42 protein-coding genes are annotated in these 57,297 nt (G+C 73.8%); 22 read left to right on the top strand and 20 right to left on the bottom strand.

From position 1 onward, the window contains the following. Positions 1 to 42 precede the first annotated feature (42 nt). The 7 genes from ACH9D3_RS13120 to ACH9D3_RS13150 all read right to left on the bottom strand — a co-directional run bounded on the left by ACH9D3_RS13120 (position 43) and on the right by ACH9D3_RS13150 (position 5,725). Positions 43 to 540, bottom strand: a complete 498-nt coding sequence (locus ACH9D3_RS13120; protein ID WP_396411275.1) for an SRPBCC domain-containing protein — start codon at positions 538 to 540, stop codon at positions 43 to 45. Next, positions 522 to 917 carry an ArsR/SmtB family transcription factor gene (locus tag ACH9D3_RS13125; RefSeq protein ID WP_396411276.1) on the bottom strand — a complete coding sequence of 132 codons (396 nt, stop codon included), beginning with the start codon at positions 915 to 917 and terminating at the stop codon, positions 522 to 524. Before ACH9D3_RS13125 ends, ACH9D3_RS13120 begins: the two co-directional genes overlap by 19 nt. 120 nt (positions 918 to 1,037) lie before the next feature. After that, positions 1,038 to 2,012: a hypothetical protein gene (locus ACH9D3_RS13130; RefSeq protein ID WP_396411277.1), complete on the bottom strand. Its 975-nt coding sequence runs from the start codon at positions 2,010 to 2,012 to the stop codon at positions 1,038 to 1,040. 97 nt (positions 2,013 to 2,109) lie between these two features. Then, the gene (locus ACH9D3_RS13135; protein WP_396399048.1) at positions 2,110 to 3,000 is read right to left on the bottom strand and encodes a PP2C family protein-serine/threonine phosphatase; all 891 of its coding nucleotides are present in this window, start codon (positions 2,998 to 3,000) and stop codon (positions 2,110 to 2,112) included. Next, a complete protein-coding gene (locus ACH9D3_RS13140) occupies positions 2,997 to 4,154 on the bottom strand; it encodes an adenylate/guanylate cyclase domain-containing protein (RefSeq protein ID WP_396399049.1) in 1,158 nt (385 codons plus the stop codon). Before ACH9D3_RS13140 ends, ACH9D3_RS13135 begins: the two co-directional genes overlap by 4 nt. Positions 4,155 to 4,157: 3 nt before the next feature. After that, a complete protein-coding gene (locus tag ACH9D3_RS13145) occupies positions 4,158 to 4,838 on the bottom strand; it encodes a hypothetical protein (protein WP_396411278.1) in 681 nt (226 codons plus the stop codon). Positions 4,839 to 4,840: 2 nt separating this feature from the next. Then, positions 4,841 to 5,725 carry a biotin--[acetyl-CoA-carboxylase] ligase gene (locus tag ACH9D3_RS13150; RefSeq protein WP_396399051.1) on the bottom strand — a complete coding sequence of 295 codons (885 nt, stop codon included), beginning with the start codon at positions 5,723 to 5,725 and terminating at the stop codon, positions 4,841 to 4,843. 176 nt (positions 5,726 to 5,901) lie between these two features. Here ACH9D3_RS13150 and ACH9D3_RS13155 point away from each other — a divergent pair, with 176 nt between their 5' ends. The 3 genes from ACH9D3_RS13155 (at position 5,902) to ACH9D3_RS13165 (ending at position 8,164) form a co-directional block, all read left to right on the top strand. Next, positions 5,902 to 6,204: a YciI family protein gene (locus ACH9D3_RS13155; RefSeq protein WP_396399052.1), complete on the top strand. Its 303-nt coding sequence runs from the start codon at positions 5,902 to 5,904 to the stop codon at positions 6,202 to 6,204. A 149-nt stretch (positions 6,205 to 6,353) separates the two neighbouring features. Continuing rightward, a complete protein-coding gene (locus ACH9D3_RS13160) occupies positions 6,354 to 7,937 on the top strand; it encodes a carboxyl transferase domain-containing protein (protein ID WP_396411279.1) in 1,584 nt (527 codons plus the stop codon). Further along, positions 7,934 to 8,164 (top strand): acyl-CoA carboxylase subunit epsilon, encoded by a 231-nt coding sequence (locus ACH9D3_RS13165; protein WP_396399054.1) that lies wholly within the window; start codon positions 7,934 to 7,936, stop codon positions 8,162 to 8,164. Before ACH9D3_RS13160 ends, ACH9D3_RS13165 begins: the two co-directional genes overlap by 4 nt. A 38-nt stretch (positions 8,165 to 8,202) precedes the next feature. Here the strand turns inward: ACH9D3_RS13165 and ACH9D3_RS13170 are convergent, their stop codons facing one another. Next, the gene (locus ACH9D3_RS13170) at positions 8,203 to 9,456 is read right to left on the bottom strand and encodes an MFS transporter (protein ID WP_396411280.1); all 1,254 of its coding nucleotides are present in this window, start codon (positions 9,454 to 9,456) and stop codon (positions 8,203 to 8,205) included. A 41-nt stretch (positions 9,457 to 9,497) separates the two neighbouring features. On the opposite strand from ACH9D3_RS13170, the gene ACH9D3_RS13175 reads away from it, so the two are divergent. The 9 genes from ACH9D3_RS13175 (at position 9,498) to ACH9D3_RS13215 (ending at position 23,340) form a co-directional block, all read left to right on the top strand. Beyond that, the gene (locus ACH9D3_RS13175; RefSeq protein ID WP_396411281.1) at positions 9,498 to 11,240 is read left to right on the top strand and encodes a DUF885 domain-containing protein; all 1,743 of its coding nucleotides are present in this window, start codon (positions 9,498 to 9,500) and stop codon (positions 11,238 to 11,240) included. A 73-nt stretch (positions 11,241 to 11,313) separates the two neighbouring features. Continuing rightward, positions 11,314 to 12,798, top strand: coding sequence for a cation:dicarboxylate symporter family transporter (locus ACH9D3_RS13180; RefSeq protein ID WP_396411282.1), 1,485 nt, complete (start codon positions 11,314 to 11,316; stop codon positions 12,796 to 12,798). A gap of 155 nt (positions 12,799 to 12,953) precedes the next feature. Next, on the top strand, positions 12,954 to 14,168 hold the full coding sequence (locus ACH9D3_RS13185) for a transcriptional regulator (RefSeq protein ID WP_396411283.1): 1,215 nt from the start codon (positions 12,954 to 12,956) through the stop codon (positions 14,166 to 14,168). Between the two features lie 131 nt (positions 14,169 to 14,299). After that, positions 14,300 to 15,847, top strand: a complete 1,548-nt coding sequence (gene exaC / locus ACH9D3_RS13190; protein ID WP_396399059.1) for an acetaldehyde dehydrogenase ExaC — start codon at positions 14,300 to 14,302, stop codon at positions 15,845 to 15,847. 88 nt (positions 15,848 to 15,935) lie between these two features. Beyond that, complete coding sequence (locus ACH9D3_RS13195) at positions 15,936 to 16,571, top strand: Maf family protein (protein WP_396399060.1); 636 nt, start codon at positions 15,936 to 15,938, stop codon at positions 16,569 to 16,571. Positions 16,572 to 16,697: 126 nt separating this feature from the next. Continuing rightward, positions 16,698 to 18,488 (top strand): acetyl/propionyl/methylcrotonyl-CoA carboxylase subunit alpha, encoded by a 1,791-nt coding sequence (locus ACH9D3_RS13200; protein WP_396399061.1) that lies wholly within the window; start codon positions 16,698 to 16,700, stop codon positions 18,486 to 18,488. Between the two features lie 23 nt (positions 18,489 to 18,511). Further along, on the top strand, positions 18,512 to 19,330 hold the full coding sequence (locus tag ACH9D3_RS13205; RefSeq protein WP_396411284.1) for an alpha/beta fold hydrolase: 819 nt from the start codon (positions 18,512 to 18,514) through the stop codon (positions 19,328 to 19,330). Positions 19,331 to 19,441: 111 nt separating this feature from the next. Next, positions 19,442 to 20,161, top strand: coding sequence for a 4'-phosphopantetheinyl transferase superfamily protein (locus ACH9D3_RS13210; RefSeq protein ID WP_396411285.1), 720 nt, complete (start codon positions 19,442 to 19,444; stop codon positions 20,159 to 20,161). Between the two features lie 437 nt (positions 20,162 to 20,598). Next, entirely contained in the window at positions 20,599 to 23,340 is a 2,742-nt protein-coding gene (locus tag ACH9D3_RS13215; RefSeq protein ID WP_396411286.1) for an AAA family ATPase, read from the top strand. A 57-nt stretch (positions 23,341 to 23,397) separates the two neighbouring features. Here ACH9D3_RS13215 and ACH9D3_RS13220 read toward each other — a convergent pair whose 3' ends face one another. Further along, positions 23,398 to 24,240, bottom strand: a complete 843-nt coding sequence (locus ACH9D3_RS13220; protein WP_396411287.1) for an alpha/beta fold hydrolase — start codon at positions 24,238 to 24,240, stop codon at positions 23,398 to 23,400. An 880-nt stretch (positions 24,241 to 25,120) separates the two neighbouring features. Between ACH9D3_RS13220 and sbnA the strand changes: the two genes are divergently transcribed. The 6 genes from sbnA (at position 25,121) to ACH9D3_RS13250 (ending at position 35,412) form a co-directional block, all read left to right on the top strand. Next, a complete protein-coding gene (sbnA, locus tag ACH9D3_RS13225) occupies positions 25,121 to 26,191 on the top strand; it encodes a 2,3-diaminopropionate biosynthesis protein SbnA (protein WP_396399066.1) in 1,071 nt (356 codons plus the stop codon). 179 nt (positions 26,192 to 26,370) lie between these two features. Next, positions 26,371 to 29,091: a Pls/PosA family non-ribosomal peptide synthetase gene (locus ACH9D3_RS13230; protein ID WP_396411288.1), complete on the top strand. Its 2,721-nt coding sequence runs from the start codon at positions 26,371 to 26,373 to the stop codon at positions 29,089 to 29,091. Beyond that, a complete protein-coding gene (locus ACH9D3_RS13235; RefSeq protein ID WP_396411289.1) occupies positions 29,088 to 31,604 on the top strand; it encodes an amino acid adenylation domain-containing protein in 2,517 nt (838 codons plus the stop codon). The genes ACH9D3_RS13230 and ACH9D3_RS13235 overlap by 4 nt, the downstream gene beginning before the upstream one ends. Positions 31,605 to 31,624: 20 nt before the next feature. Further along, entirely contained in the window at positions 31,625 to 32,623 is a 999-nt protein-coding gene (locus ACH9D3_RS13240) for a TauD/TfdA family dioxygenase (protein WP_396411290.1), read from the top strand. Then, a complete protein-coding gene (gene sbnB / locus ACH9D3_RS13245) occupies positions 32,620 to 33,699 on the top strand; it encodes a 2,3-diaminopropionate biosynthesis protein SbnB (protein ID WP_396411291.1) in 1,080 nt (359 codons plus the stop codon). The genes ACH9D3_RS13240 and sbnB overlap by 4 nt, the downstream gene beginning before the upstream one ends. Positions 33,700 to 33,999: 300 nt before the next feature. Continuing rightward, positions 34,000 to 35,412 (top strand): MFS transporter, encoded by a 1,413-nt coding sequence (locus ACH9D3_RS13250; RefSeq protein WP_396411292.1) that lies wholly within the window; start codon positions 34,000 to 34,002, stop codon positions 35,410 to 35,412. 66 nt (positions 35,413 to 35,478) lie between these two features. Here the strand turns inward: ACH9D3_RS13250 and ACH9D3_RS13255 are convergent, their stop codons facing one another. Next, positions 35,479 to 36,903 (bottom strand): NAD(P)H-quinone dehydrogenase, encoded by a 1,425-nt coding sequence (locus ACH9D3_RS13255; protein WP_396399077.1) that lies wholly within the window; start codon positions 36,901 to 36,903, stop codon positions 35,479 to 35,481. Between the two features lie 85 nt (positions 36,904 to 36,988). On the opposite strand from ACH9D3_RS13255, the gene ACH9D3_RS13260 reads away from it, so the two are divergent. Continuing rightward, positions 36,989 to 37,810: a purine-nucleoside phosphorylase gene (locus ACH9D3_RS13260; protein ID WP_396399078.1), complete on the top strand. Its 822-nt coding sequence runs from the start codon at positions 36,989 to 36,991 to the stop codon at positions 37,808 to 37,810. A gap of 56 nt (positions 37,811 to 37,866) precedes the next feature. Beyond that, positions 37,867 to 39,609 (top strand): phospho-sugar mutase, encoded by a 1,743-nt coding sequence (locus ACH9D3_RS13265; protein WP_396411293.1) that lies wholly within the window; start codon positions 37,867 to 37,869, stop codon positions 39,607 to 39,609. 167 nt (positions 39,610 to 39,776) lie between these two features. Here ACH9D3_RS13265 and ACH9D3_RS13270 read toward each other — a convergent pair whose 3' ends face one another. The 3 genes from ACH9D3_RS13270 to nirD form a co-directional block, all read right to left on the bottom strand. Beyond that, positions 39,777 to 41,072 carry a heparan-alpha-glucosaminide N-acetyltransferase domain-containing protein gene (locus ACH9D3_RS13270; RefSeq protein WP_396411294.1) on the bottom strand — a complete coding sequence of 432 codons (1,296 nt, stop codon included), beginning with the start codon at positions 41,070 to 41,072 and terminating at the stop codon, positions 39,777 to 39,779. A 203-nt stretch (positions 41,073 to 41,275) separates the two neighbouring features. After that, positions 41,276 to 42,238, bottom strand: a complete 963-nt coding sequence (locus ACH9D3_RS13275) for a hypothetical protein (RefSeq protein WP_396411295.1) — start codon at positions 42,236 to 42,238, stop codon at positions 41,276 to 41,278. A gap of 123 nt (positions 42,239 to 42,361) precedes the next feature. Continuing rightward, complete coding sequence (nirD, locus tag ACH9D3_RS13280; RefSeq protein ID WP_396399082.1) at positions 42,362 to 42,736, bottom strand: nitrite reductase small subunit NirD; 375 nt, start codon at positions 42,734 to 42,736, stop codon at positions 42,362 to 42,364. Positions 42,737 to 42,964: 228 nt separating this feature from the next. Between nirD and nirB (ACH9D3_RS13285) the strand changes: the two genes are divergently transcribed. Further along, entirely contained in the window at positions 42,965 to 45,592 is a 2,628-nt protein-coding gene (gene nirB, locus ACH9D3_RS13285) for a nitrite reductase large subunit NirB (protein ID WP_396411296.1), read from the top strand. A 122-nt stretch (positions 45,593 to 45,714) separates the two neighbouring features. Beyond that, the gene (locus ACH9D3_RS13290; protein ID WP_396411297.1) at positions 45,715 to 46,830 is read left to right on the top strand and encodes a uroporphyrinogen-III synthase; all 1,116 of its coding nucleotides are present in this window, start codon (positions 45,715 to 45,717) and stop codon (positions 46,828 to 46,830) included. Between the two features lie 91 nt (positions 46,831 to 46,921). Here the strand turns inward: ACH9D3_RS13290 and ACH9D3_RS13295 are convergent, their stop codons facing one another. The 7 genes from ACH9D3_RS13295 to ACH9D3_RS13325 form a co-directional block, all read right to left on the bottom strand. Next, positions 46,922 to 48,172: a heparan-alpha-glucosaminide N-acetyltransferase domain-containing protein gene (locus ACH9D3_RS13295; RefSeq protein WP_396411298.1), complete on the bottom strand. Its 1,251-nt coding sequence runs from the start codon at positions 48,170 to 48,172 to the stop codon at positions 46,922 to 46,924. A gap of 224 nt (positions 48,173 to 48,396) precedes the next feature. Next, a complete protein-coding gene (locus ACH9D3_RS13300; protein WP_396411299.1) occupies positions 48,397 to 48,771 on the bottom strand; it encodes a Rieske 2Fe-2S domain-containing protein in 375 nt (124 codons plus the stop codon). 56 nt (positions 48,772 to 48,827) lie between these two features. After that, on the bottom strand, positions 48,828 to 51,359 hold the full coding sequence (gene nirB / locus ACH9D3_RS13305) for a nitrite reductase large subunit NirB (protein WP_396411300.1): 2,532 nt from the start codon (positions 51,357 to 51,359) through the stop codon (positions 48,828 to 48,830). Then, positions 51,359 to 51,706 (bottom strand): molybdopterin oxidoreductase, encoded by a 348-nt coding sequence (locus ACH9D3_RS13310; RefSeq protein ID WP_396411301.1) that lies wholly within the window; start codon positions 51,704 to 51,706, stop codon positions 51,359 to 51,361. Before ACH9D3_RS13310 ends, nirB (ACH9D3_RS13305) begins: the two co-directional genes overlap by 1 nt. Before the next feature lie 119 nt (positions 51,707 to 51,825). Continuing rightward, a complete protein-coding gene (locus ACH9D3_RS13315) occupies positions 51,826 to 53,427 on the bottom strand; it encodes an FAD-dependent oxidoreductase (RefSeq protein WP_396411302.1) in 1,602 nt (533 codons plus the stop codon). After that, on the bottom strand, positions 53,424 to 55,577 hold the full coding sequence (locus ACH9D3_RS13320; RefSeq protein WP_396411303.1) for a molybdopterin-dependent oxidoreductase: 2,154 nt from the start codon (positions 55,575 to 55,577) through the stop codon (positions 53,424 to 53,426). The genes ACH9D3_RS13315 and ACH9D3_RS13320 overlap by 4 nt, the downstream gene beginning before the upstream one ends. A 47-nt stretch (positions 55,578 to 55,624) precedes the next feature. Then, on the bottom strand, positions 55,625 to 57,028 hold the full coding sequence (locus ACH9D3_RS13325) for an MFS transporter (protein WP_396411304.1): 1,404 nt from the start codon (positions 57,026 to 57,028) through the stop codon (positions 55,625 to 55,627). Positions 57,029 to 57,297 lie beyond the last annotated feature (269 nt).

Here is a 57,297-nt window from a genome sequence, read left to right on the forward strand (position 1 = left end):
CGGCGACGCCCTTCCCCCGCCCGGCCCCGGCCGGGGGATCGCTCAGCGGGAGACGGCGCCGGCGAGGAGGTCGTCGATCTGGCCCATGGCCTGCCGCATGCCCTCCTCCATGCCCATGGCCGCCATCTGCTCGAGCTGGTCGGCGCTCTCGAAGGCGCTGACGAGCGTCATCCGGGTGGCGCCGTCCAGGGCCTCCAGGGTCACGACGCTGTGCGTGGTCCCCAGGGCCGGATCGGGTTCCCCGTCCGCGTCCGCGAAGCCGTCGTCGAACTCCAGCCGGTGCGGCGGGTCCACGACGGTGACCCTCCACCAGCCCCGGGCCTGCTCCCCGTCCGGGCCGGTCATGAAGTAGCGGCACCGCCCGCCCTCGGAGAGCTCGTGCTCCTCGAACGTGGCGGGCCACTCGGGCGGCCCCCACCAGCGCTCGAGCTGGCGCGGGTCCGCCCAGACGTCCCAGACCCGGTCGACGTCCGCGGCGAACTCCGCCACGAACGTCAGGGTCAGCGCCTCCGTGTCCTTGTTCACGTCGATGACCGGCATGTCCTGCTCCCTTCCTGCTCCGCCCCCCGGTCCTCGGGGGGCACGTCCTCGGCGAGGAGGTCCTCGATCCGGCGCGTGCGCCCTCGCCACAGCTCCTCGTACTCGTCCAGCAGGCCGGCGGCCCGGCGCAGCGTGCTCATGTTGCCGTGCACCACCTGCTCCCGGCCGCGCCGCTGCTTGGTGACCAGCGCGGCCCGCTCCAGCACCGCCACGTGCTTCTGCACGGCCGCGAAGCTCATCCGGTAGTAGCCCGCCAGCGCGGAGACCGACTGCTCCTGCCGGAGCACCCTCGTCACGATGTCCCGTCGGGTCGTGTCCGCGAGGGCCTGGAAGATGCGGTCGACCTCGAGGTCCGTCAGCTCATTTCGTACAACCATTTGGTTGTAGGTTACGCCGTTCCCCCGACGCGGACAAGAGCTCCGTCCTGGGTGGCGCACGGGGTTCCGTCGGTGCGCCGGACCGGTGGGCGGGACCGGTGCGCGGGAGCGCAGTCCCGCTCAGTACAGTCCGGCCGCGCCGGTGAGGAAGCGGTGCAGGCCGTGCGCCACGACCGTGTTGCCCAGCGCGTTCAGGTGCCTGCGGTCGCCGGCGACGAGCGAGCGCGGAGGCAGTCCCCGGGCCAGCCACCGGCGGTCCGCCTCCGAGGCCCCGATCCGGTGGGGCCGCAGGGCGGGCAGGGACCACAGCCCGGGGTCGCACAGCGCGGCCATCGTGTCGTAGTACCGCCCCCCGTACTCCTTCCGGTAGGCGGCGTTCACGTCGCACGCCTGCTCCCGGCCGGCGGTGCCCGGACGGTCGGCCCCGGTGTGCCAGTGGCCCATGACCACGGACGTGGTCGGCTCGACCGCCCAGGCCGCCCGGGTGTCGGCGAGGACCCGCTCGGGGTCCTCGATGTTGTTCTTGCCCGTCCACAGCAGGTGGACGTCGCCGCGGTGGCGTTCCTCCAGCGCCGTGTGCCACGGCGACACGGCGCCGGGCGCCGGCTCGAGCTCGGCGCCGGGGACCTCCCGGCGGAGCACCACGGCGTCCCCCCGCGCAGCCGCGGCCCGGATCGTGCAGGGGATCCCGGCGACCGTGCCCGGGAGCGGGAGCCGGGCGGACGGGACCCGTCCGTCCGCGGTGCGCACGAGGACGGTCCCCCGGGCCGGCAGCCGCCCGGGCCCGTCGCCGGAGCCCAGCCGCAGCAGGTAGGGGTGGTCGTGGCTGCGCATCGCCAGGGTCTGCGAGGACGTGTCGCCGCCGACCGCCCGCGAGGTCCCGGGCGTCCCCAGCAGCTGCGACAGCAGGTCGTCGATGCGCACCGCGGGAAAGCCCGGGGGCCGGTCCCGGTGCAGGGCGCTGGCCGCCGAGGAGGAGCCCCACAGCACGAACGGACGCCGGCCGGCGGGCGGTGCCGACAGCGCGCCCCCCAGGGCCCCGGAGGCGGTGAGCACCAGTCCGGCGACGACGAAGGAGCGGCGCGGGACGACCATGTTCTCCAAGGTAAACGGCCCCGGTGGGAGTGCACCACGCTGTGACGGTTCGTGATCCCCCCACTTCCGGGGACGCGGCGTCCGCCGGCTCCGCAGGTCAGAACCCGGCGGCGAACTCCCCCGGCTGCACGGCGTCGGCGACGATCACGGTGACGTTGTCCCGTCCGCCGGTGCGCAGCGCGGCCTGCAGGAGGACGTCGGCCGCCTCCTTCGGGTGGGACACGGAGGTGAGCACGCGGGCCATGTGGGCGGGGCTCAGCTCGTTGGTCAGCCCGTCCGAGCAGAGCATCAGCCGGTCCCCGTGCCGGGCCGGCAGGACCCGCACGTCCGGCTCCCAGACCTGGCCGGTGCCCAGGGCGCGGGTGATCACGTTGCGACGCGGGTGCACGAGCGCCTGGGCCGCGGTGAGCTGCCCGATCGACACGAGGTACTGCACCTCGGAGTGGTCGACGGTCAGCTGCTCGAGCACCGGCGTGCCGTCCTCCCCCACCGGCCCGGTCCCGGGCTCGACCAGACGGTACGTGCGGGAGTCGCCGGTGTTGAACACGACCCACAGCATGCGCCCGTCGACCTGGAGCAGCCAGACTCCGGTGACGGTGGTCCCGGCCCGGCCCTCGACGGCGTCCTGGATGTGCTGGTCGGCCTGCCACAGCACGGAGCGGACACGGCGGACCGCCTCGATCGCGTCGTTGGGGATCTCCGGGTCCAGGCGCAGCTCCCGCTCCACGGTGGCCCGGTAGCGGACGATGTCCAGCACCGGCTCCGGCTCCTGGAGCCCGAACCCGCGGAAGTCCTCCAGCTGGAACAGGGGGGACGCTCCGAGCGTGCGCACGCACAGGGCGCTGGCCACCTCGCCGGCCTCGTGCCCGCCCATGCCGTCCGCCACGGCGCACATCGCTGCCGTGACCACCAGGGCGTCCTCGTTGGACTCCCGGCGCAGGCCGCGGTCCGTGGACGCGCCCGCGCGGATGACGAGGGGGGCGCTCATTCGAAGTCGACCTCCAGCCCGTGACCGGCGCCCTGGGAGAGCGCGACGGGCTGGACGTCCCCGAAGCCCCGCACGTTGCGGGTGGGCTGCGGGAGCAGGATGAAGCGGTCGTCGCCCGAGAGCACCGCGGCGGTCGAGGCGTCCACGAGCACGGAGCCGGGGTCGGTCAGCGACACGAGCCGGGACGCGAGGTTCACCGTGGGACCGTAGATGTCGCCGAGCCGCGGCAGCACGCGGCCCCACACGAAGGCCACGCGCGCCTGCGGGAGCTCGGGGTCGTCCCGGATGGAGCGGGCCAGGGCCAGGGAGATCTGGGCCCCGCCCTCGGGGGTCTCGGCGAGGAACATGACTTCGTCCCCGATGGTCTTGATGAGCCGGCCGCCGCCCACCGCGATCACCTCGGCGCAGCGCTGCTCGAAGCGCTGCACGAGGTTGGCGAGGGTCCGCTCGTTCATCCGGCGGGACAGGGAGGTGTAGGAGACCAGGTCGGCGAAGCCCACGCCGCGCGCGAGCGGGAGGATGGAGGACGCGCCGTCGTCGTCCGTGGGGCCGGTGGCGGTCGACCCGTCGGGTCGCTCCACGCGCATCGCGAGCCGCTGCACGGCCGCGTTCATCTGGCGCCGCCACGAGTACACGAGGAGGTTCTCGATCGCGTCGATGAGGTCCGGGAGCAGGTGCAGCAGCTGCCGGCGCGCGGCGGCGTCCGTCATGCCCCGGTGGACGACCATGTCCTCGACGAGGGCCTCGACCTGCCACACCACCATGCGGTCGGTCATCTGCCCGATCGAGCGCACGAGGGACAGGGCCGCCTCCTCGGTGACCTTCTCCTCGAGCACCATGGTGGACAGCACCCGCAGCGCCTCGGAGTCCTGCTCGGTGAACCAGACGTCGTCGTCGGTCAGGTTGGGGAAGCCCAGGGCACGCCAGACCTTGCGGGAGGACAGCAGGGACAGCCCGCCACGGCGCGCGGCCTCCCGGCGGCGCAGGCCGCGCTCGGAGCCCAGCAGGATCTGCTCGAGGTCCTGCACGGCGGCCTTGGACTCGTCCGAGCGGTAGAGGTTGGCCTGGACGGGGTTGTGCAGGTTCAGGTTCAGCTGTGCCGTCTGGGGGCCGAGCACCGGCTCGCCCTGGGTCTCCGAGTCCTCACTCGCCACGCGTCACTCCTGTTCCTGGTGGACGGTCCACCGGCTCCACGGCCGGCCCGGGGCCGCGGACGGGCCCGGGCGTGGTGCCACGGCCGCATCCCGGTCCACTCTAGTGGGACGGGGCCGGGGCGCACCCCCGCCGTCCCCGCGCTCCCCGGCCCACCCGGCACCGGCCCCCTGCGCCCGCCGGTCGTCGGCGGCCCGGCGGATCAGCTGCGCGAGGCGCTGCGCCTCCGGGGCGTGCTCCAGGCGCAGTCCTCCGAGGGACCCGAAGTCCGCCACCACGCGACCGTCCCTCCGGCCCAGGGCCGGGCTGCGGCCCCGCTCCACGCCGACCCGGCGCAGCTGGTGCAGGGGCAGCGTCACGGTCCGCCCGGCGCCGCCGGGGCGCAGCAGCACGAGGTGGTGGGTGGTGAGCACGTAGCGGGTGCGCCACCAGCGCAGCAGCGGGCGCAGGCAGCGGCGGAGCACGACCCAGCCGGCCACGAGCAGCAGGGTGATCTCCACCCCGGCGTGCACGGTGGTCCACGGCTCCGCCACGGGGCGCCAGCGCAGCTCGAGGGCCCGCTGGGCGGACGAGAGCACGAAGACCGTGAGCAGGAGCACCAGGAAGGGCCGGGTCAGCCGCGCGCCGTGCGCCCGGGTGGAGACGAGCACGCGCTCCCCGGGCTGCAGGGCCGGCCGGGCGGGCATGCTCAGGCCCACCCGGGGCCGCCGGGGGCCGGCCGCAGGTGCACGACGTCACCCGCCGTCACCTCGCGCTGCACGCCGTCCGCGCCCCGGACCAGCAGGCCCCCGTGCGCACCGAGGCCCGCCGCGGTTCCCGTGACCGGGGCGCCCGCGCCGGGGAGCTCGGCGCGCACCGAGCGCCCGAGGGTCCCCATCCGCTCGGTGATCCGCTCGCGCAGCGGACCGCCCGGCCGCGTGGCGGCGACCGGGTCCGCGCAGAGCCGGCGGTAGAGGGGGACGAAGGCGCCCAGCACGGCCTGCAGCACCGCGGCGCGCTCGACGTCGCGGCCGGTGGCGCGTCGCACGGACGTGGCCGTGTCCACGGGCAGCCGGTCCTGCGAGACGTTGATCCCCGTGCCCAGCACCACCGCCGGCGGGGCCTCCTCGTCCAGGACGAGACCTGCGAGCAGGCCGGCGACCTTGCGCCCGTCCACGAGGACGTCGTTGGGCCACTTGATCCGGGCGCCCGCGCCGGCGAGCCCGTCCAGGGCCTCCACGACGGCCGCGGCCATCAGCAGCGTCAGCCACGGGAAGTGCCGGGTGGGCAGCGGCCGCCCGTCCTCGCCGGCGGGGCGGAGCAGGACGCTGAAGGTCAGGGCGGTGCCGGGCTCTGTGGTCCACACCCGGTCCAGCCGGCCCCGCCCGGCGCTCTGGTGGCCGGTGGCCACGAGGGACAGGTCGGTCCACGGCCGGTCCGGCCCGGGGCCGCGGGTCCGCCGGGTGACGGCGGCCGTCAGGTGCTCGTTCGTGGAGCCGATCTCGTCGAGGACGTCGATCCGTCCCAGGCCGAGGTCCGCCAGGGCGGCGAGCACGGCGGGGGCGCGCAGGTCGTCGGCGCGGGGGTCGGGCACGGTTCTCCTCGGGTCGTCGGTTCCCGGTGCGGGCGGGGCCGCCGGTGCTGTCCGCCCGGGCACGGTCCGCGTAGGGTCGGTACACGTCCACAGTAATAGCCCGGCACCCCCGGGAACCGGCCGGGCGGTCCGTCCGGCCGGGCAGGGGGCCGCGGCGCGACCCTCAGGAGCCCATCGTGAGCGCAGCCGAGAACCGCACGACGTTCGCCGTCACCTACGTCTACGGAGGCCCTGCGGACGTCCTCGCCGCACGCCGCCCCGAGCACCGGGAGTACCTCGGCGGTCTCGTGGAGCAGGGGCACGTGCTCGCGTCGGGGCCGTTCGACGACGACGGCGCGGCCGGGGCGCTGCTCGTGTTCGCGGCCGAGGACGCCGCGACCGTCGAGCGGCTCACCGACGAGGACCCGCTGGTGCGCCACGGCGTGGTCACGGAGCGGACCGTCCGCCCCTGGAAGGTGGTCCTCGGCCGCGTGGGCTGAGCACCGTCCCGGTGCCCCGGCTCCCCGGCACGGAATTTGTAGGAGTTCCACAACGGGCGGCGCCGCGGGCCCGGACTAGAGTGAGCAGGTCCCCTGACCGCCCCGGACCGGTCCGCCCGGCCGGCCGCGTACCAGACCACGAGGTGCCTGTGAGCCACGACCTGACGACCACCGCCGGCAAGATCGCCGACTTCCACGACCGCCGGGCCCGCTCCGAGGCCCCGGCGGGACGGGCGGCGATCGAGAAGCAGCACGCCCGCGGGAAGAACACCGCCCGCGAGCGCGTGGAGATGCTCCTGGACGAGGACTCCTTCGTGGAGTTCGACGCCCTCGCGACCCACCGCTCGACCGCCTTCGGGATGGCGTCGAAGAAGATGCCCGGTGACGGCGTGGTCAGCGGCTACGGCACCGTGGACGGCCGCCTGGTGGCCGTCTACTCCCAGGACTTCACGGTGTTCGGGGGGTCGCTGTCGCAGGTCAACGGCGAGAAGATCGTCAAGGTGCAGAAGTTCGCGCTGCGCAACGGCTGCCCGGTGATCGGCATCAACGACGGCGGCGGGGCCCGGATCCAGGAGGGCGTGGCGTCGCTGGCCATGTTCGCGGACATCTTCAACATGAACGTCCGCTCCTCCGGGGTGGTCCCGCAGATCTCCCTGATCATGGGCCCGTGCGCGGGCGGCGCGGCCTACTCCCCGGCCCTGACCGACTACATCGTCATGGTCGACAAGACCTCGCACATGTTCATCACCGGCCCGGACGTCATCCGCACGGTCACGGGCGAGTCGGTGGACATGGAGACCCTCGGCGGGGCCCGCCAGCACAACGCGACCACGGGCACCGCCACGTACCTGGCGGACGACGAGCAGGACGCGTTCGACTTCGTGCACGAGCTGCTCGAGTTCCTCCCGGCCAACAACCTGCAGGAGGCGCCGCTGCTGGACCACGACCAGGAGGACGAGGTCACGGACGAGGACCTGGCCCTGGACGCTCTGGTCCCGGACTCCGCCAACCAGCCGTACGACATGCGCGCGGTGGTCGAGGCGGTCGTCGACGACGGGCACTTCCTGGAGATGCAGGCCCTGTACGCCCCCAACGTGATGATCGGCTACGCCCGGGTCGAGGGGCACACCGTGGGCATCGTGGCGAACCAGCCGATGCAGTTCGCCGGCACGCTGGACATCGCCGCGTCCGAGAAGGCGGCGCGGTTCGTGCGCCACTGCGACGCGTTCAACGTCCCGATCCTCACGCTCGTGGACGTGCCCGGGTTCCTGCCGGGCACCGACCAGGAGTTCAACGGCATCATCCGGCGCGGGGCCAAGCTGCTCTACGCCTACGCCGAGGCGACCGTCCCGCTGGTCACCCTGATCACCCGCAAGGCCTACGGCGGGGCCTACATCGTGATGGGCTCCAAGAAGCTCGGCGCGGACATCAACCTCGCCTGGCCCACCGCGCAGATCGGCGTGATGGGCGCCCAGGGCGCCGTGGAGATCCTCTACCGCCGGGACCTCAAGGCCGCGGCGGACAACGACGAGGACGTCGAGGCGCTGCGCGCCGAGCTGGTGCGCAAGTACGAGGAGAGCCTGCTCAACCCGTACCAGGCCGCCGAGCTGGGCTACGTGGACGCGGTGATCTCTCCCTCCGAGACCCGGGTCCAGGTGCTCAAGGCCCTGCGGGGCCTGCGCGACAAGCGCGCGTCGATGCCCACCAAGAAGCACGGGAACATCCCGCTGTGAGCGCGCGCGAGCCCGTCGAGGGCACCCCGTCCCTGCGCTTCACGGCCGGCAGCCCTACCCCGGAGGAGGTCGCGGCCGTCACCGCCGTCCTGCTCGCCCGCTCGGCCGGTGGTGACGCCTCCGCCAAGGGCGTCCCGGGACGCCGGGACCAGTTCCGCCGGATGCGGCTGGGCCTGCGGCTGCGCCCGGGCCGGGGCGCGTGGCGGCGGACCAGGCCGGAGGAGTGACGCGGGGGACCTGGCCGGGCGCGGACCGGCCAGGTCCCTCACGGCTCCCGCGGGATGCGCCGCGAGGCCGCGAGCCCCACCGCGACGCCCGTGAGGGCGAGGGCGGCAGTCACCGTCCAGGTGAGGTCCCACGTCCCGGTCGCCTGCGCCACCGCCGCCACCGCGGGCGGGCCGGCGAACTGGCCCAGGGCGTTGACCTGCTGGCCCAGCCCCAGGGTCGTGGCCACCGTGCTGGGTGTGGGAGCGACCCGCAGGAGGCTCGCGATGGCCGTGGTCGGCACCACGCCGCCCACCGCGGAGAAGACCAGGACCGCGCCGTACCGGGCACCGAACCGCGCCCCCTCGCCCACCAGCGGGGCGAGGCCGAACGCGACCACGGCGGCCAGGCCGAGCACGGCGAAGCCCGTGCACCAGAGCACCGCGGGCCGCACCCCCCGCTGCAGGGCCCGGCCCGCGGCCAGGTTGCCCACCACGTTGACGCCGGCCGCGAGCGCACTGAGCCCCGCCGCGGCCGACGCCCCGATCCCGGCCTCGGCGTACACGGAGGGCAGGAACTGCACCACGCCGTTCCACTGCGCCGTGTAGAGGCCGAAGACCAGGGCGACGAGCCACGGCCCCGGGGCGCGCAGCGTCAGCCCGAGGCGCTGCCGGACCCGGTGCACCACCACGTGCGCCGGGTCCGGCGGGAGCACCGCGAGCACCAGCAGACCCACGAGCGCGGAGCCCGCGGCCGCGGCCGCCCACCAGGCCCGCCAGCCGAGGGCCTCGCTGAGCACGCCCCCGAGGAGCAGGGACAGGGCCGCGGCGACCGGGATGTGGCAGCCCCACAGCCCCACCAGCAGGGAGACCCTGGCCGGGGCCACGGTGCGCCGGATCAGCGCCGGGGCGCAGATCGAGACGAGCATGAAGCCCACGCCCTCGAGCACCCGGGAGCCCAGCAGCGGGGCGTACCCGGTGGAGAGCAGGCCCGCGGCGGAGCCGGCGGTGAGCAGGCCCAGCCCCAGCACCAGTCCCCGGCGCAGCCCGATCCGGTCCCCGGACAGACCCACCACCACGCCGAGCAGCATGCCCGCCACCTGCACGGTGGAGAGCAGGAAGCCGCCCTGGACCAGGCTCAGGCCGAGCTCGGCGGAGAGCACGGGCAGTGCCGGGGAGAGCTTCCAGACGTGCAGGGCCCCGACCACGCCGGCGGTCACCACCAGCAGGGCGGGCCCGGTCCCGGCGGTGCCCGAGGGCCCGGCCGGGTCGGGGGCGGGAGGCGCTGGGCTCCCGGACGGCACAGGGGCGGACATGCTCCGCAGTCTAGGGAGCGCCCGGGGCTAGGGTGACGTGCATGACCGACGAACGGCCCGCCCCCTCGCTCACCGCCGGACCCGGCCCGGCGCCGCTCGGCGCCGGGCGGCGCGAGCCCACGGCCGTCGACGCCGTGGCGGAGCGCTGGTTCGCGCGGTCCATGGAGCTGGACCCGGCCCAGGCCACCGTGCACGGCCTGCCCGGGCACGAGAGCGAGTACCGGGACTTCGGGCCCGAGGGCCTGGAGGCCCGGACCGAGGCCGCCCGCCGGACGCTGGCCGAGCTCGAGACCGCGGACCCGGCGGACGACGTCGACCGGATCACGGCCCACGCGCTGCGCGAGCGCCTCGGCCTGGAGGTGCTCCTGCACGAGGAGGGCCTGACGGGCGGGGAGGTCAACAACATCTCCTCCCCGGTGCAGGAGATCCGCGAGGTGTTCGACGACCTGCCGAAGCGCAGCGCCGAGGACTGGGCGCAGATCGCCGCCCGGCTGCGCGCCGTGCCCGCCGCCGTGGACTCCTACCTCCTGGGCCTGCGGCACGCCCGCTCCCGGGGACGCTCGGCCTCCGCGGCGCAGCTGCGCAACGCGGCCCGGCAGTGCACCGGGTACGCGGACCGCCACGGCTTCTTCGCCCAGCTCGCGCGCAGCCCCCGCGTCCCCGAGGGGCTGCGCCGGGAGGTCGCGGAGGCGGCCGGGGCGGCACGGCACGCCTACCGCGGCCTGGCCGCCGTGCTGGGCACGGAGCTCGCCGCGGACGCGCCGCGCACGGAGGCGGTGGGACCGGACGTGTACACGCTGCGCCTGCAGGAGTTCCTGGGCGCGGTCCTGGACCCGGCCACCGTCTACGCCTGGGGGGTGGAGCAGCTGTGCACGGTCGTGGCGGAGCAGGAGCGGCTCGCCCACCGCATCACCCCGGGGGCCACGGTCGCCCAGGCCATGGCGGTCCTGGACGCGGACCCCGCGCGGCAGCTGCACGGCACCGACGCCCTGCAGGCGTGGATGCAGGACCTCTCCGACGCCGCGGTGGAGGCGCTGGCGGACACGCACTTCGAGCTGACCGGGCCCATGCGGCGGCTCGAGTGCCGCATCGCCCCGACCCACGACGGCCGGATCTGGTACTCCATGCCCAGCGCCGACTTCTCGCGCCCCGGCCGCATGTGGTGGTCCGTGCCGGAGGGCACCGGGACCTTCACCACGTGGGAGGAGACCACGACCGTCTACCACGAGGGCGTCCCCGGCCACCACCTGCAGTTTTCCACGGCCCTCGCCAACTCGGGGGAGCTCAACCGGTGGCGGCGGATGGGCGTGTGGGTCTCGGGCCACGGGGAGGGCTGGGCGCTCTACGCCGAGCGGCTCATGGACGAGCTCGGGCACCTGCAGGACCCCGGGGACCGGATGGGGATGCTCGACTCCCAGCGGCTCCGGGCGGCCCGGGTGGTCTTCGACGTCGGGTTCCACTGCGGGTACCGGATCCCCGCGGAGCTCGGCGACGCCCTCGGCGGGGCCCGTCCCGGCGAGGTCTGGACGGCCGAGGACGGGTGGCGGTTCCTGCGCTCGAACATCGTGATGGCCGACCCGATGCTGCGGTTCGAGTGGATGCGCTACCTGGGCTGGCCCGGACAGGCGCCGTCCTACAAGGTGGGCCAGCAGCTCTGGGAACAGGCGCGGGACGAGGCCCGCTCCGCGGCGGGTCCGGGTTTCCGGCTCCGGGACTTCCACACGCGGGCGCTCCGTCTCGGCTCGGTGGGCCTGGACACCCTCCGGTACGCGCTCGCCCTGTGATTCTCGTCATGTAGACGTCACATTTCTTCACCGGCATTCGGTGCTGTATCTTCCGACGCTCTATGGTGGCGAAATGATTTCCGCAGAAAGCAATCGACGTCTGCCCCGGTGGATGACCTCCTTCGGCCCGCAGATCGTGCTCGCCCTCCTCCTGGGCGTGGTCCTGGGCACCGTCGCCGACACCATCGGCGGTGACCCCGACACGGACCCCAACTGGCTCATGACCGCGCTGGACACCATCGGCACCAGCTACGTCAGCCTGCTCAAGGCCGCCGTGGTCCCGCTCATCGTGACCGCGGTGATCTCCTCGATCGCCAATCTGCGGGAGGTCTCCGACGCCGCGCGGCTCGCGTGGAAGACGCTGCTGTGGTTCGGGATCACCGCGCTGATCGCCGTGACGGTCGGGCTCGTGCTCGGGCTGGTCGTCCAGCCGGGGGCCGGCAGCGGCGCCGCCGCGCCCGCCGAGGCGTACACCGGGACGCAGGGCTCCTGGCTGGCCTTCCTCACGGGCCTGGTCCCCGCCAACGTCCTGGGCCTCGAGGTCTCCTCCTCCGTGGTGGACCCGGAGACGGTCCAGACCTCCCTGGGCTTCAACGTGCTGCAGGTCCTCGTGGTCTCGGCCGCCGTCGGCATCGCGGCACTCAAGGTGGGCGCCCCCGCCGAGCCCTTCCTCGCGGTCGTGCGCTCCGCGCTGGCGATCGTGCAGAAGGTCGTGTGGTGGATCATCCGCCTGGCCCCCCTGGGCACGCTCGGACTGATCGGCCGGGCCGTGTTCGAGTACGGCTGGACGTCGATGGGCGGGCTCCTGGCGTTCGTCGCGACCGTCTACGCCGGCCTGCTGGTCGTGGGTCTCGTGGTCTACCCGGTGCTGGTCAAGGCGCACGGGCTCTCCGTCCGGCAGTACTTCTCCGGGGTGTGGCCGGCCGTGCAGCTGGGCTTCGTCTCCCGGTCCTCGGTGGGCACCATGCCCCTGACCCAGCGCGTCGCCGAGCGCAGCCTCGGCGTGCCCCGCGCCTACGCGTCCTTCGCCGTGCCGCTCGGCGCGACCACCAAGATGGACGGCTGCGCCGCGGTCTACCCGGCGATCGCCGCCCTGTTCGTCGCGCAGTTCTACGGGATCGACCTGGACGTCACCCACTACGTGCTCATCGCGCTCGTGTCGGTGCTGGGCTCCGCGGCGACCGCGGGCACCACCGGCGCCACGGTGATGCTGACGCTGACCCTGTCCACGCTCGGTCTGCCCCTGGACGGCGTGGGCCTACTGCTGGCCGTGGACCCGATCATCGACATGGGCCGCACCGCGCTCAACGTGGCCGGCCAGGCCCTCGTGCCGACGATCGTCGCCCACCGCGAGGGTCTGCTGGACCGCGGCCTCTACGACGCCCCGCGCTCCGGCGACCCGTTCGTGCCCGAGGACGCCGCCCCCCGGGACGGCGCCGTCGAGGACGCCGGGACCGGCACCGGCACCGCGTCGGACACCGGGTCCGGCACCGCGGCCGGGACGGGTGCCGGCACGCAGCCGCGCCCGGAGGAGGCCCCGGCGGCCGCCGCCCGCTGAGCCGCGGCGCCGTTCCGCCCCGCGAGGCGGGGGACCGAGGGAGTGCCCGACGCATTCCGGCGGTTCCCCGCCTCCCGCCGTCCCCGTCCGCGGCTCGGGCTACGCTGAGGACCGGCACGAGAGCTGGGTCACAGCAGCGAGCGAGGGGACGGCGCGTGGGCGCACCGACGGACGGACCGACGACGACGGACCCGGCGCTGCGCCTGTCCTGGGGCCGTTCGCTGGACCACCTCGCGGCGCCCGAGCGCTGCGTCCCGCAGGTGGTGCTGGACCGCACCGACGTCCGGGAGGCCAGTGCACCGCTGCGGCGGCTGATGCCCGTGCTCGACGAGCTGCTCACCCCCCTGGCCGAGGACACCGGGCTGGTCGTGGCCGTCACCGACCCCTGCGGGGTGCTCCTGCGGGTCCGGGGCAGCACCGCGACGCGGCGGCGCGCCGAGGCGATGGGCTTCGTCGAGGGGGCCGACTGGTCGGAGTCGGCCGTGGGCACCAACGCGCCCGGCACCGCGCTGGTCCTGCGCCGGCCGGTGACCGTGCACCGGGAGCAGCACTTCTACCCCGAGGCCCGGCCGTGGTCCTGCACGGCGGCCCCGCTGCTGCACCCCGTCACGGGGGCGCTGCTCGGGGCGGTGGACCTGACCGGCGGGGACGCCGCCGCCGGCCCCGCCACCCGGGCGCTGGTCGGCGCGGCGGTGCGCGCCGCGCGGGCCGAGCTGGCCCTGGCCCTGCGCTCCACGCAGCGGTCCCCCGCGTTCCCGCCCGCCGCGGCCCGGGCGCCCGTCCCGGCCCCCGGGGCGTTCCTGCGCGTGCTGGGCGACGCCCCGCCGGCCCTGCTGCTCGGCGGCCACCCCGTGGAGCTCACCGAGCGCCACGCCGAGATCCTCCTGGCCCTCTCCCGCTCCGGGTCCGGGCTGAGCACCGCGGAGCTGTCGGTGCAGCTGTGGGCGGGCAGGGCGCAGGAGACCACGGTGCGGGCCGAGGTGCTGCGGCTGCGCCGGCTGCTCGAGCCCCGGGGCGGTCCGGCGATCGCCTCGCGCCCCTACCGGCTCGAGGCGCCGCTGCCCTCGGACGCGGGGCGGGTGCTCGGGCTGCTCGCCCGGGGCTCGCACCGGCGGGCGCTGCGGGAGTACACCGGGGCGCTGCTGCCGCGCTCCGAGGCGCCGTCCGTCGTGGCGCTGCGCCACCGCGTCACCGGGCTCCTGCGCGAGGCCGTCCTGGCCGACGGCTCGGCCGAGGCCGTGCGCGAGTACCTGACCCTGCCGGAGGCGGCGGACGACGCCGAGGCGTGGGCCCTGCTGCTGCGCCTCCTGCCGGCCCGCTCCCCCGCCCGCGCCGAGGCGGTGCTCGAACTCGAGCGGCTGCGCGGCTGACCGGCCCCGGCGCCGGGTGCAACGTGCGTGCAACGCGGCCCGGTCTAGCGTGACGTGCATCACCTCACGGCGCGGCCGGTCCGGACCGCGCTCGTGACACCCGCACCGTCACGCACCAGGAGCACGTCACCATGAGCGTCGAAACCCAGTCCCTCACGACCGTCTACGCGCAGCCCGGCACCGAGGGCTCGAAGGTCACCTTCAAGCCCCGCTACGAGCACTGGATCGGCGGCGAGTGGGTGCCGCCCGTGCAGGGCCGGTACTTCGAGAACGTCTCCCCGGTCAACGGCAAGCCGTTCACCGAGGTGGCCCGCGGGACCGCCGAGGACATCGACGCCGCGCTCGACGCGGCCTGGGCCGCCGCCCCGGTCTGGGGCAAGACCCCCGTGGCGGAGCGGGCCCTCGTGCTCCACCGGATCGCGGACCGGATGGAGCAGAACCTCGAGATGCTCGCCGTGGCCGAGACGTGGGACAACGGCAAGCCCGTGCGCGAGTCCATCAACGCCGACATCGCCCTCGCCGTCGACCACTTCCGCTACTTCGCCGGCGCGATCCGCGCCCAGGAGGGCACCCTCTCCCAGCTCGACGACAACACCACGTCCTACCACTTCCACGAGCCCCTCGGGGTGGTCGGCCAGATCATCCCCTGGAACTTCCCCATCCTCATGGGCGTGTGGAAGCTCGCCCCGGCCCTGGCCGCGGGCAACGCCGTGGTGCTCAAGCCCGCCGAGCAGACCCCGGCCTCGATCATGGTGCTCATGGAGCTGCTCGCGGACATCCTGCCCCCGGGCGTGGTCAACGTGGTCAACGGCTTCGGCGTGGAGGCCGGCAAGCCGCTCGCCTCGAGCCCGCGGATCCGCAAGATCGCCTTCACGGGCGAGACCACCACCGGCCGGCTGATCATGCAGTACGCGTCGCAGAACATCATCCCGGTCACCCTGGAGCTCGGCGGCAAGTCCCCCAACATCTTCTTCGAGGACGTGGCCGCGCAGCAGGACTCCTTCTACGACAAGGCGCTCGAGGGCTTCGCGTTCTTCGCCCTGAACCAGGGCGAGGTCTGCACCTGCCCGTCCCGCGCCCTGATCCAGGGCTCGATCTACGACCGGCTGCTCGCGGACGGCGTCGAGCGCGTGCGCGGCATGGTGCAGGGCAACCCGCTCGACCTCGACACCCAGGTCGGTGCGCAGGCCTCCAACGACCAGCTGCAGAAGATCCTGTCCTACATCGACATCGGCCGGCAGGAGGGCGCGAAGGTCCTCGTGGGCGGCGAGCGCAACGTCCTGGACGGGGACCTCGCCGAGGGGTTCTACGTCTCCCCCACGGTGTTCGAGGGCGAGAACTCGATGCGGATCTTCCAGGAGGAGATCTTCGGTCCCGTCCTGTCCGTGACCCGCTTCTCCGACTACGCCGACGCCGTGGCCACCGCCAACGACACCCTGTACGGCCTCGGCGCCGGGGTGTGGGCCCGCAACGGCAACCTCGCCTACCGCGCCGGCCGCGACATCCAGGCCGGGCGCGTGTGGGTGAACCAGTACCACAACTACCCCGCCCACTCGGCGTTCGGCGGCTACAAGTCCTCCGGCATCGGCCGCGAGAACCACCTGATGATGCTGGACCACTACCAGCAGACCAAGAACCTGCTGGTCTCCTACTCCGAGGACGCCCAGGGCTTCTTCTAGACCGCAGCGGTCCGTCCGGGCGGACCGCGTGGGCGCGGAGAGTCCGGGGCGGCGCCCCTCGCGCACGCCGCCTGCGTATCCTGGGACGGTGACTCCCCGCCTCGTCCTCGCCTCCCGCTCCCCGGCCCGCACCAAGCTCCTGGCCGACGCCGGGATCGCCCACGACCGGCTCGTCTCCGACGTGGACGAGGACGCCGTGGTCCGGGAGCGCGGGGTGACCGGTGCCGAGGAGACCGCGATGGTCCTGGCCCGGGCCAAGGCGGAGGCGGTGGCCGCGCTGCCGGCGGCGGCCGGGGCCCTGGTGATCGGCTGCGACTCCGTCTTCGAGCTCGACGGCGAGGTGCACGGCAAGCCCCGGGACGCCGCGACGGCGACCGCCCGGATCCGGGCCATGCGCGGGCGCTCGGGGGTGCTCCACACGGGCCACTGGCTCGTGGACACCCGGAGCCCGGCCGACGGCGGGACCGGCTGGAGCGGCGGCGCGCCCGCCGGCGCCGAGGTGTTCTTCGCGCAGATGTCCGACGACGAGGTCGCAGCCTACGTGGCCACCGGCGAGCCCCTGGAGGTGGCCGGCTCCTTCACCATCGACTCCCTCGGGGCGGCGTTCGTCGAGCGGGTGGAGGGAGACGTGCACGCCGTCGTCGGCCTGAGCCTCAGCACCCTGCGGACGCTGCTCGCCCGGACGGGGGTGGGCGTGCCCCAGCTGTGGACGAGCCGGGGCTGAGAGCGGCCGCCGCTTTGTAGGACTCCTACAGAAACGGCGCCGCATTTCCGGACCCCCGCCGGGTGGTTGGGCGATTGCTCGCGGCGGGGAATACAGTGCATCGGAGGATTCGACAAGGAGTGAGACGTGACCGGTAAGAACCCCGCGGACGGCGCCATCCGCCCCATCAGCAAGGTGCTCGTCGCCAACCGCGGAGAGATCGCGGTGCGCGTGATCCGCGCCGCCCGCGACGAGGGCATCGCCTCCGTGGCCGTCTACGCCGACCCGGACCGCGACGCCGTGCACGCGCGCACGGCGGACGAGGCGTACGGGCTCGGCGGGTCCACCGCCGCGGACTCGTACCTGGTGTTCGACAAGATCCTCGACGTCGCCGCCCGCTCGGGCGCCGACGCCGTGCACCCCGGCTACGGCTTCCTCTCCGAGAACGCCGACTTCGCGCTGGCCGTGCTCGAGGCCGGCCTGACCTGGATCGGCCCCCCGCCCGCGGCCATCGCCAAGCTCGGCGACAAGGTGGCCGCCCGGCACATCGCGGAGAAGGTGAACGCCCCGCAGGTCCCCGGCACCACCGACCCCGTCGGCTCGGCCGAGGAGGTCCTCGCGTTCGCCGACGAGCACGGGCTGCCCCTGGCCATCAAGGCCGCGTTCGGCGGCGGCGGCCGCGGCATCAAGGTGGTCCGCGACCGCGAGGACATCCCGGAACTCTACGAGTCCGCCGTGCGCGAGGCCACGGCCGCCTTCGGCCGCGGCGAGTGCTTCGTGGAGCGGTTCCTCGACGCCCCGCGGCACGTGGAGACCCAGTGCCTCGCCGACGCCCACGGCAACGTGGTGGTCGTCTCCACCCGCGACTGCTCGCTGCAGCGGCGCAACCAGAAGCTCGTGGAGGAGGCCCCGGCGCCGTACCTGTCCGAGGACCAGAACCGCCTGCTGTACGAGTCCTCGAAGGCGATCCTGCGCGAGGCCGGCTACCAGGGCGCGGGCACCTGCGAGTTCCTGGTCGGCCAGGACGGCACGATCACGTTCCTGGAGGTCAACACCCGCCTGCAGGTCGAGCACCCCGTCTCCGAGGAGGTCACGGGCATCGACCTGGTGCGGGAGCAGTTCCGGCTGGCGCGCGGGGAGGCCCTCGGCTACGACGACCCGCCGGTCCGCGGCCACTCGATCGAGTTCCGGATCAACGGCGAGGACCCCGGACGGCACTTCATGCCCTCCCCCGGCACCATCACCGTCCTCGACCTGCCCGCCGGCCCCGGCGTGCGCGTGGACTCCGGTGTGCGGGCCGGGGAGACCGTGGGCGGGAACTTCGACTCCATGCTCGCCAAGCTGATCGTCACCGGGGCCACCCGGCAGCAGGCGCTCGAACGCTCCCGCCGGGCGCTGGCGGAGCTGCGGATCGAGGGCATGCCCACCGTGGTCCCCTTCCACCGCGCGGTGGTCGCCGATCCCGCCTTCGCGCCGGCGGACGACTCCCGGTTCACCGTGCACACGCGCTGGATCGAGACCGAGTTCGACAACACCATCCCGCCGTTCGAGGGCGTCCCCGAGGCGGGGCCCGAGGCGGAGGAGCGCCAGTCGATCGTCGTCGAGGTCTCCGGCAAGCGCCTCGAGGTCGTCCTGCCCGCGCTGCCCGGCACGCCCAAGCCCAACGGCACCGCGGCCAAGCCCCGCAAGTCCCGCGCGGCCCGCGGCGGCGCGGCGGCGGCCGGCGGCGACAGCCTGAGCTCCCCGATGCAGGGGACCATCGTGAAGATCGCGGTGGACAACGGCGACGAGGTGGCCGAGGGGGACCTCGTGCTGGTGCTCGAGGCCATGAAGATGGAGCAGCCCCTGACCGCCCACAAGTCCGGCACGGTCTCCGGGCTCTCCGTCGGACCCGGGGACACCGTCTCCGCCGGCGCGGTGCTCGCGACCATCTCCTGACGGGAGCGGGCAGGAGGACGCGCATGAGCACCCGACCGAACGGCTCGCCCGCACGCTGCCTCGTGGACCTCTCCGCGCAGGACCGGCTGCGCGGCGGCACCCCCTCGGGCACGCCCCGGCTGCGGGTGCTGTGCTGCCCGCCCTCGGGGGCGGCCGCCGGCTACTGGCGGTTCCTGGTCCGCGACGACGTGCACGTGCTCGGCCTCCAGTACCCCGGCCGGGAGTCCCGCTTCCGGGAGCCGCCGGCCTCCTCGGTCGCCGCGCTCGCCGCGGAGGCGGCCGGCGCCGTCGCCGCCGCCCCGTGGGCGTCCTCCGCGGTCCCGCTCGTGGTCCTGGGGCACAGCATGGGCGCCTCCGTCGCGGCCGAGCTCGCCTCCCGGCTCGAGCACGAGGAGGGGATCCGGGTGTCGCTGCTCGCGCTGTCCGCCAAGGCGGCCCCGGGGACCGTGGACGACGACGCGGAGCTCCGGGCCGGGCTCGACCCGCACGACCCGCAGGCGGACGAGGCGCTCGTCCGGTGGCTGCGGAACCTCGGCGGCACCCCGGAGGCGGTCCTGGCCGATCCCGAGCTGCTGGCCCTGCAGCTGCCCGCCCTGCGCGCGGACCTGCGGATCTCGATGGCCCACGACCGGCTCCCCGCACCGGTCGGGGCACCCCTGCTGCTGCTGCGCGGCGCGGAGGACGACACCGTGGACGCCACCGGCATGGACGCCTGGGGCCCGGTCGGCACGGGGGTGGTGCAGCGCCGGGAGTACCCCGGTGGCCACCACCCGCTCGCCGCCCACCGGGACCGCCTGCTCGACGACCTCATGGCGTGCGCCGCTCCCGGCCGGTCCCGGTGAGCCCCGACCGGTGAGCGCGCCGTGGCGAGCCACCCGTGGCGCGAGCACCGTGGACGAGGGAACCGTGGACGAGGGAACCGTGGTGAGCGGGGCCGTCGTGAGGGGGTCGCTGTGACAGGGCTCCGGCCGACCGTGCCCGGCCTGGTCGAGCTGCCGGTGCCGGGCGCACCTGCGGACGTGCAGGCGGTGCTCGCCCGAGTGGCCCCGCTGGCAGGCTGGGCAGAGGCGGTCAGGGGCTGCCTGGACGACGACGAGCGGGCCCGGGCCGCGGCGTTCCGCTCCGCGTCCGACCGGCGGCGGTTCGTGGTCGCCCACTGCGTGCTGCGCCACGTGCTCGCCGCCCGCACCGGGGCGGCCCCGGGCTCGCTGCGCCTGGGTCCGCCCGTCCCCGCCCGGGGACCCCGGCAAAAGCCGCGGCTCGAGGACCACGCCCTGGGCTTCTCCCTCTCGCACAGCGGCGGCCTGGTGCTCGTGGCCACGGCCGAGCGGGAGGTGGGAGCGGACGTCGAGCACCTCCAGGACCCGGTCGCCGCCGAACAGGTGCTCCCCCTGCTCCACCCCGCCGAGATCATCGCCCTGCGGGCCCTGCCCGCCACGGACCGGCCGGCCGCCGTCACGACGGTGTGGGCGCGCAAGGAGTCCCTGCTCAAGGCCATGGGCTCGGGACTGTTCCGCGACCCCTCCGTCGACGAGGTCGGGGCGGGTCCCGTCCCGGGACGGCCCCTCGCCGCGTGGCGGATCCTGGACCTGGTTCTTCCACCGGATCCCGGCCCGGCCCGCGAGGACGCGAGGGCGGCGCTGACCGTCCGCGTCCGCTCGGACCCGACCTGAGACCATCGGCACCGCCGGACCTCCGCTCCGGGCGTCGCACGGCCGGCGGTCGACGCGAGCGGATACGACCGCTGCGACCCCTCCCCCGTCCCCGGAGCCCCTGGCGGACCGCTCGTGCCCCGCCCGCGGGTCTCCCCGCACCACCGGGCCCGGCGTGTGGCGCACGAGACCGTCTGTCGCACCGTCCGCACCGTCCGCGCCGGCACGTGCCGCCGCCGGTCCTGAGCCCAGGCGTCGTCGTCCTGGTCGTCATGGTCGCTGCGACCTGGGGTAACATCCCTCCCAACTCTCCTGGGACGCCTCGTGCGGGGCTACGCTGATTTGCACATGACGAGTCCGGCAGCGGCGATGCGGGACGACGTCCGGGGGGGCCACCTGGGATGCCATGGTCGACGCACGCCATGCTCCGGCCTCCTCTCGACGCACGAGGGGGTCACATGACCACGAGCACGCACAACCCACAACTCCTGGACGACCTGTCGACGCGGGGATCCACCGCAGGCAGGGGCGGCCTCGCACTCGGAACCTCCCGCCGCGACGGGCCCGTCCGCTGGGCCTCGCGGGACCGTCCGGAGCGCATGCTGCTGGAACGGGATGCCGAGCTGGGCGCCCTCGCGGGACTGGTCGAGCGCGTGATGGCCGGCCGAGGCGGCTTCGCGCTCGTCACCGGCGAGGCGGGGATCGGCAAGAGCAGCCTCCTGGACGCGATGGTGGGGGCCGTCCCGGGCGGTGTCCGCGTGCACCGGGGCCGTTGCGACAACCTCATCACCGCCCACCCGTTCGGGGCGCTGCGCGAGGCCTTCGATGCCAGTCCGGCGGTCCTCGCCGCCTTCGACCAGGGCGTCCTGCACGACGTCCTGTCGGCGGTCACGACCCTGATCGAGGACGAAGCGCCGACCGTCGTGCTGGTGGAGGACGTGCAGTGGGCCGACGACGCGACGCTGGACGTGCTGGCCTACCTCGCGCGCCGGCTCGATCATCTGCGGACGCTCCTCGTCGCCTCCTACCGAGACGACGAGGTGGGACCGGACCATCCGGTGCAGCGCCTCCTCGCAGCCCCCACGACGGCGCTCGCCACCTGGCTGCACCCGGGCCCGCTCAGCCTGGAGGCGGTCCAGCTCCTGGCGGGCGAACGTGCCCGCGAAGCGGGACACCTCCACGAGATGACCGGAGGCAACCCGTTCTACATCACCGAGGCACTGGCCGTGCCGGCCGACGCCCCGGTGCCGGAGACGCTCTCGGCAGCCGTGGCGGCCCGGCTCCAGCAGCTGTCCGAGCCGGTCCGGCGGGCGACCGAGCGGATCTCGGTGTGGCCCGGCCTGCTCGAGTTCGAACTGGCCGAGGAGCTGCTGGGCGGAGACTTCGCGGCGCTCGCCGAGGCGGAGGAACGGGGCATCCTCGTCGCCGAGGACGGCGGCGTCCGGTTCCGGCACGAGATCGCGCGCATGGCGACCGAAGCCTCGCTCAGCGGGCTGCGGAGGCGGCAGCTCCAGCGAGACGTGACCGAGCTGCTCAAACGACGGGGTGAGGAGTACCTGCCACGGCTGGTCCACCATGCCATCCGCTGCAGGGACACGGCGACGGTCGTCGGGTACGCACCCCGTGCCGGAGAGCTGTCCGCCAAGGCCGGCGCCCACCGGCAGGCACTGGAGTTCTACCGGGCCGCGCTGCAGCACGAGGTCCTGCTGTCCGACGCCCAGCTGGCCGTGGTCCTCGACGCCTACGCCTGGGAGCTCTACAGCGCCCATCACATCAGCCAGGCCGTCGAGCACTCCCGCAGGGCGGTGGAGCTGTTCCGCTCCCTGGGCGACCAGCTCGGCGAGGCCAAGGCGCTGATCCGCAGCGGCCGGCAGCTGTTCCTGGCCGGCTACCTGTCAGAGGCCCGCGCCGGCGCCTCCCTCGCCGTCGAGCTCACCGAGGGACGTGACCCGGCCACCACGGCGGAGGCACTGGCCTGCCAGGGGATGCTGCTCTCGTTGGGGGGCTCCCACGAGGAGGCCATGAGGACGCTGCGCATCGCGGGGGCGCAGGCCGAGACGCGTGAACGCCCGGACGTGGTCGCCCTGTGCCTCACCTATCTGTCACAGTGCGATCCGGCGCTGACCTTCGAGGAGCGGCTCGGCGCCCTGCGCCGCGGCATGGAGATGGCACGGGGCGCCGGCGCACTGGAGCCGCTGGCCCGCAGCTACGCCAAGACCGCCGAGCAGCTGTACCGGTACGGGCGCTACCACGAGCTCGAGGGGCACCTGGACGAGGGACTGAAGTACGTCCGGGACTGGGGGTTCTGGCCGGACGCGTACAACCTGGAGGTCCACCACGCCCTGCTGCAGCAACGGCGGGGGGACTGGCACTCAGCCCTGCGCGAGCTCGACAGCCTCCTCGACCGCTTCGCCGATCCGGGCATGCTCATCCTCCACTCCCTGCCCAGTCACGCCAGGCTCCAGGCACGCCTGGGCCACCACGACGTCGGGGAGGTGCTGCAGACCTGCTGGCAACGGGCCCTCGCACAGCGCACCCTCACCGCGCTGGGACTCGCCGGCGCCGCACTCGTGGAGTGGGCCTGGCTGGCCGATCGACCCGGCGAGGCGGAGCGCGTGCTGGACGGGTGGTCGCAGCACGCCTCCCGACCGGGCGCAGGACCGATCGACGCAGAGATCCGACGCTATGCCCTCCGCGCCGGGGTGGACGTCCCCCCTCCACGGTCCCCGGTGGACGACCGTCCGAGTCCGTGGCAGCTGGGGGTGGTCGGAGACTGGCAGGGCGCTGCGGAGGCATGGCGTCGGGCCGGTGACCCCTACGAGGAGGCGCTCGAGCTCGCCGAGTCCGGGAGGACGGACCTCACCCTGCACGCGTTCGACATCCTCACCGAGCTGGATGCCGGTCCGGCCGCGAAGCATGTCAAGCGCCGTCTGCACGATCTGGGAATGCGCACCGTCCCCCGTGGCCCCACGCGGCGCACACGGGGCAACCCCGCCGGCCTGACCGACCGCCAGCTCGAGGTCGTCCAGCTGATCGGCGAGGGACTGACGAACTCGGAGATCGCCGAGCGTCTCGTGGTCTCGGTCCGCACCGTCGACCACCACGTCTCCTCGGTCCTCGACAAGCTGGGCGTCAGCACGCGCCGTGAGGCGGCCCTGGCCACGCGCTCGTGGCAGCGTCCGCAGCCCGGGACGCGCTGACCGGCTCGAGGTGTGACGGCGGGTGGCGGCATCCCGGGGACGGCGCCCCCGCGCAGGTCAGGCCGGCGTGGGCCTGACCTGCTGCACCTCGGCGACGCACGCGTCCGACAGGACGTCGAGGACCACGTCGACAAGCACGCCGGGGTCCGTGAGATAGGCGTCGTGACGACCGGCCACCCGGTGCACCGGCTTCCCGCTGAGCCGCGCCAGCTCGGCGGCGGAGGCCCGCACCAGCTCGCTCGGCCCGTCGCCGGTCGCCACGGTCACCAGGCGCGACCGCAGGACCTGGGTGAACGTCGTGAGCGCGATCGCCGGCTCGTCCCGCACCATCGCCTCGGCGTTGACGCGCACCCGGGCGAAGTCGGGATCGTCGATGCTGACGGGTGCATCGGTGCCGGCGCTGAGCAGGATCGCCTGCGCACCGATGTAGTCGTGGGGGTGCTCGGCCAGGTGCGCGGTCATGGGCAGGAGCTGCTGCGCCGTGTCCTCGTGCCCGGTCGGAGCCACTCCGGCGACGCGCGGCTCCCACACCACCGCGTGCAGGACGTACTCCGGGTAGTGCTCGGCGAGCTTGAAGGCGATGGCGCCGCCCGAGTCCACACCCACGAGCACCACCGGGGACAAGGAGAACAACCGGATGAGGGCCGCCGCATCCTCCGCGTGCTGACCTGCCCCGTCCCCCGGCCAGGCGTCCCGCCCGGAATGGCCGGTGCCCCGCCGGTCGTAGACCAGCACCTGGAAGCCGGCGACGGCGAGCGCCTGGGCCAGCGCTCCCAGCATCCCCGCGTCCTGCCCGGCCCCGTGGATCAGCAGCAGCGAGAGGCCCTGTCCACGTCGCTCGACGTAGAAGACGGTGCCGTTGGCCTCCACCACCCCCGTCCGGGGGGAGGAGCTGCTCATGGCCCCTCGGGCGGCGGAGGCGGAACTGGGCGGCCACGGCAACGCCCTCCCCGACGAGTCGACCGCACGGGGCCGCCAACTCGCGAACGACGGGGGTGCGGGGGCGTTGTGCGCCGGTGGACGGGGTTCCCCGCCCGGGGCACCGGGGTCCTGCATGGCTCCTCCTTGCGGCCGGGTGGCATTCGCCTCGGATGTCGGCACCTACCCGGACAGCGTGCCCCCGGTGTCGACGCGCAGGCATGGGTGAGCGCTGCCCAGAAGTCCTTGCCGCAGTGCCCATCCGCCTGCCGCCGGCGCCGGGCGGATCGGGTGGTCCCCGGTCAGGAGATCGGCCGCCGATCGACCCGGCGATCACAGGAGCCGGGGATCACCGGCGGAGGACGGTGCCCGCGTTGCCCCGGGCGCCGCGACCGCCACGGACTCCGCCCGGGTCGCCGGAGCCACCCGGAAGTCACCGCCGCCCGGGAGTCACCGCGTGTGGGCAGCCCCGGGCAAGGGTGCACCGTCCCGAGATGGGCACCTGCCCCGCGCCAGATAGGCGCCGGTCGCCCATGTCCCCCCTGCCGTCGGCCTCCATCCTGAACGTGGTGATCGTCACAGGGGTCGGCCGGGAAGGTGTCGACCGGGACCGCACTCCTGCGGCTCCTGCCCTGGAGGCAGGACTCACCGACGTCGGCCACTCCCGGTTCGCAGCGCAGCGCAGCGTCCGATCGGTCGGCGGAGGCGGTGCTGTCCCGGACGGACACCCCTGTCGATCGGCACACCGGGAGGAGGCCTCTGGGGGCGCCGATCACCCGAGCGACGAGCCGACGCGAGTTCGCACCGCCGTCCCCTGGACGTCCGCACGGGCCGAGCGCATGACACGAGAACGAGGGGAACCATGTCCATCATCAAGGACCCGCACCTGTTCAACGAGCAGAGTCTCTTCATCGATCTGGAGGACGTGCTGAGCCGCCGTCTCTACCTGAAGATCGAAGGATTCAACTTCGCCGGCTCCATCAAGCTCAAGCCTGCCGTGGAGATGGTCGAGCGAGCCGAGCGGGAAGGCCTGGTCGGCCCCGGCTCCGTGCTCGTGGAGTCCTCCTCGGGCAACCTCGGGGTCGCGCTCAGCATGATCGCCGCCAGCAAGGGATACTGCTTCGTCTGCGTGATCGACCCGCGCTGCAACCCGGCGACCCGGCAGCTCATGGAGTCGCTCGGGGCGCAGGTCGACCTGGTCACCGAGCCGGATCCCGTCGACGGTCTCCTGGGGGCGCGGCTCAACCACGTCCGGGACCTGTGCGAGTCCGACGAGCGGTACGTCTGGCTCAACCAGTACAGCAACCCCGGCAACTGGGGAGCGCACTACCGCTGGACCGCCCCCGAGATCGCCGCTCAGTTCCCCGAGCTCGAGGTGCTATTCGTGGGGGCCGGGACAACCGGTACCTTGATGGGTTGCGCGCGGTACTTCCGTGAGCACCGACCCGACGTCCGGATCGTCGCGGTCGACGCCGTCGGATCGGTCACGTTCGGCGGCCCCCCTGCCACCCGCCTGATCCCGGGGCTCGGCATGAGCGTGCGGCCGCCCCACCTCGACGAGTCCTTGCTCGACGACGTGGTGCTCGTCGAGGAGCTGGACACGGTGCGCACCTGCCACCGCCTGGCCGGGCGCGGGTTCCTGCTCGGCGGGTCCACCGGGACCGTGGTCCACGGCGCCATGACATGGCTCGCGGACCACCCCCGGGACGTCACCGCCGTGGCCATCTCCCCCGACCTGGGCCGCCCGTACATGGACACCATCTACCAGCCCGACTGGGTGCTCGACCACTTCGGGGCCGAAGCGCTCGCCGGCGTCGACTCGACGGCAGCTCCTGGTCGACGATCCGCCCCGGTGTCCGGGCCGCGGTATCCGGCCGCCGCACCGGTGACCGGCTCCGTGCCGGTCTCCTCCCCGAGGAGCCCCGCACAGTGAACAAGCTCGCGGACACCCTGCCGACGTCTCCGGTCCCCACGGTTCCCACGGTTCCCACGGTTCCCACGGTTCCCACGGTTCCCACGGTTCCCACGGTTCCCACGGTTCCCACGACGAGCGGACTGCCGTCCGCACCGGCCACCGGGGGGGACGGAGCGGACGTTCCGCTGGAGCGTCGGTTGGCGGCTGTTCTCGCCTCGGTGGTGCAGAGGGACGACGTCCCCGTGGACGCCGACTTCTTCTCCGACCTGGGCGCGGACTCGCTGGTGATGGCACGGTTCTGCGCCAGGGTGCGCAAGCAGCCGGACCTGCCGGCGGTGTCCATGAAGGACATCTACCAGCACCCGACGATCACGACGCTGGCCGGGGCGCTGGCACCGGCAGATCCGGTGCAGGACCGGCTGGCCGAGGTGCTGACCGGGGTCCTGGGCGGGGAGCAGGTGCCGTTGGACGCCCACTTCTTCGCCGACCTGGGCGCGGACTCGCTGGTGATGGCGAAGTTCTGCGCCCGGGTGCGCAAGCAGCCGGACCTGCCGGCGGTGTCCATGAAGGACATCTACAGCAATCCGAGTGTCTCCGCCCTCGCCGCGGCCCTGCAGGGCACCTCGCAGCAGGACCGGCCGCAGGAGCCCGCACCGGTCCTGGCGTCCGTGCCGGAGACGCCACCGCCCATGGACGCGCGGACGTGGGAGTACGTCACCTGTGGCGCCCTGCAGGTGCTCGTCTACCTCGGCTACTGCCTGCTCGCCGGCGGGCTCGCGGCCGCGTGGTACTACTGGGTCTTCCCGGAGGCGGGGCCGGGCAACCACCACTGGGTGGGCCACGGGACGAGCTTCTGGGAGATCTACCTGCGGTCGGTCGCCTTCGGCGGGGCGACGTTCGTGCTGCTGTGCGTCCTGCCGGTGGCGGCGAAGTGGATCTTCGTCGGACGCTTCCGGCCCCAGGAGATCCGCATCTGGAGCCTGGCCTACTTCAGGTTCTGGCTGGTCAAGGCCCTGATGCGCACGTCGCCCCTCTCCCTGCTGCCCGGTTCCCCGGTGACCCCCTTCTACCTGCGGGCCATGGGTGCCACGGTGGGCCGCAACGTGACGATCCTGACCAGACACCTGCCGGTCTGCACCGACCTGCTCACGATCGGGGAGGGGACGGTGGTCCGCAAGGACGTGTACGTCAACGGCTACCGCGCCCACGGCGGCGTCATCCAGCTCGGTGCGGTGACGCTGGGCCGGGACGTGATCGTCGGCGAGGGCAGCGTCCTGGACATCGGCACGACGCTGGGGGACGGCGCACAGCTGGGCCACCGCTCCACCCTGTACACCGGCCAGGCCGTGCCCGAGGGCGAGCACTGGCACGGTTCGCCGGGCCGGCGCACGGACGTGGACTTCGGCACGGTCGACCCCGTTCCCTTCCGGCCGTGGCGGCGTGGGTTGTTCGCCGCGTCCCAGCTCGTGGCCACGATCGGGCTGGGCCGCACCATGCTGGGACTGGCGATCACGCTGGCCGTCCTGGCGTTCCCGCGCGTGGCGGCGCTCCTGGAGTCGAACTCCCTCGCGTTCACCGACTGGGTCTTCTACGCCGACGCTCTCGCCTTCGCCGGCGTGGGCGTCCTCGGTGGAGCGGTCGTGGTGCTGGTCGTCATGACGACCGTGCCGCGGGTGCTCCAGCTCGCGCTGCAACCTGACACGGTGTACCCGATGTTCGGACTGCGGTACGTGGTGGAGCGATCGGTGGAGAGGATGACCAACAGTCCCATGTTCGGGAGCCTGTTCGGGGACAGCTCGTACGTCGTGCACTACGTGCGGGCTCTCGGATACGACCTCGAGGAGGTCCAGCAGTCCGGCTCGAACCTGGGCACGCTGTTCAAGCACGACAACCCGTTCCTGTCGACGATAGGCACCGGCACGATGATCGCCGACGGGCTGTCGTTCATGAACACCGACTACTCGGCGACGTCGTTCAAGGTCAGCCGGGCGGCGATCGGCGCGCACAACTTCCTCGGCAACTTCGTGTTCTACCCGGCCGGGGCCAGGACCGGGGACAACTGTCTGCTCGCGACCAAGGTGATGGTCCCCGTCGACGGACCGGTGCGCCACGACGTGGGTCTGCTCGGGTCACCGGCGTTCGAGATCCCTCGCTCGGTCCTGCGGGACGCTCCTCTCGAGGAGCATGCGGACCGTGCCCACTTCCTCCGGGTCCTGTCGGCCAAGAACAGGCACAACCTGCGCACGATGGCCCTCTTCATGCTGGTCCGATGGTTCCACGCGTCGCTGGCCCTGGTGGTCCTGTTCGCCGCCCTCGACCTGTTCGACCGGTTCGGTTTCCTGGCCCTGTCCGTGTCGTTCTTCGTGATGCTCTTGATCGGCATCCTGGTCTCCATCGGCATCGAGCACCTCGTGACGCGGTCCCGGGGGCTTCAGCCCCAGCTCTGTTCCATCTACCACCCCTACTTCCGGTGGCACGAGCGGTACTGGAAGCTCCAGATCGAGGCCCGGCGCATGACCGTCCTCAACGGGACGCCGTTCAGGCCGCTGGTCTGGCGCCTGCTGGGCGTGCGGATCGGGAGCCGGGTCTTCGACGACGGCTGCGCGATCCCCGAGCGGAGCCTGGTGACGATCGGCTCCCGCTGCACGCTGAACACCGGCACGAACATCCAGTGCCATTCCCAGGAGGACGGGATGTTCAAGTCCGATCACGACGTCGTGGGCGACGACGTCACGCTCGGTGTCGGCGCCCTCGTCCACTACGGCGTGACCGTCGAGGACGGTGCCGTCGTCGCCACCGACTCCTTCGTGATGAAGGGGGCGACCCTCACCCGGGGATCCCTGTGGGGTGGCAACCCGGCCCTCGAGGCCCCCGCCGCCACCACGTTCCCCGCCACCTCGGAAAGGCACCGGTCATGACCACCAGCACCGCGCTCACCTGCCGGGCCGTCGCCGCGCACCCGTCGGACCCGGCCGGCGATCGTCCGGCCCTCCCGGGGGTCCCGCCCACGGAGATCCCTCGATGGACGCAGGACCGCCACGCGGGCCAGGAGCAGGTCGAGGTGGCGGTGCCGGAGGACCTGCGCGCAGCCGTGCCGCCTCTGGCGCGTGCCTGGGAGGTGACGCCCAGCTCGGTCTGGCTGGCGGCTCACGCGAGGGTGCTCCAGGCCTTGTCGGGCGAGCCGGAGATCGCCACCGGCTGCACGGACACCGCGGGGACGTGGCGGTGCGATCTCGACCTGGGCCAGGGGTCCTGGCGAGACCTGGTCCGCGAGGCGCACGTCCGGCAGGTCCAGGCGGGCGCCGAGCAGCCCGGGCCGGAGCAGGCGCGCCCGCCCACGGCCTCTCCGGGGTACGAGGTGGTGCTCGACACCCGCCAGGACGCCGATCCCGAGCTGCCGGCGGGCATCGTCCTCGGCGTGTCCGTCCGGCACACGACCGGGGGCGACGTGCTCCGCCTGCGGTACCGGCGGGACGTCCTCGACGCCGGTGCCGCCCGCAGGATCGCCGGGTACCACCTGACCGCGCTCCGCCACCTGGTCGCCGACCCCGAGGCGGACCCCGTCGACGCCGGCCTGGTCGATCCGGACGAGCGGCGCCTCCAGCTCGAGCAGCTGGCCGGGCCCGTGCGCCCCCGGCCCCAGCGACGCTTCCACGAGCTGTTCGAGGAGCGCGTCCGGCAGCATCCCCGACGCGTCGCGGCCGTCCAGGACACGCGACAGTGGACGTACGCGGAACTGAACGCACGCGCCAACCGGCTCGCCCGCGCCCTGCTCGCGCGGGGACTGCAGGCGGAGGACATCGTGGCGGTCGTCGCCGAGCGGAACCTGGAGTGGATGGCCGCCGTCATCGGCATCCTCAAGGCCGGAGGCGCGTACCTTCCGCTCGAACCGCGCTTCCCCCCCGACCGGATCGCCGGCACGATCACCCGAGCCGGGTGCCGGATGGTGCTGACCGAGGAAGGCAGCACCACATCGCTGGACGGAGCACTCACCGGGATGCCCGCCGTGACGAAGCTCCTCATGGAGGACGTCGAGGCCGAGGGGCATGCCGCCCACGACCTCGGCATGGAGGTGCGTCCGGACCAGCTCGCCTACGTCTACTTCACCTCGGGCTCCACGGGCGAGCCGAAGGGCGCCATGTGCGAGCACGACGGGATGGTCAACCACCTGTACGCCAAGATCGAGGACCTGGGCATCGGCCCCGGCGACGTCGTCGTCCAGAGCGCCCCTCAGTGCTTCGACATCTCGCTGTGGCAACTGGTCTCGGCCCTGCTCGTCGGCGGCCGCACGCTCATCGTCGCGCAGGACAGGGTCCTGGACGTCGAGCGGTTCGTCGACACGGTGGAACGGGGCGGGGTCGCGGTCTTCCAGGTCGTCCCGTCGTACCTGGACGCGGTGGTGGCCTACCTGGAGGGCAGACCCCGCCCCCTGCCCGACCTCCGCTGCGTCTCGGCGACCGGTGAAGCCCTGAAGCAGGAGCTGGTCCGCCGCTGGTTCGCCGTGATGCCCGACGTCAGGCTGGTCAACGCCTACGGTCTGACGGAGACCTCGGACGACACCAACCACGAGGTGATGAGCGCCGCGCCGGCGGGCGATCACGTGCCGCTGGGCCGGCCGATCCCGAACGTCCGGATCCACATCCTCGACGAGCGCCGGCGACTCGTGCCCCTCGGCGCTCCGGGCGAGATCGCCTTCTCCGGGGTGTGTGTGGGCCGTGGGTACGTCAACGACCCGGACCGGACGGCACAGGCGTACTCCACCGACCCCCATGTGGACGGCGCGCGGCTCTACCGGGCGGGTGACTACGGACGCTGGTCACCGGACGGCAGACTCGAGTACCTGGGTCGGCGCGACAGCCAGGTCAAGATCTCCGGGTTCCGGATCGAGATCGGCGAGATCGAGAACGCCCTCCTGCGGGTTCCCGGAGTCCGCGACGGGGCGGTCGTCGTGGCGGAGCGACCGGACCGGGGCAAGCACCTGGTCGCCTTCTACCACGCGCCCGAGCCGCTGGACGCCGGTCCGATGCGCGAGCTCCTGGCCCGGTCGCTGCCCCGGTACATGGTCCCGCAGGTGTTCCAGTGGCAACCCGCCCTCCCGCTGACGGCCAACGGCAAGATCGACCGCAAGCGCCTCGCCGCCCTGACAGCGGACGTCGAGGTCGAGGGCGGCTCCCTCGACGCTCCGCGCACCCCCACCGAGCAGTGGCTGGCGGCGGCGTGGTCGCGCGTGCTCGCCATACCGGAGGGCCGGATCGACCGCCGTGACCACTTCTTCGAGCGCGGAGGCACGTCGCTCACCGCCGTCAGGCTCGCCATCGCCCTGGACCGAGCGGTGTCTCTCAAGGACCTCATCAGCCACCCGGTCCTCACCGACCTCGCCACGGAGCTGGACTCCAGGTCCGCCGCCTCCGGCTCACCCGCCCACCCGTGATCCCACCGGAAGGAACCACCATGTCCACCACATCCGCCCCTCCGGAGCTCGACGTCGACACGCGCCCGGGTGCGCCGGCCACTGCCGTGGTCCCTGCCCCCCGCGACCCGGTGCACTGGGCCCAGCAGCACCGTGACGCCCTGCGGGTGGCCGCCGCCCGGCACGGGGCCGTCCTCGTGCGCGGCCTCGGGCTGTCCCACCCCGAGCAGGTCGCGGCCGTCTTCCGGGCCGTCGGCTCGGAGCTGATGACCGAGCGGGAGGCCTTCGCCGCCCGCAGGTCCTGTGCGCCCGGCGTCTACTCCTCGGCCACCTGGCCGGCGAACCAACCCATGTGCATGCACCACGAGCTGAGCTACACGCTCCACGCCCCCGGGCTGATGCTCCTGGCCTGCCTCACCGCCCCGGACGCCGGCGGCGTGACCGGTGTCGCAGACTCCCGAGAGGTGCTGCGCGCCCTCCCCGCAGACCTGGTCGCGCGCTTCGAGCGCGACGGCTGGATGCTGATCCGCAACTACAACGGCGAGATCGGCGCCTCCGTCGCGGACGCCTTCGGCACGGACGACCGCGCGGCCGTCGAACGCTACTGCGCGGCGAACCGGATCGAGCTCGAGTGGCGGCCCGACGGCGGCCTGCGCACGCGGCAGCGCCGTGCCGCGATCGTTCGTCACCCGGTCACCGGGGAGCGCTGCTGGTTCAACCAGGTCGCCTTCCTCAGCGAGTGGACGATGGAGCCGGAGGTCCGCGAGTACCTCATCGACGCGTACGAGGAGGACGGACTCCCGTTCACGACGGCGTTCGGCAACGGCGACCCGATCGGCGAGGACGTCGTGGCCATGCTGAACGAGATCTACGAGTCGCACACCCTGCGCGAACCGTGGTGCGCCGGTGACCTGATGCTCGTGGACAACGTCAGGACGGCGCACAGCCGCGAACCGTACGAGGGCGAGCGCGAGATCCTCGTCGCCATGAGCGACCCGGTGTCGCTCCAGGGCGCGTCCGCGAAGGAGGAGGGACGATGACACTGACGTCCCGGCCCGACACGGATCAGGTGCAGGACGCCCCGGGACGGCCACCGGCCATCCCGTCCTTCGCGGTCATCTCCGGCGCGGAGGTCGACCAGATGCTGCAGGGACACCGGGCGGAGATCGTCGCGCTGGTGGAGGACACCTACCGGCTGCACGGCGCCGGACGGACGGTGAACCCGCCGTCGTACTTCCTGCGGTTCCCGGACCGCCCGACCGGGCGGATCATCGCACTGCCTGCCTCCCTGGGCGGACCCGGTGCCGTGGACGGCCTGAAGTGGATCTCCAGCTTCCCCACCAACGTGGAGTTCGGCATCCCGAGGGCCTCCGCCGTGCTGATCCTCAACGATCCCGACACGGGCTACCCGTTCGCCTGCCTGGAAAGCTCCATCATCAGTGCCTCCCGGACCGCCGCCTCGGCGGCCCTGGCCGCGGACTGGCTCAGCCGGAAGCGGGGCCGTCCCACCCGGGTGGGATTCTTCGGCGTCGGGCTCATCGCCCGCTTCATCCATGCGTTCCTCGCGGACACGGGGTGGGACTTCGAGGAGGTGGGAGTGTTCGACCTGCTGCCCGGCAGCTGCGAGGGCTTCCGCGGCTACCTCGAAGGCTCCGCACCCGAGAGCACGGTCACCGTCCACGAGGACGCCGAGTCACTGGTCCGATCGAGCGACCTGGTCGTGTTCGCGACCACGGCGGGGGAACCGCACGTGACCGAGCCGTCGTGGTTCGAGCACCACCCGCTCGTGCTCCACATCTCGCTGCGCGACCTCGCGCCCGAGGTGATCCTCGCCTCCACGAACATCGTCGACGACGCGGACCACTGCCTGAAGGCCCAGACGTCCGTGCACCTGACCGAGCAGCTCACCGGCTCGCGGGACTTCCTCGCCGGCACGCTGTACGACGTCATGACCGGCGCCGTGGAGGTGCCCGCGGACCGGCCGGTGGTCTTCTCGCCGTTCGGCCTGGGAGTGCTCGACCTGGCAGTGGGCAAGCACGTCTACGACACGGTTGCCGGCACCGTCGGCCTGCACACCATCGACTCCTTCTTCCACGAAGTGCGCCGTTACGGGTGACGTCCCGGAGTCGACCTGCCGCAGAGCACCACCGTGCCTCCGGACGCCGGCCGCGACGCGGAGGGCACCCGGCTCGTCGAGGCGCTCCTCGCCCCGGCCGTCCGGGCACCCGCTCCCGGGGTGGCGGATCCTGGACCTGCTCCGGGGCCCCGGTGGCGAGGACGTGCGGGCGGCTCGCACCACCGGCGGGCCCTGGACCGACCGCCGTTCCAGGATGTGAGACGGAACACCCGGCATGCGGATGCCCCGGCTAACATCGGAGCTTTGCACCCCGCCCACTGCTACGACCGAGGTTTCCCCATGTCCTCTTCGGTGACCGGGCAGGGCGCCACCGGCGCGCCCGCCCCTTCCCTCCCCCCGTCCGCCGGCGTGCCCCGCAGCCGGGTGATCCTGGCCTCCCTCGTGGGCACGACGATCGAGTTCTACGACTTCTACGTCTACGCCACCGCCGCCGTGGCCGTGTTCCCCGCCCTGTTCTTCACGGGCGAGGACGAGACGGCCAAGCTGCTCGCCTCCATGGCGACGTTCGCCGCGGCCTTCGTGGCCCGTCCCATCGGCTCCGTGATCTTCGGGCACTTCGGCGACCGGATCGGCCGCAAGGCCACCCTGATCGGCGCGCTGCTGACCATGGGCATCGCCACGTTCCTCATCGGCCTGCTGCCCACCTACTACTCGATCGGCATCTGGGCCCCGCTCATCCTGACGATCCTGCGCTTCTGCCAGGGCCTCGGCCTGGGCGGCGAGTGGTCCGGGGCGGCCCTGCTGGCCACCGAGTACGCCGAGGAGGGCAAGCGGGCGCGTGCCGCCATGTGGCCCCAGCTGGGCGCCCCGTTCGGCTTCATCCTGGCCAACGGCTTCTTCCTGCTGCTGACCGTCGTGATGGGCTTCGTCTCGGTCGCCGAACAGGGCACCGACCACCCGTTCCTCACGTGGGGCTGGCGCGTCCCGTTCCTCGCCTCCGTGGTCATGGTGGTCGTCGGCCTGTACGTGCGCTTCAAGCTCGAGGAGACCCCGGTCTTCCAGAAGGCCCTCGACCAGGGCGAGAAGGTCCAGACCCCGCTCGTCGAGGCCTTCCGCGGGTCGTGGCTGCAGATGATCCAGGGCACGTTCATCATGCTCGCCACCTACATGCTCTTCTACCTGATGACCGCGTGGATCCTCTCCTACGGCATCTCCAGCCCGGACATCGGCGGCCTCGGCATCCCCTACCGGGACTTCCTGGTGCTGCAGCTGCTCGCCGTGCTCCTGTTCGCCGCGACGGTGCCGATCTCCGGGTGGGTCGCCGACCGCTTCGGCCGGCGCAGCTCGCAGCTGGTGATCACCTCGGTGATCCTGCTCTTCGGGCTGAGCTTCGGGCTGCTCATGGACCCGGCCGCGGTCGGCACCGGCGCGGACGTCAGCACGGCCCGCGTGCTGTTCTTCCTCGCGGTCGGCATGACCCTGATGGGCCTGACGTTCGGCTCGATGTCCGCGATCCTGCCCGAGCTGTTCCCCACGAACGTGCGCTACACCGGCTCCGGAGTCGCGTACAACACGGCGTCGATCCTCGGCGCGGCCATCACGCCCTACGTCGCCGTCACCCTGAACGCCAGCTACGGCGTGGGCTCCGTCGGCCTGTACCTGGCGTTCGGCGCGGTGCTGACCCTCGTGGCGCTCTGGTTCTCCCCGGAGACGAAGGACGTCGACATGGGCAGCGTCGTCACCCGGCGCTGACACCTGACGCACGCACGACGGCCGCCCTCCCCCGGAGGGCGGCCGTCGTGCGTTCCGGGGCGCGGGTCAGACGTGCACGTGCAGGCGCCGGGCGGCCTCCGAGATCGAGCCCGTCAGGGACGGGTAGATCGTGAAGGTGTCGGCGAGGTCGTCGACGTGCAGCTTGTGGGTGACCGCGAGCGAGATCGGGAAGATCAGCTCGGAGGCGCGGGGGCCCACGACGACGCCGCCGATCACGGTGCCGGAGCCCTTGCGGGAGAAGATCTTCACGAAACCGTCCTCGACGGCCATCATCTTGGCGCGCGGGTTGGTGGACAGCTTCAGCATGATCGTGTCCGCCTGGTAGGTGCCGTCCTCGATGGCGTCCTCGCTCACGCCCACGGAGGCGATCTCCGGCGAGGTGAAGATGTTGGAGGCCACCAGGTGCGTGCGCAGCGGCTTGACGGCGTCGCCCATCAGGTGCGCCACGGCGATCCGCCCCTGCATGGCCGCCACGGAGGCGAGCGGGAGCACGCCCGTGCAGTCGCCGACCGCGTAGACGCCCGGCACGGTGGTGCGGGAGACGCCGTCCACCTTGATGTGCCCCGACTCGGCCACGGCCACCCCGACCTCCTCCAGGCCGAGGTCGTCGGTCGCGGGGACCGCGCCGACCGCGATCAGGCAGTGCGAGCCGGCGATCTTGCGCCCGTCGGAGAGCGTGGCGACCACTCCGTTCTCCGAGCGCTCGACGGAGTCGGCGCGGGAGCGGTTGAGCACGTTCATGCCGCGGCGCTCGAAGACGTTCTCGAGGACGGCCGCCGCGTCCTGGTCCTGGCCCGGGAGCACCTGGTCCCGGGAGGAGACGAGGGTGACCTCGGCGCCGAGGCCCCGGTAGGCCGAGGCGAACTCCGCGCCGGTGACGCCCGAGCCGACCACGATCATGTGCTCGGGGACCTCGGTGAGGTGGTAGAGCTGCTTCCAGTTGAAGATCCGCTCCCCGTCCGGCTTGGCGGTGGGCAGCTCCCGCGGGAGGGACCCGACTGCGAGCAGCACGGCCTGCGCGTCGAGGGTGTACTCCAGGCCGTCCTCGGTGGTGACCTCCACGCTGGTGGGGCTGAGCAGGCGGCCGGTGCCGGCGATCACGCGCACCCCCACCCGCTCGAGCCCGCGCTTGATGTCCCGGGACTGGGACGCCGCGAGGCGCAGCAGGCGGGTGTTGACCTTCTCCAGGTCCACGCCGAGGTCGTTCATCTCGTCGCCGTCCTTGCTGCCGCCGCGCACGTGCACCCCCAGGTCCGCGGCCTCGGAGAAGCGGGTCATGGCGTCGGCGGAGGCGATGAGCGTCTTGGAGGGGACCACGTCCGTCAGCACGGCGGACCCGCCCAGCCCCTGCTGTTCGACGATGGTCACGTCCGCGCCGAGGCTGGCGGCGACCAGGGCGGCCTCGTAGCCGCCGGGACCGCCTCCGATGATGACGAGCTTCTGGACGGAGAATTCGCTGTGTGCAGTCACCCGGCCATTGTTGCAGGTGGTGCTGCGCCGCGGGAACCGCCCCGGCCGCCCGGGGCGGCCCGGGCGCATGCGGTAGCTTGGGCGGGTGGACACAGAGCACAGCGCTGACCGGGCCGACCCCTTCGACCTCGCCCGGGAGGCCGCGGACGCCCTCCGCCGGGCCACCGGGATCGACACGCACGACATCGCCCTGACCCTCGGCTCCGGCTGGGGCCAGGCCGCCGAGCTGATCGGCGAGACCGTGGCCGAGGTCCCGGCCGCCGAGGTCCCCGGGTTCTCCCCGCCCGCCCTCGAGGGCCACGTGGGCACGCTGCGCTCCGTGCGCACCGACTCGGGCCGGCACGCGCTGGTGATCGGCGCCCGCACCCACTACTACGAGGGCCGGGGCCTGCGCTCCGTGGTCCACGGCGTCCGCACCGCGGCGGCCGCCGGGGCCCGCACCATGATCCTGACCAACGGCTGCGGCGGGCTGAACCCGTCGTGGGGACCGGGCACGCCGGTGCTCATCAGCGACCACCTCAACCTCACGGGGCGCTCGCCGCTCGAGGGCGCCACGTTCGTGGACCTCACCGACCTGTACTCGCCGCGGCTGCGGGAGCTGGCCCGCGGCGTGGACCCCACCCTCGAGGAGGGGGTCTACGCCCAGTTCCCCGGCCCGCACTACGAGACCCCGGCCGAGGTCCGGATGGCGGGGGTCCTGGGAGCGGACCTGGTGGGGATGTCCACGGCCCTGGAGGCCATCGCCGCCCGGCACGCCGGGATGGAGGTGTTCGGGATCTCGCTCGTGACCAACCAGGCGGCCGGGATCTCCGCGACCCCGCTCTCCCACGAGGAGGTGCTCGAGGCCGGCCGGGCCGCGGGCCCCCGGATCTCCGGGCTGCTCGCCCGCATCGTCGCCCAGCTCTGACCGGCCGGGGCCCCGTCCCGCCCCCGCGCACCCGACGTCCCCCAGGAGGCCGCGCCATGACCACCGACTCCCGCACCGGAGCGCTCCTCGACGCCGCGCGCGCGTGGGCCGCGGCCGATCCCGACCTCGTCACCCGCGCCGAGCTGGAGGCCCTCCTCCGGGCGGCCGGGGACGGGGACGCCGCGGCCCGCGCGGACCTGGCCGACCGCTTCTCCGGCACCCTGCAGTTCGGCACCGCCGGGCTGCGGGCGGCCCTGGGCGCGGGGCCGATGCGGATGAACCGGGTGGTGGTGCTGCGCGCCGCGGCAGGGCTGGCCGCGCACGTCGTCGCCGTGGACACCGCGGCCGGGCCCGGCCGGCGCCCGCGCGCGGTGGTCGGCTACGACGCCCGCCGCCGGTCCGACGTCTTCGCCCGGGACACCGCCGCGGTGTTCACCGCCGCCGGCATCGAGACGATGCTGATGCCCGCCCCGCTCCCCACCCCCGTCCTCGCGTGGGCGGTGCGGGCCCACGGGGCCGAGGTCGGCGTCATGGTCACGGCCAGCCACAACCCGCCGGCGGACAACGGCTACAAGGTTTACCTGGGCGGCCGGGCCGTGGAGCCCGAGGCCCGCGGCTGCCAGATCGTGGCCCCCCACGACCGGATGATCGCCCGGCGGATCGCGGCGGTCGGGCCCGTCGCGGACATCCCGCAGGCGCAGGACGGCTGGACGGTCCTGCCCCGGGGCGTCGAGCAGGACTACCTCGACGCCGTGGTGCCCGGTCCCGCGGGCGCCGAGCGGCCCCTGCGCATCGCGCTCACCCCGATGCACGGGGTGGGCGGGGCCACGACGACGGAGGCCCTGCGGCGCGCCGGGTTCGCCGACGTGCACGTGGTCCCCGAGCAGGCGGAGCCGGACCCGGACTTCCCCACCGTCGCCTTCCCCAATCCCGAGGAGCCCGGCGCCCTGGACCTGGCCCTGGCCACCGCCCGCGCCGTGGGCGCGGACCTCGTCCTCGCCAACGACCCGGACGCGGACCGGGTGGCCGTGGCCGTCCCGGTCCCCGGGGACGGCGGCGACGACGGGAGCACGGGGCAGGACTGGCGGATGCTGCGCGGCGACGAGGTCGGGGCGCTGCTCGGCCACGCCGCGGCGGAGCGCTGGGCCGGCCGGGCCGACGCCGTGCTCGCGAGCTCCATCGTCTCCTCCCGCCTGCTCGGACGGATCGCGGCGGCGGCGGGGATCCCCCACCGGGAGACGCTGACCGGGTTCAAGTGGATCGCCCGCGTCCCGGGGCTGGCGTTCGGCTACGAGGAGGCGCTGGGCTACTGCACGGAGCCCGACGTGGTCCGGGACAAGGACGGGATCAGCGCGGCCGTCGCCGTGGCGGTGCTGGCCGACGGGCTGCGCGCGCAAGGACGCACCCTCCAGGACGTGCTGGACGACCTCGCGCTGGCCCACGGGCTGCACGCGACCGACCAGCTGGGCATCCGGGTGGCGGACCTGGGCCGCATCCCGGTCATGACGGCCGCCCTGCGGGACGCACCCCCGGCGGCGCTGGGCGGCTCCGACGTGGTCGAGGTCGCCGACCTCTCCGCCCCGGGGACCGGGCTGCCGCCCACCGAGGGCCTGCGCCTGCTCACCCGGGACGGCGCCCGGGTGATCGTGCGCCCCTCCGGGACGGAGCCGAAGCTCAAGTGCTACCTCGAGGTGGTCTCCCCGGTGGCGACCCGTGCGGCGCTGCCTGCCGCCCGCGCCGAGGCGCACGAGCGGCTCGGGCGGATCCGCGCGGAGCTCGAGGCGGCGCTGGGCATCTGACGGCACCGGGGCCCTGGTGCTGCGGCCGGCCTCCGGGCGGCCCGGGAACCGTGACGGCGCCGGGCCCCGGACGGTCCTGGAATCTCAACGGTCTCGGAATCCCGGCGCTCCCGGAATCCCGGCGGTCCCTGAACGCCGGCGACTCGGTGGACCGCCGGGGCGGGCCGCTACGGACCGTCCGGTGCGCGCGGTGCGGTCCGCGGGGCCTGCGGACGTGCCCCGTCCCCGCCCCGGGCCAGGACCCGGTGCGAGATGGCCCGGGTGCTGCGGGTGACCACCTTCTCCAGCGGGCCCTGGCCCTGCGCTCGGCGCCACAGCAGGGCGAACACCGTGAACGCCGCGATCTGGGCCACGGTCCAGGCGACGGGCGCGAGGTCGTAGTACTCCGGCCAGAGCAGCAGCAGGTGGGCCGTGTAGAGGGTGAACGTCATCGCGCCCGCCGCGGCGACCGGGGCGAGGACCCTGCCCGCGACGCGTTCCAGGAGCAGGCACACCCCGAGGACCGACAGCGCCAGGCCCACGTTGAGCGCCAGGAAGAACGGCGTGTTCGAGTGGGGCGCCGTGATCAGCAGCCACCACAGGGTGTCGGTGGGCAGCGTGGGGTCCCCGCCGAAGACCATCACCTCCTCGATCTCCGACGCCTCCATCCAGGGCGTTCCGTCGGCGATCGCCTCGTAGCCGCCGAGGACGCGCAGCGCGAGCACGGAGGCGCCCCACACGAGCAGGGCCACGGCCGCGCCCACGGCGGCGAGCAGCGTCTGCACCCTCCGGCTCGTGAGGTCCGTCCGGCCCACGGCCAGGCCGGCCAGCAGGAACGCCATCCAGGGCAGAGCGGGGTAGACGCCCGTCAGCAGCAGCTGGGACAGGACGGTCCCCGGGTCGAGGACCAGGTCCAGGAGGCTCGGGTTCGCGTACTCCAGACCGGGCAGGACGTCGACGGACCACTGCATCAGGAAGGGCGCCGCGAGCGCGAAGAGCGCCGAGCACAGCAGGAGGGAACGGGTCCCCAGGCGCAGGAACGGCACGGCCAGCAGGAAGAGCATCCCGTAGTAGATGAGGATGTTGCTCACGGGCAGCTCCAGGAAGCCCAGGAGGAAGCCGACCAGCGCGATCACCCCGGCCCGTCCCGCGAGCGCCCACCGGGCGGCCGTCATCCGCCGTCCCGTGCGGGGCGTGCGACCGCCCGAGGCGAAGGCCAGGCTCACGCCGGCGAGCGTGGCGAACAGGGCGGCCGAGTGCCCGGCGAACAGCGTCCAGGACCAGTGGGCCTCGCCCGACTGCTCGTTCCACGAGGGCAGCGTGTGCACGGTGACCATGCCGAACAGCGCCAGGCCGCGGGCGGCGTCGACGCCGATGAGGCGCCGGGCCGGCCGCGGGGCCGCGGCGACGTCCGCCCCGGTCCCACCGGTCCCGACCCGGGGTGCGGGGACGGTGCCCGCCGGCAGCGCGCGTTCTTCGGACATCTGGTTCCCCCACGGATCGATCGGTTCGGTGCCCCCGGGCCGAGGCCGACCCCGTCCGCGCCCCCCGGCACGGCACCCGGTGCTCGCGCGAGGGCCTCGGTCAGGAGGCTCGGAGCGCACTGGTACGCGCACCAGCTTACTAGAGCAAACGCAGATCGGCCCGCCTCCCGGGCGTCGTCCCGTGCTTCCGCTCCTGCAGTCTCCTACGCCGCGTCCTGACCGTCCTCCTCGGCGGCGGTCAGGGTCCGCTCGAGGATGCGGGCGTAGGGCAGCCCGAAGTGGTCGACGCCCTCCCGGTACCGGATCCGGGCGTGCTCGAACCCCTGCCGCTCGTACCACCGGTACCCGTCCTCCGCCGCGGAGAGGGCGTCGAAGCGGGCCTGGGGATCGGTCCCGTCGTCCTCGGTCCCCACGTCCCAGCGCAGGAGGAGGTCCTCGAGCTGGTCGCGGGTGGGCTCCGCGTCCGGCGAGCGCGGGGCCTGCCCGCCGCCCATCATGATCGCGCCGCCCCCCGGCACGAGGTCGAGGTGGTCCGCCAGCAGGTTCTGGCTGATGAACTGGGCCCCGCCGGAGTACCCGGTCAGCCAGGTCCGGGAGCGGTCGATGTCGTAGTCCGCCTCGAGGCGCTCCTCCACGAGGGCGACGAACCACTCGGCGTTGAGGTCCCGCTCCTCCCACCAGGTGGTGTCCCCGGAACGGTCGGGGGTCCGCGGGACCACCAGCAGCAGGTTGTGCTCCTCGGCGACCTTCGCCATGCAGGAGGCGGTGTACTCGGGGTTCTCGTACTCGAAGGCCCCGTCCCCGTGGAAGTGGTAGACGACGCCCACCGGCCGGTCCCAGTCCAGGCCCTCCGCGAAGACGTGGTAGTTGCCGGTGATCCCCTCGTGCTCGAAGTCGAGCCGGAAGCGGTCCCGCCGCTCCGCCCCGGGACCGAACACGCGGGAGTCCAGCATCGTCCCGTCGGTCGGGCCGCCGGGACCGCGGGCCTCCGCCCGGACGCCGTCGAGGCCGTAGCGGTCGCAGGAGACGGTCTCGGGGGCCTCGGCCTCCGGCTGCGGTTCGCCGCTCCGGTCGACCAGGACGGCCACGGTCGCGAGGAGCAGGAGCACCAGCCCCAGCGCGGTCGCGGCGAGCGCGCGGAGCCGTCGCCGGGAGCGCCGGGACACCTCGCCGCGGTGGCGGTGCTTCCGTGGCCAGGGCCACGGGAACCGTGGGCCGCGCGGGGAGTGTTGTCGTGTCACCCGGTCATCTTACGGACGAGCTCCTGGGAGAACGCCGACGACGTGCCGTCAGCCGGAGAGACCGACGAGGACCCTCCCCTCGCGCACCTCGACCGGGTGCACGGGCAGGGCCGGGCCGTCGCCGGTGAGGCACAGCCCGGTCGCGAGGTCGTAGACCTCCTTGTGCAGGGGCGAGGCGACGGTGACGGACCGGCCGCGGGAGCCGAGGATGCCGCGCGCCATGACGCAGGCCCCCGTGCGGGGGTCGCGGTGGTCGGCCGCGAGCACCGTCGCGGCGTCCACCCGGTACAGGGCGACCTGGCGGCCCGCCACCCGCGCGGCCTCCCCCCACAGGGGCTCGAGGTCCGCCAGGGCGCACACGTCGTGCCAGACCGGCTCGGCGCCGGCGGCGCGGGTCGGGGCTTCCGGGGATGTCGCGGTCATGGGGGTCTCCTGCGGCTCGTGGGGCAACGTCGTGCTCGACGTTAGGCGGGCCCCGTGACGCGCAGGCTCCGGGACCGTTTCGCGCCGGTCAAGCACCGCTCACGCGGAGCCGGGCCGCCGGTGAGGGAGGCGCAAAGCGACCGGAACGGCAGGGCAACCGCGGGGCAATCCCGCCCTCCTAGAGTCGGGGGCGACGCCCCAGCCGCCCACACGTTCCCGGAGGTCCCCGTGACGCGCTCCCCCTTCTCCGCCCGGTCCCCCCAGCACGTCGTGGTGGTGGGCGGCGGTCCCGCCGCCCACCGCTTCGCGGAGGCGGCGCTGTCCGCGGAGGACCACCACGTGCGCCTGACCGTGCTCGCCGACGAGCCGTGGGTCCCCTACGACCGCGTCCAGCTGTCCAGGGCGCTGACGGGGCCCGACGGCGCGGTCGACCTGACCCTGGGCGGGGGCACCGTCTGGCAGGACCCGCGGGTGGAGCTCCGCCAGGGCGCGCGGGCCCAGGAGATCGACCCCGCGGCGCGCACCGTCACGACGGCGGACGGGACCGTGACCGGCTACGACGAGCTCGTCCTGGCCACCGGCTCCGACGCCGCCCGCCTTGACGTGCCGGGCGCCCACCACGCGTTCGTCTTCCGCACGCTCGACGACGTCGCGGGGATCCGCGCCGAGGTCGAGCGGCTGCGCGCGCTCCACGGGCGCACCCCGCGCGGCGTGGTGATCGGCGGCGGACTGCTGGGCCTCGAGGCCGCCGGGGGGCTCCAGGACCTCGGCGCGGAGGCCACCGTGGTGCACTCCCGCAAGTGGCTGATGAACGCCCAGCTCGACGAGGGCGCCGGGCGCTCCCTCAACGCCCTGATCTCCGCCCGGGGCGTGCGCCTGCACCTCGGGGAGCGGCCCTGCGGCATCGGGCTGCGCAAGGCCGACGGCGAGGTGTGCGCCGTCGAGTTCCGGGACGCCGCCGACCTCGAGGCTGACCTGGTGATCGTGGCCACCGGCATCCGCGCCCGGGACCGGCTGGCCTACAACGCCGGGATCGAGACCGCCCCGCGCGGCGGCGTGGTGATCGACGAGGCGTGCCGCACCTCCGCGGAGCACGTGTGGGCGATCGGCGAGGTCGCCTCCTGGAACGGGGAGTGCCTGGGTCTCGTGGCCCCCGCCAACACGATGGCCGAGATCGTGGCCGACCGCCTCGCGGGCGGGCGCTCCACGTTCGAGAGCTTCGACACCGCCACGAAGCTCAAGCTCGCCGGCGTGGACGTCGCGTCCTTCGGCGACGCCTACGGGGAGACCGAGGACTGCCTCGAGGTCGTCTACGCGGACCCCGCCCGCGGGATGTACCAGAAGGTCGTCGTCACCCAGGACGCGCGGACCCTGCTGGGCGGGGTGTTCGTGGGCGACGCCGAGCCGTACAACGCGCTGCGCCCGCTGCTGAGCCGGGAGCTGCCCGCCGAGCCGGGCGCCTACCTGTCCGCCTCCGGCGGGGACGCCCCGGCCGGCGACCTGCCCGACGACGCCGTCGTCTGCTCCTGCAACAACGTCACCACCGGGGCGGTGCGCGAGCAGATCTCCTGCGGCGTGCACGAGATCGGCGAGCTCAAGGCGTGCTCCCGGGCCGGCACCCAGTGCGGGTCCTGCATCCCCATGCTCAAGAAGACGCTGGACCTGGAGCTCGCCAAGGCCGGCGTGGAGGTCTCCCGGGCGCTGTGCGAGCACTTCGAGCTCTCCCGCGCCGAGCTGTTCGAGGCCGTGCGCGCCCTGGACCTGACCTCGTGGGACGAGGTCGTGGCCCGATTCGGCACCGGTCTGGGCTGCGACATCTGCAAGCCCGTGGTCGCCTCCGTTCTGGCCTCGCAGCGGGACGAGTACGTGCTCGACGCCGGGCGCGGCGCCCTGCAGGACACCAACGACCGGGCGCTGGCGAACATGCAGAAGGACGGCACCTACTCCGTGGTCCCCCGCGTGCCGGCCGGCGAGATCACCCCCGAGAAGCTCATCGTGCTCGGCGAGGTCGCGCGCAAGTACGGGCTGTACACCAAGATCACCGGGGCGCTGCGGGTGGACATGTTCGGTGCGCGCCTCGAGCAGCTGCCCGAGATCTGGCGGGAGCTCGTCGACGCCGGCTTCGAGTCGGGGCAGGCCTACGGCAAGGCCCTGCGCAACGTGAAGTCCTGCGTGGGCTCCTCGTGGTGCCGCTACGGGGTGCAGGACTCCGTGGGCATGGCCGTTCGGCTGGAGCTGCGCTACCGGGGGCTGCGCTCCCCGCACAAGTTCAAGATGGGCGTCTCCGGCTGCGCCCGCGAGTGCGCCGAGGCCCGCGGCAAGGACGTGGGCGTCATCTCCACCACCGACGGCTGGAACCTCTACACCGGCGGCAACGGCGGCGCGAACCCCGCGCACGCCCAACTGCTGGCGCAAGGCCTGGACGACGACACCCTGGTCCGCTGCATCGACCGGTACCTGATGTACTACATCCGCACCGCGGACCGGATGCAGCGCACCGCCCGCTGGCAGGAGGAGCTGGACGGCGGAATCGAGCACGTGCGCGCCGTCGTCGTCGAGGACTCCCTCGGCATCGGCGAGGAGCTCGAGGCGGCCATGGAGCGCCACGTGGGGCGCTACGAGGACGAGTGGGCCGCGACCCTCGCGGACCCCGAGCGGCTGCGCCGGTTCCGCTCCTTCGTCAACGACGCCGCTCCGGACGACTCCCAGGACTACGTGCTCGAGCGCGGCCAGCGCCGGCCCGCGACCGACGCCGAGCGCGCGGCCGCCGCGGCCGGCGACGGCCCCGTGCTGCTGACCGGCCCGCGCATCCCCGTGCGCGCGGACGCCGCGTCCCCCGCGTCCGCCGGGGTCTGAGCGCGGCCCCACCCGGTGTGGCACGGGAACGGTGCGGGGGTCGAACAGCGCGGGGCCGGAACGGTGCGGAACCGGCAACACGGGGAAACACCCCGGTCACAGGCCCGCCATATCCTCGGGGCATGACCGCTGACCTCTCCGTCCCCCAGCTCGGCGAGCTCACCGGGTTCCGCGTGGGCGTGACGGCCCACCGCCGCGCCGCGGACTTCATCGCCGCCCTCGAGCGCCGCGGCGCCCAGGTGGTGCACGCCCCCGCCCTGAGGATCTCCCCGGTCGCCGAGGACACCCGGGTGGTCGAGGACACGCGCGCCCTGCTCGCCCACCGTCCCGGGATCATCGTGGTGACGACCGCCTACGGGCTGCGCCGGTGGTTCGAGGCCGCCGACGCCGCGGGCCTCGGCGAGGACCTGCGGGACGCCTTCCGGGCCGCCCGGGTGCTGACCCGCGGGGCCAAGGCCCGGGGCCAGGTGCTCTCCCTCGAGCTCGAGGACGCGGAGGTCTCCGAGGACGAGCGGACCTCCACCGTGGTGGACCGCCTCCTGGCCGACGGCGTGGCCGGTGCCCGCGTAGCCGTCCAGCTGCACGGGCTCACCGACCAGCTTCAGCTGGAGCGCCTCGTGGCCGCCGGGGCCCGGGTGGACACCGTCTCCCCCTACCGGTGGCTGTCCGCCGACGACGGCGCGCGCCTGCCCGCCCTGATCCGGGACGTGTGCGGACGCCGCCTCGACGTGCTGACCTTCACGGCCGCCCCAGCCGTGGACTCGCTGTTCAGCACGGCCCAGGAGACGGGCCGCTACGACGAGCTCGTGGACGCCCTGCGCACGGACGTCACGGCCGCCGCGGTGGGACCCGTGTGCGCCGGGCCCCTGCGGGAGGCCGGCGTGGAGCCGCTCGTCCCCGAACGGTTCCGGCTGGGGGCCCTGGTCCGGGCGGTGTGCACCCACGCCGCCGAGGAGCGCACCCTGGTGGTCCCCACCCGGCACGGGACGCTGCGGCTGATGAGCACCGGCATGTCCCTGGACGGCGTGTTCGTCCCGCTCTCCGACGCCCAGGTGGCGGTGCTGCGGGCGCTCGCGGCGCACCCCGGGGCGGTGGTCCCGCGGAGCCGGCTGCTGTCCGCGGTGCCGGGCCTGGACACCGAGCACGCCCTGGAGATGGTCGTCTCGCGTCTGCGCAGGGCCCTGCCCGCTCCCCTGGTCGCCACGGTCATCAAGCGCGGCTACCGGCTGGACGTGTGACGGCCGCGACCGTTCCCGAGCACCGCCCGGCGCCAACTGCCGGGGCCCGGGAACCCGGGTCAAGGACCCCGAACTCCCGAATCCCCGGGGGTCAGGAGCCCGGGGTTCGGGAGTTCGGGGTGCCGCGGGGCTCCCGGCCCAGCACCACCCTGCGGACGGGGCGGACCACCGCGTTCATGAGCAGCTCCACGGGCCCCTGCCCGAAGGCCCGCTCCCAGGCGAGGGCGAAGAGCGCCGAGAGCACCAGGCTCACCACGGCCCAGAGCAGCCGGTGGGCGTAGAAGAACTCGAAGGACAGGAACACGAGGTGGGCGTAGTACAGGGTCAGGGTCATCGCCCCCATGGCGGCCAGCGGCACCATCCAGGTCTCGAACCTGCGGGCCAGGAGCAGGCACGCCCCGACCACCGCCAGGCCCAAGCCGAGGCTCCAGGCCACGGAGAACGGCGTGTTGAGGTCGGGGGTGGTCAGGACCAGCCACCACGGGGTGTTGGTCGGCAGCCCGCCGGAACCGTAGACGAGCAGGTTGTCGAGCTGCTCGCGGGTCAGGGAGGGAATGCTGTAGAGCAGCGTGGTGTAGACGTCGGCGGAGTGGAGCACGTGCCACGAGACGAGTTTGGCGGTGGCCGCGAGGGCGGCGCCGGCGACCAGCAGGCGCACCTGGACGTGGAGGCTGCGCAGGTTCAGCCGTCCGATCGCCACGCCGGCGAGCAGATAGGCCATGTAGGGCAGCGCGGGATAGGTGCCCGTGAGCAGCAGCTGCCAGAACACGGCGGCCGGCTCGGAGACCACGGTCCCGAGGGTCGGGTTGAGCGAGGAGAACTCCGGCAGCGCGTCGCCGACCAGGTGGATCAGCAGGGGGCCCACCAGCAGGAACACCCCCGAGAGGACGAACAGCGTCCTCGGCGCCAGCCCGATGAAGGGCAGGGTGAGCAGGAAGAAGACGGAGAAGTAGATCAGGATGTTGTAGGCCGGGGGCTCCGGCGGCATCAGGTGGCCGATGCTCAGGCCCAGGGCCAGCAGCAGCACCGCACGCACCGCGACGCCCGCCCGCGCAGCCGCCATGGCCCGGCCCCGGACGGGCCGCCGCCCGCCGGAGGTGAAGGCCAGCCCCGTCCCGGCGAGCAGGGCGAAGAGGGCGGGAGAGTCCCCGGGGAAGAGGATCCAGGTGAGCGTGGGCCTGCCGGTGCTGGGATAGGCCGCGGGCAGCAGGTGGACGCACATGATGGCGACCAGCGCCACTCCCCGTGCGGCGTCGATGCCGATCAGACGGCCCGACGTCCGCCGGGCAGCCGCTCCGGGGACGGCGTCCGGGGACGGACGTCCGGCTGCACGGTCTGTCATGGTCGTCGTCCTGTTCTGGGGGGGTGTGGGTTCTCCCCCGTCCGGCGGAGATCCGCGCCCATGGTCGCACCCCGCCCCGGGGACCGGGTGCATCGGCGCGCCGCACCCGCGTGGCTCGCCCGGCGTCCCCCGCGCCACGGGCGCCGACCTCGGCGGCGCCGGGACCTGGCGAGCCCGTCGTCCCGTGTCCGGCGGGACGGCACCGGGACCGGGCCGTGCACCCGTCAGCCGGTGTGCAGGACGATGTTGCGCTGTACGTCGGTGGAGACCCGGTAGCTGCGCAGCGGGTCCTGGCCGGTCGTCGAGCAGCCGGTGTCCAGCGCGAAGGTGTGCTGGTGCAGGGGGCACACCACCACGCGATGGTCGATCTGTCCGTCGGCGACGGGCCCGCCGCGGTGGGGGCAGACCGCGGACAGCGCCCGCAGGGTGTCGTCCCGGAGACGGAACACGGCGATCTGCTCCCCGTCCACGGCGAAGGCCCGGCCCTCGCCGGGCGGGATCTGCTCCAGCGGTCCCAGGAGGTGCTCCCGGGCACCGGCGGTCCCGGCACGCGCCGGACCGGCGCCCACCGGACCGGTGCCGGCCGGACCGTCGGTCATGGGATCAGCACTCGGCGGACCATCGCTCACCGGACCGTCGCTCATCGGGCCGTCGCTCATCGGACCGGCACCCGGGGCCGGACCTCGAGCGGCAACGAGGTGCGGAACTGGCCCGGGGTGAACGGGTCGTCGCGCTCCGCCCAGGGGTCGCTGTACTCGTCGATCGAGGCCTGCATGGCCGCGTCGAGGCGCTCGGCGATGCCCTCGGCGTCGTCCACGACCACCGCGCGGACGTGCTCGATGCCCATCCGCGGCACGAACGCGTAGGTGCGCTCGAGCCAGTTGGCGTTCTCGCGGTAGTACTGCATGAAGCGACCGGCCAGCAGCTTGACGTCCTCCGGGTCGTCCACCGTGGTCAGGAGGTCGCCCTTGCGGATGTGCGCCCCGGCGGCGCCGCCCACGTAGATCTCCCAGCGACCGCCCTCGACGGCCACCACCCCGACGTCCTTGACCAGGGACTCCGCGCAGTTGCGGGGACACCCCGAGACGGCGAGCTTCAGCTTGGCCGGGGACTCGATGCCCTGGAACCTCGACTCGATCTCGATCCCCAGTTTCGTGGAGTCGCCCGTGCCGAAGCGGCAGAACTCCTTGCCCACGCACGTCTTGACCGTGCGGAAGCTCTTGCCGTACGCATAGCCGGAGGGCATGTCCAGGTCCGCCCACACCTGCGGGAGGTCCTCCTTGGGCACGCCGAGCAGGTCGATGCGCTGACCGCCCGTGAGCTTGATCATCGGGATGCCGTGCTTCTCCGCGACGTCGGCGATGCGGCGCAGCTGGTGCACGGACGTCACGCCGCCCTTCATCTGCGGGACCACGGAGAAGGTGCCGTCCCGCTGGATGTTGGCGTGCACCCGGTCGTTGATGAAGCGGGCGTCGCGCTCGTCGACGTACTCGTCGGCCAGCATCGTCTTCAGGAGGGAGGCGAGCCCCATCTTGGACCTCGCGTCGTCGGCCCGGTCCGGGGCGAGCGCCGCGAAGACCTCGGACACGGAGCGCAGCCCCTGCTCGCGGACGGCCGCCATCAGGGCCGGCTTGTCCAGGGGGATCCCGGGCACGTACCAGTTCGCGGACGGGTCCTCCTCGACCGCGCCGCCGGCCGCCCACTCCACCACCTGCCCGACCATCAGCCTGCACGAGCCGCAGCCCTTGCCGGCGCGGGTGGCGTCCATGGCGCCGGCCACCGTGCCGCAGCCGCCCCTGACCGCGTCCACGAGGTCCTTCTTGCTGACGCCGTTGCAGTTGCAGACCTGGGCGTCGTCGTCGAGCTCGGCGGCCCCGGTCTCCTCGGACGGGCCGCCGAGGTCGAAGAGCAGGGACGTCCGCTCCTCGGGCAGGGGCAGCCCGCGGTCGAAGGCCTGCGTCAGGAAGGCCACCTTCCGGCTGTCCCCGAGCAGCGTGGCACCGATGATCTTCTCGTCCCGGATCACCACGGACTTGTAGACGCCACGCCCGGGCTCGGAGAACATGACGTGCTCGTCCGTGTCCCGCTCCGGGCCCAGCACGCCCATCGAGGCGACGTCGACACCCGCGACCTTGAGCTTCGTGGCGGTGCGCGAGCCGTGGTACGCCGCCGAGGGGTCCCGGCCGGTCACCTGGTCGGCCAGGACACCGGCCTGCTCCCACAGCGGCGCCACGAGGCCGTACACCTGGCCGCGGTGCTGGACGCACTCGCCCACGGCGTAGATGCCGTCGACGTCCATGCCCTCCTCGTCGAGAACCCGCATCTGGTCGTCCACGACGACGGCGCGCTCCACCGGCAGCCCGCTGGCGACGGCGACGTCGACGTTCGGCCGGATCCCGGCCGTCACGACCACCAGGTGGCAGGCGAGGTCCGGCGCGCCCTTCAGGCGCACGCCCTGCACCCTGTCCGTGCCGAGGACGTGGGTGGTGCGGCTGTTCAGGTGCACGCCGATGCCCAGGGCCTCGACGCTGCGGCGCAGGATCGCCCCCGCCTCGGGACCCATCTGGGCGTTCATGAGGTGTCCGCCCGAGTGCACGACCTCGACCTGCAGGCCGTGGGCCTGCAGCCCGCGGGCCGCCTCGAGACCGAGCAGGCCGCCACCGATCACCACGGCCTTCCGGTGGTGCTCGTGCTGGGCGCAGGAGACCATCTCGCGCGTGTCGTCGATGGTGCGGAAGGCGAAGACCCCGGGCAGCAGCGAGCCGTCCTCGGTGCGCAGCCCGTCGATGGGCGGCATGAAGGACCGGCTGCCCGTGGCGATGATCAAGACGTCGTAGGGCGTCACCTGCCCGTCGTCGGAGCGGACCTCCCGCGCGAACCGGTCGATGCGCTCGGCGCGGACCCCCGCGTGCAGGACGATCCCGTGCTCCTCGTACCACGGCAGGGAGTTCAGGAAGATGTCGGCGTCGCTCTCCTCGCCGGAGAGGACGTGGCTGAGCATGATCCGGTTGTAGTTGCCGTACGGCTCGTCGCCGAACACGGTGATGTCGAACTGCTCCGCGCCGCCGCGCTCGAGGATCTCCTCGACGGCGCGGACCCCGGCCATGCCGTTGCCGATGACCACCAGGCGACGGCGGGGTCCGGTGCGTTCCTCCGCGGGGACGGCCCGCTCGAGCGTGGTGCTCATCAGTGCTCCACCATCCCCAGGTCCACGACCACGGATCCGCGGACGCCGACCGGCGCGAACAGCCCGAGCTCGATGCGGGATCCGCCGTCGACGTCCTCCACGACCCGCAGGGGCACGTTGACGGACCCCTTGGCCGACATCGGGAACCAGCGCACGGGTCTCCCGTCGCGCAGCAGGACGACCGTGACGAGCTCGGACGAGGTGTTGCCGCCCCGGAAGTACAGGGGCTGGTTGACCACCCCGTCCAGGACGTCGTGCGCGAGGTCCTCGTGGATGGTCGCCGGCGAGTCCAGCCCGGCGCCCTCGAACGGGTAGATGCCCTGCAGGAAGAGGTTCTGGGAGCTCACGGGTGGTCCTTTCGCCGGCGTGCGCTGCACACCGTCAGTCTGTGCTCGGCCTGTTTCGGTGCGGGTGGCCGCCGGTTACGGTCGTGCAAAGCGTCCGGCGGCACGAGTCTCGGTGCCCTTCACACGGCCACGCCGCGGTGGACCTCGATGATGCGGGCCACCGCGCCCTTGCAGCCGCCGCAGCCGGTGGAGGCGCGGGTGGCGCAGCTGACCTCCTCCACCGTGGAGGCACCCTCCTCCACGACGTCCGTGATCCGGCCCATCGTGACGCCGGCGCAGTGGCAGACCGTCGACTCCGGGGTCATCCGGCTCTCCCCGCCCCCGGCGTCCGGGCCGTCGAGGCGCAGCAGGACGCTCGGGTCCTCGGGCACCGCCTCGCCCCGGTCGTGCAGCAGGCCGATGCCGGCCGCGGAGCGGGGCAGGCCGAGCACGATGTAGCCCTCGAGCGTGCGGTCCGGGGCGAGCACGAGCTTGGCGTAGGTGCCGGCGGAGCCGTCCGCCCACTGCACCACGGACCCGCCGCCGGGACGGGGCTCCCAGGGCAGCCCGCCGACCGCCCCGGCGCAGGCCAGCTCCACCTGGTGCGCCTTGAGCCGCACCGCGCCGGCCGGTCCGCTCGTGAGCGGCGCGAGGACCGCCGTGCCGCCCTCGGCCACGGCGCGCAGCTCCGCCCGGAAACGGGCGGCCAGCCACTCCGCCTGCCGCCAGCCGGGTCCGACGAGCCCGGACGGGCCCGCCCCCTCCCGGCCCGGGCAGACCTGGCAGGACGGGTCCCTGCACAGCACCTCGGCGCAGTCGCCGATCGCGAACACGCGCTGCTCCACGTCGGCCTCGAGCTCGTGGTCGACCACGATTCCGCGGGCGGTGCGCAGGCCGGCGCCCTCGGCGAGCTCCGTGCGCGCCGTGACCCCGACCGAGAGCAGCAGCAGGTCGCCGGGGACCTCGCGGCCGTCCTCGAGGCGGAGCCCGCGGAAGCGCCGGTCCTCGTCCAGGAGCACCTCCCGCGCCTGCGCCCCGGAGACCACCCCCACACCCGCGGCGGCGAGCGCGCGGCCCAGCAGCGCGCCGCCGGCCGCGTCGAGGGAGCGGGTCATCACCCACGGGGCGTGGTGGACCACGGTCGCCGGGCATCCCGCCTCGCTCGCCGCGAGCGCGGCCTCGAGCCCGAGCACGCCGCCGCCCAGGACCACCACGCGCCCGCGCCGCTCGACGACCTCGCGCACGGCCCGGGCGTCGCGCAGGTCCCGCAGCGCCGTGACCCCGGCCGGCAGGTGCTCGTAGGCGTGCGGGTCGGGGTTGATCCCGCGCAGCACGGGCAGGTTGGGGCGGGCCCCGGTGGCGAGGACCAGACGGTCGTAGCCGAGCTCCCGGGTCGCGCCCGACGGCCCGTCCGTGACGTGCAGGACCCGGCGGGAGCGGTCGATCCGGGTCACCTCGGTGCCGAGCACGACGTCGATCCCGGACTGCGACAGCGACTCCGGGTCGGCGAGGCCCATCGTGGCGAGCTCGGCCCGGCCCATCGCGTGCTCGCCCACGAGCACCCGGTTGTAGGCCGGGTCGGGCTCCCCGCCGATCACGGTGAGGCGGATCGTGCCCTCGGCGGCGAGATCGGCGACGTCGTCGACGAACCGCGCGGCGACGGGGCCGAAGCCGATCACGACGACGTGCTCACCGGGCCGCACGGGCGTGCCGACCGGGCGGGTGGATCGGTGCAGGGTCATCGGGTCGTCTCCTCGAGGTCGATCGCCCGGACGGTGACGGAGCCCGCCTTGAACTCGGGCATGGACGAGATCGGGTCCACGGCGTCCGAGGCCACGAGCTTGTTGGCGGTCTGGTTCCCGGCGTAGTGGAAGGGCAGGAACACCGTGTCGGGACGGATGTCGGAGCTGAGCCGGGCCAGGGCGACAGCACGGCTGCGGGCGCTGGTCAGCTCCACGGCGGCGCCGTCGCGGATCCCGAGCGAGGCGGCGGTCGCGGGGTGGATCTGCAGCACGGACTCGGGGCGGGCCTCGTGCAGCGAGTGCACGCGGCGGGTCTGGTTCCCGGTCTGGTAATGCTCCAGGTACCGGCCGGTCACGAGGGTGAGGGTGCCCGGCCGGTGCAGCGGTTCCCGGCGGTTGGCCGGCGGGCTCGGGTCCACGGCCCGGCCGGCGGCGCGGGTGCGGACCGGGACGAGCACGGCCCGCCCGTCGGGGTGGCCGAAGCGCTCGAGGAAGGCCCGGGGCGTGCCCGTCGAGCCGCCGGCGGGGTACGGCCACCAGCACGCCTCGTCGGCGTCCAGGGCGGCCCAGCTGATCCCGGAGTAGTCCGCCCTGCCCCCGGCCGAGGCCCGGCGCAGCTCCTCGAAGACCTCTTCCGGGTCGGGGCTGAACGTCCCCGGGGCGCCGAGCCGGCGGGCGAGCTCGGCCATGAGCCACAGCTCGTCGCGGGCCCCGGGCGGCGGGTCGACCGCGCGGCGGCGGCGCAGCACCCGCCCCTCGAGGTTGGTCATGGTGCCCTCCTCCTCGGCCCACTGCAGGACCGGCAGGACGAGGTCGGCGAACTCCGCGGTCTCGGAGAAGAAGAAGTCGCAGACCACGAGGAAGTCCAGGGCCTGCAGGCCGCGGACCACGGCGTCGGAGTCCGGTGCCCCGATCACCACGTTCGAGCCGTTGACCCACAGGCAGCGGACCCCGTCCTCGGTGCCCAGGGTGGTCAGCAGCTGCGCGGCCGGGATCCCCGCGCCGGGGAGGTCGTCCGGGTCCACGCCCCACACGCCGGCCACGTGCGCGCGGGCGGCGGGGTCCGTGATGCTGCGGTAGCCGGGCAGCTGGTCGGCCTTCTGGCCGTGCTCGCGCCCGCCCTGGCCGTTGCCCTGCCCGGTGAGGGTTCCCCAGCCGGAGCCCGGGACGCCGGGCAGGCCGAGGAGCAGGGCGAGGTTGATCGCGGCCGTGGCGGTGTCCGTGCCGTCGACGTGCTGCTCCACGCCGCGCCCGGTGAGGACGTACGTGCCCCGCCGCTCCCGGGCCAGCAGGTGGGCGGCCCGGCGGATCCGCCCGGCCGGGACCCCTGTGACCTGCTCGACCCGCTCGGGCCACCACGCGGAGACGCTCGTCGCGAAGGACTCGAAGCCCCGGGTGCGCCGCTCGAGGTACTCGCGGTCGGCCAGGCCCTCGTGCAGGACCACGTGGGCGAGGCCCAGCAGCAGCACGAGGTCGGAGCCGGGGGTGGGCTGCAGGTGCAGTCCGCCGTCGTCGTCCGTCATCCGCGCCGTGGCGGTACGGCGGGGGTCGACGACGACCAGGCCGCCGTGCTGCTGGGCGTGCTGGAGGTGCTGGACGAACGGGGGCATGGTCTCGGCCGGGTTGGTCCCCAGCAGCAGCACGGTGTGGGCGTCGTCGAGGTCCGTCACCGGGAAGGGCAGGCCGCGGTCCATGCCCAGCGAGCGGTTGGCCGCGGCCGCCGCGGAGGACATGCAGAACCGGCCGTTGTAGTCGATCCGCGAGGTCCGCAGGGCCACCCGCGCGAACTTCCCCAGCTGGTAGGCCTTCTCGTTGGTCAACCCGCCGCCGCCGAAGACGCCGACCGCGTCGCGGCCCCAGCGCTCCTGGGCCGCCCGGAACTCCGCGGCCATCCGGTCCAGGGCCGCTCCCCAGGACACCTCGTGGAAGACCCCGTCCGCGCCGCGCAGCAGCGGTGCCGTGAGCCGCGACGGGTCGGCCAGCAGCTCCGCCGAGGTCCAGCCCTTCCGGCACATCCCGCCCCGGTTCACCGGGAACTGCCGGCCCAGTACCTCCGGGAAGCCCTGTGCGAGGGCGGCCCCGGACTCCGTGTCCAGCGTCATGGCGCACTGCAGGGCGCAGTACGGGCAGTGGGTGGCCGTCGTGCTCATGCGGGCGGCTCCTTCGGGCGTCGGCGGGACGAGGGGGTGGTGCCGGCTCAGATGTGGCTGTCGCCCATCTCGGTGCCCCTGCGGAGGTAGCAGAACCAGGTGACCACGAGGGCCACCAGGTAGAACGCCACGAACCCGTAGAACGCCGCGCTGTAGGCGCCCGTGGTGCTGTTCGAGAGGTTCAGCGCCTGGGGGATCAGGAACCCGCCGTACGCCCCGACCGCGCCGATCAGGCCCAGTGCCGCCGAGGCCTTGCGCTCGGTGGACACGGCGTCGTCCTGCTGCTGCCGCAGCCCGAGCACCCGGTAGATCGAGGGGATCATCCGGTACGTGGAGCCGTTGCCCATGCCGGCCGCGGTGAACAGCAGCAGGAACAGGCCGAGGAACAGCCAGAAGTCGGCCAGGGGCAGGGTCAGCACCACGGCGAGCGCCAGCAGCGCCATCACCGCGAACACCGCGACCGTCATCGGGGCGCCGCCGAAGCGGTCCGCGAGCCTGCCGCCGTAGGGGCGGGACACCGAGCCGACCAGCGGGCCCAGGAACGCCAGGGACAGCGCCGCGGCGCCCACGCCGAAGGACGAGAACTCGGGGAAGGTGTCCGCGATGAGCTTCGGGAACACGCTGGAGAAGCCGATGAAGGAGCCGAACGTGCCCACGTAGAGGAAGGACATGACCCAGAAGTGCGGCTCCCGGACCGTGGCCAGGGACCCCGCGACGTCCCCCTTGGCGTGGGAGAGGTTGTGCATGTACCGCCGGGCGCCCCAGGCCGCGAAGAGGATGAACGGCACCCAGATCCACCCGGCCACCGAGAGGCCGGTGGCGCCGAGGGCGATCAGCGACACGGCGATCGGGACCACCAGCTGGGCCACGGCCGTGCCGAGGTTGCCGCCGGCGGCGTTGAGCCCCAGCGCGTACCCCTTCTCCCGCACGGGGTAGAAGAAGGTGATGTTGGCCATCGAGGAGGCGAAGTTGCCGCCGCCGAAGCCGGCCGTGGCCGCCAGCAGCAGCATGACCGCGAACGGGGTGTCCGGGTTGCCGACCGCCAGGGCCAGCCCCACCGTGGGGATCAGCAGCAGCAGGGCGGAGGCGATGGTCCAGTTCCGGCCGCCGAACCGGCCCACCATGAAGGTGTACGGGATCCGCAGCGTGGCGCCCACGAGGGACGGGATGGAGATCAGCCAGAAGATCTGGGAGTCGCTGAAGGCGAAGCCCGCGCCCGGCAGGAAGACCACGGTGATGGCCCACAGCTGCCAGACGGCGAAGCCGAGGAACTCCGCGAAGATGGACCACGTGAGGTTCGTGCGCGCGATCGGGCGGCCGGTGCTCTCCCAGAACGCGGGGTCCTCGGGGCGGTAGCCGTCCAGCCAGCGGCCGGGCCGCTCGCGCAGGGCGAGCGGCGGGGCCGTGGTGGCCGCCGTCGTGGCGGGGTCCGGATGCAGTTCTGAACTCACGGGGTGACCTCCTGGGTGAGCGGGGCGGAGCACGGCGACGGCGGCGTGCGGTGCTCCCACGCTAGGAAGTCCGTGTTTCCGGACCCGACGGCAGGCGTAACGGCCCGATGCACTTTCACTCACAGCACCGCGGCGGATCCGTGAGACCGCCCCCGGCACACTCGCCGACCCCCGTCCCCGCACGCCCAGCCCCTACGTCCGGGCGCCCACACCCGCCGAGCCCCCATCCCCCGGCACCCGCACACGCCGAGTCCCCAGCCATGTCGCAG

The organism is Kocuria kalidii, from assembly GCF_044462225.1.
Classification (GTDB): domain Bacteria; phylum Actinomycetota; class Actinomycetes; order Actinomycetales; family Micrococcaceae; genus Kocuria; species Kocuria kalidii.

Coding starts and splice junctions, on each gene's coding strand:
- ACH9D3_RS13130 (WP_396411277.1), bottom strand. CDS start 2,012: ATGGTCGTCCCGCGCCGCTCCTTCGTCGTCGCCGGACTGGTGCTCACC.
- ACH9D3_RS13145 (WP_396411278.1), bottom strand. CDS start 4,838: ATGCCCGCCCGGCCGGCCCTGCAGCCCGGGGAGCGCGTGCTCGTCTCC.
- ACH9D3_RS13220 (WP_396411287.1), bottom strand. CDS start 24,240: ATGAGCAGCTCCTCCCCCCGGACGGGGGTGGTGGAGGCCAACGGCACC.
- sbnB (WP_396411291.1), top strand. CDS start 32,620: ATGACACTGACGTCCCGGCCCGACACGGATCAGGTGCAGGACGCCCCG.
- ACH9D3_RS13300 (WP_396411299.1), bottom strand. CDS start 48,771: ATGACCGACGGTCCGGCCGGCACCGGTCCGGTGGGCGCCGGTCCGGCG.
- ACH9D3_RS13270 (WP_396411294.1), bottom strand. CDS start 41,072: ATGTCCGAAGAACGCGCGCTGCCGGCGGGCACCGTCCCCGCACCCCGG.
- ACH9D3_RS13320 (WP_396411303.1), bottom strand. CDS start 55,577: ATGAGCACGACGGCCACCCACTGCCCGTACTGCGCCCTGCAGTGCGCC.
- ACH9D3_RS13265 (WP_396411293.1), top strand. CDS start 37,867: ATGACCACCGACTCCCGCACCGGAGCGCTCCTCGACGCCGCGCGCGCG.
- ACH9D3_RS13125 (WP_396411276.1), bottom strand. CDS start 917: ATGGTTGTACGAAATGAGCTGACGGACCTCGAGGTCGACCGCATCTTC.
- ACH9D3_RS13290 (WP_396411297.1), top strand. CDS start 45,715: ATGACCGCTGACCTCTCCGTCCCCCAGCTCGGCGAGCTCACCGGGTTC.
- nirD (WP_396399082.1), bottom strand. CDS start 42,736: ATGACCGCGACATCCCCGGAAGCCCCGACCCGCGCCGCCGGCGCCGAG.
- ACH9D3_RS13135 (WP_396399048.1), bottom strand. CDS start 3,000: ATGAGCGCCCCCCTCGTCATCCGCGCGGGCGCGTCCACGGACCGCGGC.
- ACH9D3_RS13120 (WP_396411275.1), bottom strand. CDS start 540: ATGCCGGTCATCGACGTGAACAAGGACACGGAGGCGCTGACCCTGACG.
- ACH9D3_RS13295 (WP_396411298.1), bottom strand. CDS start 48,172: ATGACAGACCGTGCAGCCGGACGTCCGTCCCCGGACGCCGTCCCCGGA.
- ACH9D3_RS13240 (WP_396411290.1), top strand. CDS start 31,625: ATGTCCACCACATCCGCCCCTCCGGAGCTCGACGTCGACACGCGCCCG.
- ACH9D3_RS13170 (WP_396411280.1), bottom strand. CDS start 9,456: ATGTCCGCCCCTGTGCCGTCCGGGAGCCCAGCGCCTCCCGCCCCCGAC.
- ACH9D3_RS13205 (WP_396411284.1), top strand. CDS start 18,512: ATGAGCACCCGACCGAACGGCTCGCCCGCACGCTGCCTCGTGGACCTC.
- sbnA (WP_396399066.1), top strand. CDS start 25,121: ATGTCCATCATCAAGGACCCGCACCTGTTCAACGAGCAGAGTCTCTTC.
- ACH9D3_RS13175 (WP_396411281.1), top strand. CDS start 9,498: ATGACCGACGAACGGCCCGCCCCCTCGCTCACCGCCGGACCCGGCCCG.
- ACH9D3_RS13235 (WP_396411289.1), top strand. CDS start 29,088: ATGACCACCAGCACCGCGCTCACCTGCCGGGCCGTCGCCGCGCACCCG.
- exaC (WP_396399059.1), top strand. CDS start 14,300: ATGAGCGTCGAAACCCAGTCCCTCACGACCGTCTACGCGCAGCCCGGC.
- ACH9D3_RS13315 (WP_396411302.1), bottom strand. CDS start 53,427: ATGACCCTGCACCGATCCACCCGCCCGGTCGGCACGCCCGTGCGGCCC.
- ACH9D3_RS13180 (WP_396411282.1), top strand. CDS start 11,314: ATGATTTCCGCAGAAAGCAATCGACGTCTGCCCCGGTGGATGACCTCC.
- ACH9D3_RS13250 (WP_396411292.1), top strand. CDS start 34,000: ATGTCCTCTTCGGTGACCGGGCAGGGCGCCACCGGCGCGCCCGCCCCT.
- ACH9D3_RS13215 (WP_396411286.1), top strand. CDS start 20,599: ATGACCACGAGCACGCACAACCCACAACTCCTGGACGACCTGTCGACG.
- nirB (WP_396411300.1), bottom strand. CDS start 51,359: ATGAGCACCACGCTCGAGCGGGCCGTCCCCGCGGAGGAACGCACCGGA.